Raw genomic sequence first — 54,661 nt, 5'->3', positions numbered from 1 at the left:
CACCCGCCGCGTTTGCGGGTGGCGCGCAGCAGAATGGGGTCGCGGCCCAGATGATGATAGGCGGGTGCCGCGCTGCGCTGCCCGGCCCGCACCGGTTCGGCGGGCGCGGTGTCCCAGTCGGGCTCGGGGACCGCCGGCGTGGCCCGAAGGGCCGGTTCATGGGGGGGGCGGGGCGTCTTCCGCCGGCCGCCCTGAGGGCGAAGGGGCCGGTTCGCCGGGCTTTTGCGGTGTCCGGGGCTGCGGGACAGGAGGAGGCGGTTGTGGCGTCAAGGGTGCACTGTCTTCCAGCAACATGGCCTCGGCCCAACTCTCGTCCACGCTTTCCGGCTCCGGTTCCTCTTCGATCCGAAACCCCGCGGACAGGGGTTCCTCGCCCAATTCGCGAAAGCTGTCGCTCAGTTCATCGTCGGAAAAGCTGCTGGCGCTGCCGGCGTAATCGTCGTCGCTGGCATCGATTTCGGGATTATCCTGGAACAGCAGCTCCTCATCGAGCGAGAACTCACGGTCGAATTCCTCGCTCGCAGGTGCCGGCGACTCCGGTGCGCCGGTGGCGGGCTGCTCAACAGACTGCTGGTTGTCCCGGGCGTTAAACACCTTCATACAGTGGCCGCAGCGGACTTTGCCATCGGCCACGGCAAGCTGTTCGGCAGACACCCGGAATTGGGTCTGGCAATGGGGGCAACTGGTGAGCAGACTGCTAGCGGTCATCCTTTGATCCTGTGGGCTGAACGACAACTTCGGAAGTCTAGACGTTCCTCAGGCCGTCGTCACCTGTCACTGCGGCGTCCTGTGAGGCGCACCCATTCTTCCGTCTGGACCGGTTCATCCATGATAAACCAGGGTTCGTAGGCGGCCATGACGCTCAGCACCTGACTGGACAGTATGCCGGACAGCGCCAGTTGCCCCCCCATTTTAACTCTGGTCGCCAGATGCGGGGCCAGCGAAATGAGCGGCTGGGCCAGAATGTTGGCCAGCAGGATATCCGCCTGGGTGTCGGGCTCGTCCTGGGGCAGATACAACGCCAGCTGGTGATCAGGCACCTCGTTACGGCGGGCATTTTCGCGGCTGGCTTCCAGCGCCTGAGGGTCCGTGTCGACCCCCACCACATGGTTGGCGCCGAGCAGCAGCGCCGCCAGCCCGAGTATGCCGGAGCCGCAGCCGTAATCGATCACCTGTTTGTTCTCCACCGACTGGCCATCCAGCCATTCGAGGCACAGGGCGGTGGTCGGATGAGTGCCCGTACCAAACGCGAGCCCCGGATCAAGGCGCAGGTTGGCGGCCTCCGGATCGGGCGCTTCGTGCCAGCTGGGAACGATCCACAGACGCTGGCCGAATTGCATGGGGGCAAAGTCATCCAGGCAGGCCCGTTCCCAGTCTTTGTCATCTACAAGCACAACGTCGATCTGGGCCAGAGACTGCTGGGTTTGCTGATGCCAGGCCTGCTCAATGGTGGCGCACAGCTGGTCAATGTCTTTGTCGACGCTGAACAGGGCGATAACCCGGGTCTGATGCCACAGGGGCGTGGTGCCCGGCTCTGGCTCGTACAGGGGCTGGTCGGCTGCGTCCTCCATGGACACGGCTTCGGCGCCGAGGTCCATGAGCAGGTCTTCGAGCTGATCCGCGGTATCCGGATCAGCCGGGATCTCCAATTGTATCCAGGGCATGCTAAGGGTTATTCCTGCAACATCTTTTCAAGGTAGTGAATAGTAAAGTCTACCTTTTTGAAACCGGCATCGCGCACGAGTCGGCGGTGCAGGGGCGTGTTGGTCTTGATGCCTTCAATCACCAGTTCGTCCAGGGCGTTCATCATCCGGCGACGGGCGATGTCCCGGTCGTCTCCCCAGCTGATCAGTTTGGCCACCAGCGAGTCGTAAAACGGGGGCACGCTGTACCCGCTGTACAGGTGGGAGTCCACACGAACGCCGTTGCCGCCGGGCGCGTGGAAGTGCGTGACCTTGCCGGGGCTGGGTACAAAGGTTGCCGGATCTTCGGCGTTGATGCGGCACTCCATGGCGTGACCGTTGAACTTGACGTCATCCTGGGTGTATTGCAACGGCAAACCGCTGACGATGCGCAGCTGTTCCTTAACGATGTCTATGCCGGTGATCATTTCGGAAATGGTGTGCTCCACCTGCACCCGGGTGTTCATCTCGATGAAGTAGAACTGCCCGTCCTGGTACAGAAACTCAAAGGTCCCGGAGCTGACGTAACCGATGGCCTTACAGGCGTTGATGCAGGCCTGGTAGACCTTTTCCCGGGCTTCCTGGTCAATGTCAGGCGCCGGTGCTTCTTCGAGTACCTTCTGGTGCCGGCGCTGCATGGAGCAATCCCGGTCGCCCAGGTGGATAACGTTGCCGTGGGTATCCGCCAGCATCTGGATTTCCACGTGACGGGGGTTTTCCAGATACTTTTCCAGATACACGGTGGGGTCGCCGAAGGCGTTGCGGGCTTCCGTCTGGGTGATCTGTATGGCTTTCAGCAGGGCGGCTTCGGTATGCACCACCTGCATGCCACGACCACCGCCGCCGGACGCCGCTTTGATGATGACCGGGTAACCGATCTCACGGGCGATGGCGAGGGTCTTTTGGTCGTCGTCGGTGATCGGGCCGTCCGAACCCGGTACCGTGGGAATGCCGGCGGCAGTCATGGCGTTGATGGCCGACACCTTGTTGCCCATCAGGCGAATCACGCTCGCAGAGGGACCGATAAAGCGGAAGCCGCTTTTTTCGACCTGTTCGGCAAAATCCGCGTTTTCTGCCAGGAAGCCGTAACCGGGATGAATGGCAACCGAGTCGGTGACTTCCGCGGCACTGATGATGGCCGGAATGTTCAGGTAGCTGTCTGTCGGGCTGTTGGGGCCGATGCAGACGGATTCGTCGGCAAGGCGGACGTGCATCAGATCACGGTCAACCTGAGAGTGTACGGCAACCGTGCGGATGCCCAGTTCTTTACACGCGCGCAAAATCCGGAGTGCAACTTCACCCCGGTTGGCGATTAGCACTTTCTCAATCATGGCCATTGTTCTGCTTCACCGTTCTCAGGAAATCACAATTAAAGGCTGATCGAATTCAACCGGCTGGCCGTTTTCAACCAGAATTTCCGTGATGGTGCCGCTCTTGTCGGCTTCGATCTGGTTCATCATCTTCATCGCCTCAACGATGCAGATGACATCGCCCGCTTTGACCGACTGACCGACTTCGACAAAAGGCGCCGAGGTGGGTGAGGGGGAGCGATAGAAGGTACCCACCATGGGCGAGTTGACCGTGTGACCAGCAGGCGCCGCGGGCGCAGCCGTTGCGGGTTCGGCGGCCACCGGAGCGGCTGCCGGCTGCGGTGCGGGCGCGCTGTAATGCGCCATTACCGGAGCACCGCTCTGCTCTCTGCGACGGGAAATGCGGACCGAGTCATCACCTTCGTGAATCTCCAGCTCTTCCACATCAGACTCGTCCAGCAGTTCAATCAGTTTCTTAATTTTGCGAATGTCCATAGTCAGTCCAGTCCTGTTTATCTCTGGTCTATTGATGAATGTGTTTAAATGCCGCCTGCAGCGCCAGATCGTATCCCTGACTGCCCAGCCCACAGATCACGCCGACGGCGATGTCTGAAAAGTATGAATGTTGCCGGAAAGCTTCACGGGCGTGCACATTGGAAAGATGCACTTCAATAAAAGGAATCTCTGCAGCGAGAATGGCGTCTCGCAAGGCAACGCTGGTGTGCGTAAACGCGGCCGGATTGATGATCACAAAATCCACGCTGTCGCTGCGGGCCTGATGCAACCGATCGATCAGCACGTGTTCGGCGTTCGATTGCAGGTGCAGCAGGTTGTGCCCCTGGGCGCTTGCCTGATGGCCAAGGCGCTCATTGATGTCGGCCAGGGTTTCGCGGCCGTATACCTCCGGTTCCCGGGTGCCGAGCATGTTCAGATTGGGACCGTGGAGAACCAGAATTGTAGCCATGAATTACCGTTGCGTAATGGGGGATTCTGAGCCTGATCGCAGTACTTCGCGACATTTAAACGTTATCTTGAGTGCCGCGGCGCGGAAATTCAATGAATTTTGACAATTCAGTGACGGCAGGGTGGAAATCCCTGCCGGGGCACGGCCGACTCTGTTCAGCGGGCATTGTCGGGGAGGACTCAGGGCGCGTCCATAAGACGTTGGTTTCATAACCCGGCGGCGACTAGGGGGGCGCAGTTACCACGGCGTTCCGGCCCTGGGCTTTGGCGGCGTACAGGGCCTGGTCGGCCCGTTCGCACAGGGCTTGCGATGTTTCGCCGCGCGAGCTGGCAATGCCGCAGCTGAAGGTGACGGTGAAATCACGGTGGCCGGCCGGTTGCTGCAGGGCGGAGAAACGCTCGCGAATCTCGTCCATGACCAGGACCGCATCGCTTTCCCGGGTGTTGGGCAGAATGATGGCAAACTCTTCGCCCCCGTATCGGCCAATGTGGTCGGTCTTGCGCAAGCGCTGCTTGAGAAACATGGACAAACTGCGCAATACCCGGTCACCGATGGGGTGGCCATAGCTGTCGTTCACCCGTTTGAAGTAATCGAGGTCGAGCATGGCAAAGCACAGTTCCTGCTCATTCTGACGGGCTTTGGCAATCTCCTGCTCCAGCAGATGCAGCGTATGGGTGTGGTTGTACAGCCCGGTCAGACTGTCGCGGATCATCAATGCCAGCAACGAGCGGGCCCGGCGCCCCCGGTTGTGCAGGGTGGCCACGAGGTGTTTGGGGTCGATCGGTTTGGTCAGAAAGTCATCGCCCCCGAGACTCATGGCGTACAGCTGTTTGCCGATATCCTCTTCCGCGGACAGGTAGATGATCGGGACACTGTGGAGGCGGTCCTGCTGCCGGATGACCTGGGCGATTTCCATACCGGTGCAACCGGGCATGTACATGTCGAGAATGATGATTTCCGGGGAAAACTCGTCCAGAGCGTGAATGATCTGCATGGGGTCGGTAATGACGTAGGGTGTCATGCCTGCCCGGGTGAGCACGTTTTTCAAAAACTTGGCCTGCGCCCGGGAGTCATCCAGCACCAGCACCCGATAGGGCTCCACAGTGGTCTTGTGGGTGTAGGCCTCGACTTTCTCGATCAGCTGGCCGGGGTCAACTGCGGGGTGGAAAAACTCTTCGCCGCCACACCGGGAGGCCCGCAGACGGGTCTCGATGGTGCCATCGTCCTCGCTGATGAAGATAATCGGAATCGGGGTTTCATGGCGGGACTGCAGCTGCTCGACGGTGCTCATACCCTGCCCCGGGGCCCCCCCGAAATTCACGTCCATGACAATGGTTTCAGGCTTGTGCAGGGCGCAAGCGTCGAGCAGCGACCGGGCATCGGTGAACGCGGCGGTGCGAAAACCGAATAATTCCAGTTGCTTGATCAGACGCGCCATCAGCTCCTGGTTGTCCAGAGCCACATAAACCGGCGCCTGCCGGAACACCGTCAGGGCATCCGCGCACTCCTGGTCGGTCCTGCGCAGGGTCACCCGGTAGAGTTCGTCGATCGGGTTCTGCAAACGCGCCATGAGCGCCGGGTCCAGTTCGGTCCCGGGGGGCCAGTGCGGGCGCAATTCAATCAGTTTGAGCCCCGCGTCAGCGTGCGCCGTCATATCAAACCGCAGGGCGTAGCGCACCAGTTTTTCCGTCGCCGCAAACAGATCCGTCTGTAACGCGGCAGAGGTCGGTGGCGCATCGATGATTTTTTGCCAGATATCGAGCACCACGCGGGCCTGGGTGGTCACCCGGCGCGCAAAGTGTTGTCTGAGTTTGTCCTTGGGGGATTGGTCGTTCATTGGGCAGGACCCTAGTTCTCCGATAGTGCCCGGCGCGGCGCTTGCTGCAAGCGCCGGGTTTTTCAATCTTAAGTCGTGTGCCAGAGTCTATAGTGTTTAATGTTGGCGGCGTAGGCGCGCCATGTTAACGATTGTCAATTTGATCGCCCCGCTGCAGTTTTGAGGCGCCTGCACGGTGTTGGTCCGATACAGCGGGGAGACTCACCCTATGGCACAAGCACAGGTCGGCTACCGCCCGCAGCGTGGCGCCATGACGCTGCGCGCTGTTTTGCTGGTGTTTACCGGGGGCCTGATTCTGTTGTTGTTGGTTGCGAGTGTAACGGTAAGTTATGGCAGTTTCCGGAATTACCTCTCGGGACAGCTACACGGCCACGCTCAGGATGCCGCCACGGCCATCGGCCTGTCGCTGTCGAATGCCATCGATGGTCGGGACGCCGTCGCTGCCGCATCGTTGATCGATGCGGTGTTCGACAGTGGCCGTTACCTGTCGGTGGAATACCTCGGCCTTGATGAACGTCCCGTGGCTGGCCGGCAGTTGCCACTGCGGGAGGTGCCCGCACCGGACTGGTTTGTGGAGCTGGCGCGGCTGCCGCTGCCCGTCGGGGAGGCCGAGGTGGTGCGGGGTTGGCAGCGGCTGGGCAGGGTGCAGGTGATCAGTCACCCGGCCATGGCCTACCGGGACTTGTGGCGGGTGACGCTGGGCATTCTGGCCGGTACCGCGCTTATCGGCGGTCTGGGACTGGTGGCCCTGTTCATCCTGCTCAGTCACACCCTGCGCCCGCTGCGGGAACTGGAGGTGCAGGCCGAAGAGGTGGGCCACCGAAACTTTCGGCGCCGGGTCCGGTTGAATTCGACCCGGGAGCTGAACCGGGTTACCCGAGCGATGAACCAGATGGTGGACGATCTGGGGGTCCTGTTTGACGGTCAGGTGCAGTTGATTCAGCACCTGCGCCGGGTCAACAATGAAGATCCGGTCACGGGGCTGCACAGCCGGATGGCGTTCGAACAACGGCTTAAGGTGGAGGTCGAAACGGAAGAACGTGGTTACGGAGGCGCCCTGTTGTTGTTTCAGTTGGCGGCGTTCCAGGAGTACAACCAGCGTGCTGGCAGTGCGGCCGCTGATCAGCTGTTGCAGCGGGTGGCGGGAGTCATAGACCAGTTTGCGCGCGCCCATCACGGGGCCTTCGCCGGGCGCAGAAAGGGGGCTGAATTTGCCGTTTTTATACCGGGGGTGTCGTTTGCTGACGGGTTGTTCTGGGCGAAACAGCTGCTGGCAGAGCTGGACGGTGTCTATGGGGATGCGGCCCGGTCAGTGAACGCGGCGGTACACGGCGGCGTAACGCAGGTGGTCCCCGGAGGGCGCGCGGTCGATTTGCTGGCGGAGGCCGATACGGTGTTGCGGCAAGCCTGTGACCGGGGCGAGAGCAACTGTGTGGGCAGCGACGCGGGCACAGGGCCCCACCACGATGCCGAAACCTGGCGTCGGATCATTCACGGGGCGCTGGCGTCCGGGGCGGTGTCGCTCTGGCAGCAACCGGTCATTGCTGCCGGCCATGAACGGACGGTGCACCATTACGTGTTTGCCCGCATCCGGCACGACGGACGCTGGATCAAGGCAGGTATATTTCAGCCCATGGCCGAACGCCTCGGGTTGACCGCGCAACTTGACCTGCAGGTTGCACGGCAGGCACTCGACCATCTGACGACCCATCCCAGGGCTCGCCTGGCCATGTCGCTGGGCTATACCACGGTTGCCGATAACGCCTTTCGTACCGAGTTGCTGGCGATGCTGGCTGCTGCGGGCTACGCCCGCCGGCGCATGTGGGTCGGCGTCGCAGAACAAACGGTGCATCATCACCGAACGGCGGTGAGTCTGCTGGTGCGTGCGTTGCACCGGTTGCAGGTCAAGGTGATGGTTGATCGCTTCGGGGTGGGCGGCGTACCGTTCAGTTATCTTAAAGATCTTCCTTTTCAAGCACTTCGCATAGATAGCAGCTTTATTCACGACATTGACAGCCGTGAAGACAGTCGCTTTTATCTTGAGTCGGTGGTGGGTATCGCTCACAGTCGCGGCGTCAGGGTGTTCGTCTCCGGCGTGGAAACCGCGGAAGAGTGGACGGTGGTGCGCACCACCGGCGTGGATGGCGGCATGGGCTATCATCTTGGTCGGCCGCAGCCCCTTACCGGGGGCGCCGCCGGGCACGCCGGCGAGCGCTGAGGATTGCAGCCTCGGGACGAATGCGTCATTGTTCGTACACTGAATATTGAGGTCGCTGCCTTCTCGCAGATTCAAGGCCGTAAACAAAGGGACAGGAAAGGGACAGTATGCTGAGTCGGGCAAAACAGTATGTGCGTGCGAAAAAAACACAGTGGCCGCAACGGGGCGGGTGAAAGCAGGCTGGGCAAATGGCTGCTGGTTGCGGTGTTGGTGTATCTGCTGGTCACCATCGTGCTGGGTGTCATCTGGAGCAGTGAGCCGGATGTTTTCTCGGTGCGGGACCATACCCGCACGGTTGCCGCGGACATGCAGCGTGAACCGGTCACCGGGTTTGCCACCACCGTCACCATGATCCGCATCGCCGAGACACTGCTGGACAAGCCTGGTGGTTACATCAGCAACGACATTCTCCCTCCGGGGTTGTGGATGGACAATATGCCAAGCTGGGAGTTTGGCGCCCTGGTCCAGTTGCGGGACCTGTCACGGGCCATGCGCAAGGACATCAGCCGTTCGCAAAGCCAGTCGGCAGAAGACCCGGACCTGACAGTGGCCGAGCCGCAGTTCCACTTTGACAGTACCAGCTGGATGCTGCCGTCCACCGAAGCGGAGTACCGTCGCGGCATCAAGGCGCTGTACCGCTATCTAGATCGTTTGTCTGACCCGGCCCGCCCCGACGCGCAGTTTTTTGCCCGGGCGGATAATCTCAATCACTGGTTGGCCGATCTGGAAACCCGCCTGGGCAGTCTGTCGCGGGTGTTGGGGGAGAGTGTCGGCAAGTCGGGGATACCGTCGACCAGCGATCTGGTGGGGGACGAGGATCCGTTGAGTCAGAGTGTGACCGCGGACAAGGTCAAAACACCCTGGACGCAACTGGATAATGTGTTTTACGAAGCCCGCGGCACTGCCTGGGCGGCGTTGCACATCTTTCGGGCCATCGAGGTCGACTTCCGCAAGGTGTTGCAAGACAAAAATGCGCTGGCCAGTGTCCGCCAGGTGATCATTGAGCTGGAGGGATCGCAGGGTGCCATGTGGAGTCCGGTGATCCTCAATGGCAGTGGGTTCGGGTTGATGGCGAACCATTCCCTGACCATGGCCGCCTACCTGTCCCGTGCCAACGCCGCGGTCAGCGATTTGCGCGCACTGCTCTCGCGGGGCTAGCCGCGCCCGCCGGCGGCGCCATTGCAGGCACAAAAAAACCGGGGTCAGTGAATGCACCCCGGTTTTTCAGATCCAACGGCAATGCCGGCTGTTACTTCTGATAGGCCTTGACCGAGTCTTCGATGGCCTTGCGCGCGGCGGCGGCATCCGCCCAGCCCTGAACTTTTACCCACTTGCCGGCTTCCAGGGTCTTGTAGTTTTCAAAGAAGTGTTTGATCTGGTCGCGCAGCAGCTGGGGCAGATCGTCGATGTCTTTCACGTCCTGGTAAGCGGTGGTCAGCTTGTCGTGGGGAACGGCAACCAGTTTGGCGTCCTCACCGGCTTCGTCTTCCATGTTGAGCACGCCGACCGGGCGACAGCGTATGACCGCACCCGCCTGAATCGGGTAGGGAGTCACCACCAACACGTCCAGCGGGTCACCGTCGTCCGCCAGGGTGTGGGGAATAAAGCCGTAGTTGGCCGGGTAGAACATGGGTGCGGCCATAAAACGATCGACCAGCAGTGCGCCCATTTCTTTGTCAATTTCATACTTGACCGGCGAGCTGTTGGCCGGAATCTCGATGGCGACGTAAATGTCTTCCGGTGGGTTCTTGCCCGCGGGGATGTGATCAAAGTTCATGAGAGCCCTTATCCTGAGGTGGGTGTGCGTAGGTGTAAAAAGTGCGCGCAATTATACTGGAGTCTTGCGCAGATCGAAACCGGGCCCGCGCCGCTTGCCCGGATTCTGATCAACCGGGCGTCAGGCCGGTGGGCGCTCGATGTGTTCGACACCGCTGTCGGTGCCCAGCAGGAGCAGATCGGCCGGGCGACGGGCAAACAAACCGTTGGTGACCACGCCGACAATCTGGTTGAGTTGCTCTTCGGCCACAATCGGGCGCGACAGATCCATGTTATAGATGTCGATGATGATGTTGCCGTTGTCTGTGGTCACTCCATCCCGGTAGACCGGATCCCCGCCCAGTCGGACGATCTCACGGCCCACATGGCTGCGGGCCATGGGAATGACTTCAACCGGCAGCGGGAAGGCGCCCAGAGTCTCCACTTGTTTGGAGGCGTCGGCAATGCAGATGAAGGTTTTGGCGACCGCGGCGACAATTTTCTCCCGGGTCAGCGCGGCACCGCCGCCTTTGATCAGTTCCAGATGCGGGTTGGTTTCATCCGCGCCGTCAACGTAAAACTCGATGGGCCCGACGCTGTTCAGGTCATAGACCGGTATGCCGTGGGCCTTGAGGCGCTCTGCGGTGGCCTCGGAACTGGCCACGGCGCCGTCGAACTCGGTGTGGATCTCGGCCAGCAGGTCAATGAAATAATTGGCGGTGCTGCCGGTACCCACGCCGATGATGCTGTCGCGTTCCAGGCGTGGGGCAAGATAATCGAGGGCGGCTTGTGCGACGGCTTGTTTCTGTTGGTCCTGGTCCATGGTAGGGACACTCCGGTTGAGGCGAGGGCGGTATTTAAGCGTATTATAGACCTCCGGCTCGAGGGGTTGTAGACGGCCGGGGGGTAAACTTCCTAAACTGTACGCTTTTCCCGTCGCAGTCTTCCTGTTTTCAGTGGGATTATGCTTTCCGCAGGCGCCTTCGGGTGTCCCAGAAGCAGCGGCTTGTATTCAGAAAAACCGGAACCAGACCCTATGTCCCAGCGCTACATCAAAAAGATCCTCGATGCTCGCGTCTATGATGTGGCCATTGAAACCCCACTCACAGAGGCCCGTAATCTGTCCAAACGTTTCGGCAACACCATCCTGTTGAAGCGGGAAGATCTGCAACCGGTGTTTTCGTTCAAGATTCGCGGCGCCTATAACCGTATGGCGCAACTGTCGGACGAGCAGCAGGCCAAGGGTGTGATCTGTGCCTCCGCCGGCAATCACGCGCAGGGGGTGGCGCTGGCGGCCAAAATGCTCGGCATCAAGGCCACCATCGTGATGCCGCAAACCACGCCGGAGATCAAGGTAAAGTCGGTGCGGGATCACGGCGCCAAAGTGGTGCTGCGGGGGGACGCCTTCGACGAAGCCGCCGCCCACGCCGCCGGGCTGGTCGAAAAGCACGGACTGACCTATATCCCGCCCTACGACGATCCGGATGTGATTGCCGGCCAGGGCACGGTCGCGATGGAGTTGATGTGGCAGTTTACCCAGCCCTTGCATGCGGTGTTCATTCCGGTCGGCGGCGGCGGCCTGATTGCCGGCATGGCGGCGTACATCAAGTATCTGCGGCCGCAGATCAAGGTGATCGGGGTGGAGCCGGAAGATTCCAACTGTTTGCAGGCGGCGCTGGCTGCAGGCGAACGGGTCACGCTGGACGAAGTGGGCATATTCGCCGATGGGGTGGCGGTCAAACAGATTGGTGAGTACCCCTGGGAAATCTGCAAAGACGCGGTCGATGAGGTGATTACCGTGTCCACCGATGAAATCTGCGCGGCGGTCAAGGATGTGTTCGATGACACCCGTTCGATCGCCGAACCGGCCGGCGCCCTGTCGGTTGCGGCCATCAAGAAATACATCGAGCGCGAGCAGCTGCAGGGGGAAAATCTGGCGGGGGTGCTCAGTGGCGCCAACATGAATTTCGACCGCTTGCGTTATATCTCCGAGCGCACCGAAATTGGTGAGCGCCGGGAAGCGATTCTGGCGGTGACCATTCCCGAGCGCCCGGGGGCGTTCAAAACGTTCATCGCGGCCCTGCACAAACGCAGCATCACCGAATTCAATTACCGGTATTCGGACTCCGAAGACGCCCGTATTTTTGTCGGGGTTCACGTGGCTTCAGGCGGTCTGGGACGTGATGAGCTGGTGCAGGAGTTACGGGAAACCGGTTACTCGGTGATCGACCTGACCGACAGCGATCTGGCCAAGCAGCATATCCGTTACATGGTGGGCGGGCATGCGCCCACCATCAGTAACGAAAAAGTGTTTCAGTTTGAGTTCCCGGAACGCCCCGGGGCGCTGCTGAAATTCCTGATGTCCCTGGGTACCCGCTGGAACATCACCATGTTTCATTACCGCAACCACGGTGCGGCCTACAGTCGCGTGCTGATGGGAGCCCAGGTTGCCGACAAGGATGTGGCGGCGTTTCAGGCCATGCTGGATAAGGTCGGTTTCCGCTATCAGAATGTGACCGACAACGACGCCTACTGGTTGTTTCTGGGGGCCGGCAACGGCGAAAACTGACGGGGATCACGAATTAACATAGTTTAATTTATTTGCAATTGTAATAACCGGGGTGCGTGATAGTCTTTCGTCTGTTTCTACTTTAGTCGTAATAACAATTTGATTTTAAGGGCTTAAGGCCCTTCATCACCAGAGGCAGATTATCGTGCATTCCAAGCCCGATATTATTCGGACGTTGTTACTTGTTTTTGTCATCGGGCTGGCGGTTACCGGCGTGACCTCGCTGCAAGTCACCGTCGAGGACGAGCGTCGGGTCGGGGCGGTCGCGGTGACGCCGTCACTGAACACCGCCGGTGACGACTGAACCAAGCTCCGTCATCACGCCGTGTAACGGGATGTCCCAGGGGGCAGCAGGCAATCGGTCGACCTGCTGATGACTGTGGGCCAGGCCAATCAGTTTGGGAGACAGTCCCGGCAGTCTGCGGCTGAACTCAAACGTACGATCGTAAAACCCTCCCCCCATGCCCAGGCGCTCGCCGAAACGGTCAAAACCCACCAGCGGTAACAGCACCGCATGCAGCGCCCAGGCCGGTCTGAAGCGACGCTCCGCAAACGCCGGTTCGGGAATGCCGAAGCGATTGGGGGTGAGTCGGGTATCATCATTGTAGGGGCAAAAGACCATACGGCCGTGCAGGAACGGGTGGAGGACCGGCAGGTAGAACTGGACACCCCGTTGGCGCGCAGCGGCGACGTACAGTCCGGGGTCGATCTCACCGTCGTTGGGCAGATACACCGCAACGTGCCGGGCGCGATACAGGGGGCGGTAGTGCAGCAGGTGGTGGCTCAGCTGACGCGCCGCGCGCCGTTGCTCCGCCGCAGACAAGGCGCGTCGCCGCTGACGTAATTGCTTGCGCAGAAGTTTGCGGTCGGGAATGTCGTCGGAGGCGGCCAACGAGGCCGTTACAGGAATGTGAGTCACTAGAATAAAGCTTCCCGGGCTGCCGTTATCGGACGTAGCCCTTGAACCCAAGGTTCAAGGTCGGCGGTCGCTGTGACATATTAGGCTTCCCCCCGCAGGGGACGTGCACACAATGTCCTGAAGTGACCACCTGGGTAGTGCGCATCGGCTCGAGGACATATCCGACCAGCAAACAGCCCAGGAAGTGAGTCCATTATAAGACCATAACCGGGGCCGATTGCAAGCCCGTCCGGACGCACCAGCATGACTTATTCGTCAGACTCGCCCAGCGCGAGCCCCAGCTTGGTGTCCATGGACCTGAGTATACGGGTGGTTGAGTCGGACATGGTGCCCTGTTGCAATAACTCATGGGTAATGTTCAGGGCGGCCATCACCGCGATGCGCTCGGTGCCAAACACTTTGCCGCTGGTGCGGATTTCCCGCATCTTCTGGTCCAGGTGACCGGCGGCTTCCAGCAGGGCGGCCTGTTTCTCCGCAGGGCAGGCAACCAGGTACTCCTTGTCCAGTATTTTCACTTCGACGGTGGTCGGCTGTTCCGGCATCAGTGTTGCTCCAGGGCTCGCAGACGCCCGATCATGGCTTCTATTTTGGATTTGGCGAGATCGTTTTTCTGAATTAGCTGCGCCCGCTCCCGGACCCAGTCGTCTTGCAGTCCACGGAATGCGGCATTGTCCCGCTCAAGTTTCTGACAGTGCGCGATAAGCCGGTCGAGCTTGTCTGCCAAAGCCTGTAATTCGGACTGATCCATGATTCGCTCTGCATCCATTAGGGGGAATGGAACTAACTATAAGTGTGGACGCTAAGTTGGTCAATTTACTGGGATGTCATAACCTGCGCGAATCATCCCAGCCGGCGGACCGCTGAGAGCGGAACCCGGTGCCGGCGCGCCCCCGTCCGACGGTGACCCGCAGGTTGCTTGCCGGTGCCTTTCCGGCGGTGTGGATGCTAGGATAGTGGCTTGCATATTCACCACAGGATCATGACGCGTTATGCCTCAGACTGACCGACCCGTTACCGCCCAGCTGGGTTTTGAAGAGTGGGCCAATGTTTTTACCGAGCACCAGGCATTCAGCCACCCCTCAGAGCTGCACGGAGTCCTGTGCGGGCGCTTCGCGGCCGGCGGGCGGATCAACGATCAGGACTGGCTGAGCATGGTGTGCGAACACATGGGGGTGCCCCTCCAGACCCTGGAGGAATCGCCGCAGCTGGCGGGGTTCATGGCCCAGGCTTACGCCGATACCCTGCAGCTGATGCAGCGTGATGACCTGAGCTTTCACCCCCTGCTGCCCGATGACGACTATCCGCTTGAGCAACAACTGCAGGCGCTGTCCGCGTGGATTCGGGGGTTCCTCGAAGGCATGGCTCTGGTGGCCGGCGAGTCGCTGGGTAATGCGCCGGATGAAATTCGCGAGCTGATCGAAGACATGGTCGCGATCAGTCAGGTGTCCGACGCCGAAGAAGACAGCGAGGAAGGCAATCAGCAACTGACCGAAATTATTGAATACGTGCGTCTGGGGGCGCTGGCGGTGTTTACCGAATTCAACGAGCCCGACACCCGCACCGACAGCTCCCAGACCTTGCACTAACCCGAATTCAAACTGATGGAGTCCGCATGGGGTTGATTATTCCAGTCAAAGAATTTGCCGAACGGCGTCGCAAGCTGATGGCCTCAATGGCGGCCGACAGCATTGCCATCGTGGCCGCTGCGCCGGAAAAAGAGCGCAACCGGGGCACCCTGCACCCATACCGGCAGGACAGCGACTTCCAGTACCTGACCGGGTTTGGCGAGCCGGATGCGGTGCTGGTGCTGATCCCGGGGCGTGAGCACGGCGAATCGGTACTGTTCTGTCGGGAGCGAAACCCCGAGAAAGAACTGTGGGATGGCTATCTGGAAGGGCCGGAGGGGGCGATTGAGCGTTACGGGCTGGATGATGCCTTCCCGATTGCCGACATCGACGAGATTCTGCCCGGAATGATCGAAGGCCGCAGCCGGATTTATTACCCCCTGGGCAAGGATCCGCAATTTGATACCCAGGTGATGGACTGGGTCAAGGTGATTCGCAGCAAAGTGCGCACCGGGGCCCACCCGCCGGGGGAATTTGTCGCTCTGGAGCATTTGCTGCACGATTTGCGTTTGTACAAAAGTGCTAATGAAATCAAAGTCATGGCCAAAGCGGGCGCGATCAGTGCGGAGGCCCATTGCCGCGCCATGACACGCGCGCGACCAGGGGCGCGCGAGTTCCACCTGGAGGCGGAGTTGCTGCACACCTTCATGTCCCACGGTGCCCGGCAGACGGCCTATCCATCCATTGTGGGCAGCGGTGCGAACGCCTGCATACTCCATTACACAGCCAATAGCGACGAGTTGCGTGACGGTGATCTGGTGCTGATCGATGCCGGTTGCGAGCTGGAGTGCTATGCCTCGGACATTACCCGCACTTTTCCCGTCAACGGGGTGTTCAGCGAGGCCCAGAAAGCGCTCTACGAAGTAGTGTTGGCGGCCCAGTATGCGGCGATCGACGCGGTACGCCCCGGTAACCATTGGAATCACCCCCACGAGGCGGCGCTGACGGTACTCACCCAGGGGCTTCTGGATCTGGGGCTGTTGCGCGGTACGCTGACCGACGCCCTGGCAAGCGAGGCCTATCGACCGTTTTACATGCACCGGACCGGTCACTGGCTGGGGCTGGATGTGCACGACGTCGGCGACTACAAGGTCGGCGGTGCCTGGCGCGAACTGGAGCCCGGTATGGTGCTGACGGTAGAGCCGGGGTTGTATGTTGCACCGGATAATACCGATGTCGACGAGCGCTGGCGCGGAATCGGCATTCGCATTGAAGATGACGTGGTGGTCACCCGCGACGGTTGCCGGGTGCTGACCGACGGTGTACCCAAAACGGTCGCCGCCATTGAAGCGCTGATGGCCGGTTAATGATGAACAACGACACGTCCGGGTTGGACTGCGATCTGCTGATCGCCGGTGGCGGCCTGGCCGGGGCGACCCTGGCCCTGGCCCTGGCCCGCGCTTTGCCCACCCTCCGGGTGACGGTGGTGGAGGCTTTTCCCCTGGCGCCGGAACCGCTGCCGGAGGATTATCAGCCCAGCTACGACGCCCGTTCCACCGCACTGGCCTGGGGCTCCAAAGAGATCTACCAGCAGCTGGGACTGTGGCCGCGACTGGCGCGCCACGCGACCCCGATCTGCAGGGTGCATGTGTCCGACCGCGGTCGCTTTGGCGCCACCCGCTTGTCCGCCCGTGAGCAGGGGCAGGATGCGCTGGGTTACGTGGTCGACAACCGCTGGATGGGGCTGTGCCTGATGGCGGAACTGGCGGGCGAGTCCCGGATTGAATGGCTGGCTCCGGCGGAAGTGGTCACCGCGAGTCCCCGGGAGTCGGGTGTGATGGTGACCGTCGACCAGGGCGGCGTGCGCCGGTCCCTGGCGGCGCAATGTCTGGTGGTGGCCGACGGCGGGCGTTCCGGGTTGCGGGAAGCACTGGGGTTTCAGGCCAAACGCCACGACTACGGTCACCACGCTCTGATCGCCAACGTGTCCACCAGCGACAGCCACGGGTTTACGGCGTACGAGCGATTCACCAGCCAAGGGCCTATGGCCCTGTTACCCCAGGGCAACCCCCAACGGGCGGGCCGGGCTTCGGCGTTGGTGTGGACTGTGGACGATCATGCCCTGACCCGGATGCTGGCCAGCTCGGAGGATGAACGCTGCCAGCAGCTGCAGGAGCATTTTGGCTGGCGGCTGGGCCGGGTGACCCGGTTTGGTCGATGCAACCATTACCCGCTGGCGCTGACCACCGTCGAAGAGTCGGTGCGCCCCGGGGTGGTGCTGGTGGGCAACGCCGCCCACACTTTGCATCCCGTTGCCGGGCAGGGGTTCAACCTGGCACTACGGGGGTTGATGGCGCTGGTGGAACAGTTCCAGCAGGCCCACGCGGCCGGCCAGCCGCTGGGGAGTATGGCGGTGCTGGGGCGTTACCAGCAACTCCACCGGCGGGACTGGCGTCAGACCCGGCTGTTTTCAGACTCCCTGATCAAGGTGTTCGGTCATCCGCTGCCGGCGATGGCTGCCGCGCGTAATGCCGGCCTGATCGGTCTCGACCTGCTGCCCGGCGCCCGGCGCTGGTTTACCCGCACCGCTATGGGGATGGGCGGACGCCGACCGGTTTTTTCGCCAACCCCACAAGGAGTTCCGACGGATGCAGAGCACTGACCACTACGACATTCTGGTGATTGGTGGGGGCATGACCGGCACCGCCATGGCGCTGGGGCTGGCCGATCAGGGCTGGCAGGTGGCCCTGGTGGAAGCGCAGCCGCTGGCGGCGCTCATGGCCCGGCCCAAGTCCGCCGGAACAGTGGATGATTTTGAACCCCGGGTCAGCGCTCTGTCGGCCGCCAGTCAAGCGCTGCTGCAGCAGCTGGGGGTGTGGACGCTGGTGCAGCAGGATCGGCATTGCAATTACCAGGGGATGGTGGTGTGGGATGCGGAAGGCACCGGGCGCGTGCGATTCGATGCCACCGACCTGCAGGTACCGGAACTGGGCACCATTGTCGAAAACCGGTTGCTGGTGCGGGCGCTGTTTAGCCGGGCGCAGGACAGCGGCCTGCGGATCATCGATGCCGCCACGGTAACCCGCTGGCAGGAGACAGACCGAACCCGCGGAGTGCACCTGGCCGACGGTCGCAAATTGAGTGCTACACTGGTAATTGCTGCCGATGGAGCGCAATCCCGGGTGCGGCAGTGGGTCGGCTTACCGACCCGGGAGTGGGATTACGGCCAGCAGGCCATCGTGTGCACGGTGCGTACCGCGCACCACCACGAACACACCGCGTGGCAGAGTTTTGCGCGCACCGGGCCGCTGGCGTTTCTGCCCCTGCAGGCGTCTGCCGACGACCGTGGCCGGTTCTGTTCCATTGTCTGGTCGCAAGACACCCGGGAAGCGCAGCGGTTGCAGCAACTGGACGATGCCGCCTTCGTGGCGGAGTTGGCGGCCGCCATCGACCATCAGATGGGCGCGGTCGAAGCGGTCTCCAAGCGGTTTGGGTTCCCGCTGCGGCAGCGTCACGCCAAACGGTACATCCGCCCCGGGCTGGCGCTGGTCGGCGACGCCGCGCACAGCATTCATCCATTGGCCGGGCAAGGGGCCAATCTGGGGTACAGTGACGTGCGGGTGTTGCTGGACGAGCTGGGGCGGGCCCGCAAGCAGCGCCTGGCACCGGACGACCCCTTGCTGTTGCAGCGTTACCAGCGTCGCCGCAAGGCGGATAACCTGACCATGATGCTGGCGATGGAAGGGTTCAAGCACCTGTTTGCCCGGGATGAGTTGCCGGTGCGCTGGCTCAGAAACACCGGACTGCGCTGGTTTGATCGCGCCGGGATATTGAAGCACCGGATTGCTGCGGAGGCGATGGGGGTGCATCGTGGATAACCACTGACCAAAAAGGCACAGCTATGGCCGGAGCCAATTTACTCGCCCTGATTGATGACATCGCCACCATGCTGGACGATGTGTCTGTGCTCACCAAAGTGGCCGCCAAAAAAACCGCCGGCGTGCTCGGCGACGATCTCGCCCTGAATGCCCAGCAGGTTTCCGGTGTCAGTCCGGCCCGTGAATTGCCGGTGGTCTGGGCGGTCGCCAAGGGCTCGCTGCTGAATAAAGTGATTCTGGTGCCGGCGGCAATGGTGATCAGTGTGTTTATGCCCTGGCTGGTGATCCCGTTGCTGATGCTTGGGGGCGCCTATCTGTGCTTTGAGGGGTTCGAGAAGGTCGCCCACAAATGGTTGCACCCCACCCGGGAACCCGATCCCACCGCCCGGGCGCAGGCGCGCGCCGAAACTCTGCAGCAGCCCAAAGAAAATCTTCTGCAGATCGAAAAGAGCAAGATCAAAGGCGCGATCCGCACCGATTTCATCCTGTCCGCGGAAATCATCGCCATTACCCTGGGGACCGTCACTGCCCAGACCGTGGGTATGCAGTTCACCGTACTCTGCGTGGTGGCGCTGTTGGTCACCGTGGGGGTATACGGGCTGGTGGCGGGCATCGTAAAACTGGATGACGGCGGCCTGTACCTGAGCCAGCGGGATGGCCGCGACGGGCTCACCAAGGCGCTGCGGCGTCTGGGGCGGGGCATCCTGGTGGCGGCGCCGTACCTGATGAAAGGGCTGTCGGTGGTCGGTACCGCCGCGATGTTTCTGGTGGGGGGCGGTATCATCAGTCATGGCATCGGGCCCCTGTCGGCCTGGCTGAAAACGTTCACCCATGATCTGGAGGGCGTCGCCGGGGTCTTGGTCACGGTGCTGGCGGACGGTCTGATCGGAGTGTTGGTGGGGGCGCTTGTGGTGGCCGTGGTCACCCTGGTGGGTAAGGGCTGGGGCGCGGTCAAAGGGTCGGTCTGAGCGGGTCAACCGAGACAGCTGTCGTACAGACGACCGATCAGCACCGGCACTGCGGTTTCTACCCGCAGAATACGGGAGCCCAGATGCACCGCGGTGCAGCCGGCCGCCTGTAGCTTGTCCACTTCGTAGGGGATAAACCCCCCCTCGGGGCCGATGCACAGGGTGGCGGGCTGATTGAGGTGGCTGGGGCAGGCGCGGGAGGTGCCCGGATGGGCCACCAGACCCGGCCGCTCGTGCAGCAGTTGCGGCAATTCGTCCTCCACAAAGGGCTTGAAACGCTGGCGGATATGCACCGTCGGCAAGCGGGTGTCCTTGGCCTGCTCCAGCCCCAGTATCAGGTTTTCTTCGAGTTGGTCGACCTGCAGCCAGGGCGTCTGCCAGAAACTCTTTTCCACCTTGTAGGCATTGATCAGCCAAATGTCTTTCACCCCCAGTGCCGCGACGGTTTGCAGGATCCGGCGCAGCATTTTGGGGCGCGGCATGGCCAGCACCAGGGACAGGGGCAAGGGGGCGGGCGAAGGACTGTGCAGGGCGATCGCCAGTTCGGCTTCCTGCTCATCCAGCCGCACCAGGGTGCCTTCCCCCATGAGACCGTTCAATTGCCCGACGGGGATGCAATCCCCCGGAGCACTCTTCAGCACCCGGGCCAGATGATCCCGGCGCCGGCCGCGCAGCACAATACGGTCGGGACCGATGAAGTCGGTGTCGCTGAATACCGCCAGGTTCATTCGGCCAGCTCGTCCCCGTCAGCGGTCCTGTTCCGGGCGACCAGGCGACCGAAAACTATCCCCAGCTCAAACAGCAGCCACATGGGCACCGCGAGCAGGGTCTGGGAAATGATATCCGGTGGCGTCAGCAGCATGCCGATAATAAAGCAGGCCACCACCACATAGGGGCGTTTGGCGGCCAGACTGGCCGGGGTGGTGGCGCCGGTGAGAATCAGCAATATGGTGGCAATGGGGATCTCAAAGGCCACGCCAAACGCAAAAAACATCTTCAGGACAAAATTCAGGTAACTGCTGATGTCCGGCAATTCCACGATGCCCTCGGGGCCGATGGCGGTAAAAAAGCCGAAGACCAGCGGAAACACCACAAAATACGCGAACACCGCACCCAGATAGAACAACACCACCGAGGTGGCCAGCAGCGGGAATGCCAGACGTTTTTCGTGGGCGTAGAGCCCGGGGGCGACAAAGCTCCAGAGCTGATAGAGGATCACCGGGATGGCTGTGAACACCGCCGCCACCAGCGCAAGCTTCAGCGGTGCGAAAAAGGGAGCGGTTACATCGGTGGCAATCATCATCTGCCCGACCGGCAGCAGCGATCTCAGGGGCTCGGACACCCACAGATACAGTTCATTGGCGAACGGGTAGATCACCGCAAAACATACCAGTACCGCCAGCACCATTTTCAACAGGCGGCTGCGCAGCTCCAGCAGGTGTTCAACCAGTGGCATCTCGCCCTGCTGCTGGGACGGATTCTGGGCGTCATCGCCCTGGGGGGTGTGGGTCATTTGCGAGAGTCCGGAGCGCTGTCGGTGGGTGAAGCCGGTATCTGGTCAGCGGTCGGACCGCTGTCATCGCGACTGGCAGGCGCGGTGTCAGCGGCCGCGGGGGAGGCGTTTGCGGGCAGGTCCGCGGACGTCAAAAAATGTTCAAACTTTTTCGCTTCATCGAGCGCGTCGGTGACCGTCTTTTTGACGTCGTCCAGGCCCACGTCCCCCGCTTGCCGCAGTTGCTCACGCAACTCCTCGGCCTGGAGCTGGCGATCCAGTTCGGTGGAAAACTGGCTCACCATACTGCGGGCACGACCCACCCACCGGCCCGCGGTCCGCGCCGCGCCGGGCAGGCGCTCAGGGCCCAGCACCAGTAAGGCGATTACCCCGCAGATCATCAGCTCAAGAAAGCCTATGTCAAACATTCAGGCCGGACTCAGCTGTGGGTTTTGTCGTGCGTTTTTTCTTCTGACCGCGCCTGGTAGACCGGCTTGTCGGAGGTCTGCTCTTCAAGGGACGACTTGGAGCTGTCTTCCGGCTGGTCATCCTCACTCATGGATTTTTTAAAACCACGGATGGCACCGCCCAGATCGGTACCGATGTTTCTCAGTTTCTTGGTTCCGAACAGCAGGATTACTATGCCGAGTACAATTAAAAGTTGCCAGATGCTGATGCCCATGTCGGGTCCTCGTTGCTGTAGTGTGCGAAAACGGTCATACCTTGCGTTATTGTACGCCACTATCGGGGCCGGCAGGTATACCTTGTGGGGGAAGCCCCGGTCATTTGCGCCGGGAGGCTTTTTCTTCCAGCCCGGACAGGTCGAAGCGCCGGGCCAGTTCGGTCAGGATATCCTCCGGCCCCAGGCCCAGCCGCGACAGCATGACCAGGCTGTGGAACCAGAGGTCGGCAGTTTCACCGATCAGTTCCCGATTGTCGCCACTGTGTTCGGCGTCTTTGGCGGCCAGCAGGGTTTCGGTGCACTCCTCACCCAGCTTTTCCAGTATCTTGTTCAACCCCCGGGCGTGCAGGCTGGCGACGTAGGAGCGCTCCGGGTCGGCGGACTTTCGTGCCTCGAGCACCCGGGCAAGACGGGTCAGTACATCACTCATGTTGATCTCCGTTAAGGGGGCCATAGATACGGGCAGGGTCTTTGAGTACCGGCTCGACGGTGCGCCAGGTACCGTCCTCCAGTTTGCGGTAAAAGCAACTCTGCCGGCCGGTGTGGCAGGCAATGCCGCCGTGCTGCACCACTTTTAACAGAATCACGTCGTTGTCGCAGTCCAGCCGGATTTCACGGATCTCCTGCTGGTGCCCGGAGGATTCGCCTTTACGCCAGAGTTTGCCCCGGGAACGTGACCAGTAGACCGCCTGGCCTTCCGCCGCGGTCAGCGCCAGGGATTCCCGGTTCATCCACGCCATCATTAAGATGTCGCCGCTGACGGCATCCTGGGCAATAGCGGGGACCAGACCATCGGCGGTCCAGCGGATGCTGTCGAGCCAGTCGGTGGGGTTAGCAGTAGAATCTGATTCGTGCATGGGTATGGGGTCCAAAAAAGCCGATTAGCCGATCAACGCCGGGTTCGCAGCACCAGCCATGCGGCGCCGGCAAACAGGGCCCAGCCGTGGGCAGGCACGGTGCCGGCCAGGGCGGTCAGATCGTGGTCAATGCTGAACCAGCCCAGCGCCGCCAGGGCGGCTGCGATCAGGAGCATGCGCCAGCGCCGGCCCTGTTTGGCCTGCGCAGCCAGTAACAGGTTCAGTGTATCCTGATTTGTCGCCGGTGTGGGGCCGGAATTGCGGATCTGCAGCAACGCATCGTGCACCAATTGGGGCATGTCGGGGGACTGTTCCAGCCAGGCGGGCAAGTGTGTCTGCAGCGATTTGAACAGCCCCGTCGGCCCGATGCGTTTGCGCATCCAGGTCTCCAGATAGGGCTGCGCGGTACTCCACAGGTCCAGATCCGGGTACAGCTGGCGCCCCAGGCCCTCGACGTTCAACAGGGTTTTTTGCAGCAGTACCAGCTGGGGCTGGACTTCCATGTTGAAGCGCCGCGCGGTCTGGAACAGGCGCAGCAGAAAATAACCGAACGAAATGTCTTTCAGGGGTTTCTCGAAAATGGGCTCACACACCGTGCGTATGGCGGCCTCAAACTCGTTCACCCGGGTGTCCGGTGGCACCCAGCCGGACTGGATATGCAATTGCGCGACCAGTCGGTAATCCCGACGGAAAAACGCCAGCAGGTTGCGGGCCAGATAGCTCTGATCGTCCGGCGCCAGGGTGCCGACAATGCCAAAATCGATCGCGATGTACTTAGGGTCCTGAGGGTTACTGGCATCGACAAAAATATTACCCGGATGCATATCGGCATGAAAAAAACTGTCGCGGAAGACCTGGGTAAAAAACACCTCCACCCCTTTTTCTGCCAGCACCCGGAAGTTGACGCCGGCTTTTTTCAGCGCCTCCGTATCCGCCACCGGAATGCCGTGAATGCGTTCCATCACCAGCACCGACTGCCGGGTCAGGTGCCAGTCAATGGCGGGGATGTAAATCAGGTTAGAGTCGCTGAAGTTTCGCCGCAGTTGACTGGCGTTTGCCGCTTCCCGCTGTAAGTCCAGCTCGTCGCAAATGGTGGTTTCGTAATCTTTGACCACGGCCACCGGGTGCAGGCGCCGGCCCTCTGACCAGTACTTCTCCAGCGCATGGGCCATCAGGTACATGAGCGACAGATCCTGTCTGATGGTGCGCTGGATGCCGGGGCGGATCACCTTCACCACCACCTGTCGGCCGTCGTGCATGGTGGCCGCGTGCACTTGCGCCACCGAGGCGGAGGCCATGGGGGTGCGGTCAAACTCCGCAAAACACTCGGCGACGGAAGCGCCCAGCGACGCCTCGATGATGGCCGTGGCCTGTTCGCCGGGGAAGGGCGGTACCCGGTCCTGCAAATGCCGCAGGGCTTCTGCCATGTCATCCGGCAGCAGATCGCGGCGGGTGGACAATATCTGGCCGAATTTCACAAACACCGGGCCCAGCTCTTCCAGGGCCCGACGCAGACGGTCGCCACGGCTCAGCTTGGGGTGCGGGAACAGGTGCCAGGGCGCCAGAATAAACAACAGCTTCAGTGGTGCCGGTAATTCCGCCAGAGGCAAGAAAGTATCCAGACGATAGCGGCAAAATACCCAGGAAATACGAAGCAGGCGTTGCAAACGGGTCACGATGGCTCCGAATCAGAATTAAGGTGGCTGACCAGCTGGTCAAGTCGGGCGGACAGACGTTCGGTGTGCAGGTTGAGCTCGTCGATATCGGCAAAGGTCGCGGCCAGTTCCCGCTGACCGGGCAGACTGCGGGTTTCTTCGTGCAGGTATTCGGTCACATTGGCCTGCAGGGAGGCGTTGGCGTTGCGGCTCCAGTTGACCGCATGGCGAATGCGCCGGCCCAGAAAGTGGGCGGGCAGGTCGCCGATGCGGTGCGCCAGCGCGGCCTCCCAGTCCGGAGCCAGCTGGTCGAGCGCCCGTTGAAACTGATGGGCCAGGGCGGTATCGCCCTCGACGGCGAGCCGCTGGTCCGCAAACACCTGCGAATCGCCGAGCGCCAGCGCGGCAAAGGCCAGCGGTGGCCCGCTGATCTCCAGCGCCGGCTGTTCGGCGGGCTGACTGCCTACGACCAGGCGGTCGGCGGATTTTTGCAGGGTAAGGGTCATGGCGACCGGCACGGTGATCCGGAATTGCAGGGTGCCCGACACCGCCGTCAGTAAACCCTGACGGCCGGCCGGGTCCAACGCCAGGGCGCTGTTAAGGGCGCTCTCCAGGATTCCGGTGAGCGCCGCCTGCAGGGTCGGACCCGGTAGCATCAGGGCTTGACCCCCACGTGCAGCGCGACAATACCGCCGGTCATGTTGTGGTATTTGCAGTGCACCATTCCGGCGGCTTCCATCATGCTTTTCAGGGTTTCCTGGTCGGGATGCATGCGGATGGATTCGGCCAGGTATTTGTAACTGGCCGAATCACCGGCGATGAGCTGACCCATCATTGGCAGTGCGGTGAACGAATAGGTGTCGTAAATTTTACTGAGCAGCGGGTTCGCCGGTTTGGAGAACTCCAGCACCATCAGTTTGCCGCCGGGTTTGAGCACCCGCATCATGTCCCGCAGGGCCTGGTCTTTGTCGGTCACGTTGCGCAGACCGAAAGCGATGCTGACGGTATTAAAGTGGTTGTCCGGGAACGGCAGGTGTTCGGCGTCGGCCTGCACAAATTCGATGTTGCCGGCGTATCCGCGATCAAGCAGGCGGCTGCGTCCCACCTGCAACATGGACGCGTTGATGTCGGCCAGCACCACCTGGCCCGAAGGGCCGACCAGATTTGCAAACTTCATGGTCAGATCGCCGGTGCCACCGGCAATATCCAGCACCCGGTGGCCCGCCCGGACGCCGCTCAATTCAATGGTGAAACGCTTCCAGAGGCGGTGGATGCCCATCGACATCAGGTCGTTCATCAGATCGTATTTGCCGGCAACGGAATGGAACACTTCCGCAACGTGTCCCGCTTTCTGGTCTTTCGCAACGTGGCGAAAACCAAAGTGGGTGGTGTCATCCTGGGGCGGATTGACGCTGTTCCGTTCCGGTGACGTCTGTTCGTGGCTCATGAATGTGTCCTGTCAGAATCTGAACCACGTATTCTAACGGTTAAGGGGGTAGCTACAAGTTTATTGCCCGCTTAAACTGTCCACAGCTTTTGTTCACCCGATTATTCACTGAGACCCGCCGCATATGTCTGTGATTGAAGTACACCGTGCCCACCGCCTGGACCATGCCCACGCCCGCGAAGCCGCGGAAAGCATTGCCCGGGATCTGTCCCGTCAATTTGATGTGGATTACCGCTGGGAGGGTGATGTCATGCGCTTCAAGCGCACCGGAGTCAAGGGTCAGCTGAACATCACCGCCGATGATATTCACGTACATCTGGAGCTGGGCATGTTGCTGCGCCCTTTCAAGGCAAGGATCGAGCAGGAAATTCACCACCAGCTGGACCAGGTGGTGCAGGACTGAGCAGCCGTGCGGCGGGGCTATTGCTCGGGGGGGATCTGGAACGGATCAGGGTGGCCACTGGTGATCTGCTCCAGAATCCGTTGCTCCCGTGACGTCAGCCGCATGATCAGCTGGTCCACCTCGGCCATCCCACGAAAGGCCAGATACCCCCGCTGCAGGAACGCATGCAACTCCCCCAGGTCCGCCCGTTGCGCCGGCTTGCGCGTGACCGACAGCATCCAGCCCAGGGTCCGGTTGCGCACGTAGCGATCAAGCTGCTGCCCGGATGTCATCACCAGAGCCAGTTGATGCCGGCGTGCGGGCATGTCCCCCATGGCGTTAAACGCGGTGCAGTACTGGTGGGGGGACAACGAGGATAACTGGTAGCCGAGCTCCGCTAAAGTGACCGAGAGTCTGAGATCCAGTTGCTGGGTCAGCAGATTCAACTCCACCAGCCGCGCCAGGGTGCCCAGCAGCGGGTCCGGCAGCCATTTCACCAACTTGGGAAACACCCGGTCAATGTGGTCATCACGAGCGGACATGCCGGTGGGCGCGTACAGATCGCTGAGCAGGAAATCCAGCCCTGCGTGATACTGCGGATCCCGGTACAGATCGGCGTGGGTATGTGTCAGCCGATGCCGTTGCCAGCGTGTCAGGGCGTCCAGCGCCCGGGCCTGCGGATGGTCCCGTTTGCGGGCGCGGAACTGGTGATAGGCCAGCAGCTGCTGCTGCAGGTCCCGGGCATTGTCGGTGTGGGTCGGCGTGGCAACAAGACGCGCGCGATACATGGCAACAGCAAGCCTCAGCTGAAACGGGGAGGGCTGGAGTTTACCGGAGACGGGGGCGAGTGTGCGAGGGCTGGAATCCACTCCTGGCTGTCCAGGGTGATGAAGTGACTGGTTGCCCCGGTTTCGACGATGCGCAGGCCGGGGGTGTGCCGGCGGGCACTGGCAAGCATGGCGGTGCGATCCAGAATCCGGTCCACTTGCGGGACCAGCACGGTGCCGCGGCGGATGTGCCGGTATACCGAGGAATCGGTGTGCTGCATCCACTGTAAAATGTCTTCGATGTTACGGACAATGGTGAGCGGGTCTTTGGTGGCCGAGAACAGCTTGGCGAGTAATTGCTTTTTGCGCGGGTTCATCTTGCCAAAAAAGGTCGGCCCGAAGGCGTGCGCCGGCGCGTGATTGATCAGGCGGATCAACCAGGGCCACATCCCATGGCTGAGCGGGTCGAGCAATGTGGTCACCAGCGGGTGCAGTTTGCCTTGCGGCAGCACCGGCGCCTCCAGTACCACGTCCACGGTGCGGTAGAGATCCGGCTGTTGACTGATGGCCTCAAGAATGACCGCGCCTCCCCGGGAGTGGCCGTGCACGCGCACCCGGTCGGTGCTTGGCAGGTGGCGCAGCGCCTGATTGAGGATATTGGCGTCGTGGGCGATGGTGCCGGGCAAATGATCGATGGCGCATTCCCAGTCGGGCGACACCGGGGTCACACCATCCACCGGGATGTGATAATTACTGCACGTCAGTAACGTCAGCTCGGTGGTCGGTGCTTCGTAGGTACGGGTGAAGTAACAATGATTGGCGAGAAACCCGTGTACGCCAATGACCGTATGGGCGGCAGCGCCACTGTGGTTACGCACGGAGACCGCGCCCCGGCCGACGCGATAAACCCGCCCCGAAAACATTTCCGAGTAAGCGCTGTTGATCGGCTGAGTCAGTTTGCGAATGTGGCTCGCTTTCATGGCAGTACGCTCACCGCGAGGGCAGTCCCCCAGACCGTAACTTGAGTATAGGCCGCTGACGTTACCAGCATCCAGACTTTTGTAAACCTGAGTACCGGCGTCTGTGAACGGGGGCAAGCCAGCCCCCCCTTCCCCAAGGCCAGACATGAAATTTACCGATCGGGCCGGCGAAACACCCGGCACCCGGCGGACCGGTATTTGTGGTCTATACTCTCTCACGCAAGACAGGCATAACTACAACAATAAGAGGGCGCTACCATGATTTACGCACAACCCGGGACAGACGGCTCCGTCGTATCATTCAAGTCCCGTTACGGTAACTACATCGGCGGCGAGTGGCTCGCTCCGGTCAACGGTCAGTATTTTGACAACACCACCCCGATCACCGGTGAGCTGATTTGTGAAATCCCGCGTTCCACTGCGGAGGACATCGAGGTCGCGCTGGACGCAGCGCACAAGGCAGCTCCCGGGTGGGGGAAAACCCCGGCGGCCGAGCGTGCCAATATCCTGTTGAAAATAGCGGATCGCATCGAAGCCAACCTTGAAACACTGGCCGTGGCCGAATCCTGGGATAACGGCAAGGCGGTGCGGGAAACCCTGAACGCCGATATCCCGCTGGCAGCGGACCACTTTCGCTACTTCGCCGGCTGCATCCGCGCCCAGGAAGGGCACATGGGTGAAATCGACAGCCACACGGTGGCGTATCATTTTCACGAGCCTTTGGGGGTGGTGGGCCAGATCATTCCCTGGAACTTCCCGATCCTGATGGCCGCATGGAAGCTGGCGCCCTGTCTGGCGGCGGGTAACTGCACCGTGCTGAAACCGGCGGAGCAAACCCCGGCGAGCATTCTGGTGCTGATGGAACTCATCGGCGATCTGCTGCCGCCGGGGGTGGTCAATATAGTCAACGGTTACGGCAGCGAAGCCGGGCAAGCCCTGGCCACCAGCAAACGCATCGCCAAAATCGCGTTCACCGGTTCCACCCCGGTGGGCTCGCACATCCTCAAGTGTGCCGCCGAAAACATCATCCCCTCCACCGTCGAGCTCGGCGGCAAGTCCCCCAATATCTATTTCTCCGACATCATGCAGGCGGAACCCGAGTTCATCGACAAGTGTGTGGAAGGGCTGGTGCTGGGGTTCTTTAACCAGGGTGAAGTGTGCACCTGCCCGTCGCGCGCCTTGATTCAGGAGGACATGTACGATGAGTTCATGGCCAAGGTGATCGAGCGCACCCAGAAGATCAAGCGGGGTAACCCGCTGGATACCGATGTGCAGGTGGGCGCGCAGGCCAGTAAAGAACAGTTCGACAAGATCATGTCCTACCTGGACATCGGTAAGCAGGAAGGCGCCCAGGTGCTGACCGGGGGGAGCCGGGAAGAACTGGAGGGAGAGTTCAACAGCGGCTTTTATGTGCAACCGACCCTCTTCAAGGGGGACAACTCCATGCAGGTGTTCCAGGAGGAAATCTTCGGGCCGGTGATTGCGGTCACCACGTTCAGGACGGAAGAGGAAGCCCTGGCCATTGCCAACGACACCGAGTTCGGGCTCGGCGCCGGAGTGTGGACCCGGGACACCAACCGGGCTTACCGCATGGGCCGTGGCATTGAGGCCGGGCGGGTGTGGATGAACTGTTACCACGCCTACCCGGCGCACGCGGCCTTCGGCGGCTACAAAAAATCGGGCATCGGTCGTGAAACCCACAAAATGGCGCTCGGTCATTACCAGCGCACCAAAAACATGTTGGTGAGTTACGACATCAACCCGCTCGGTTTCTTCTGAGGCCCTCGCAGGGGCTGGCGCCACCGCCGGCCCCTGCCAACATCATGGCGCCCGGCGCTGGGACCGCAATTCAGGACTACACTTACACCCATCGGTCTCTGTAGCGGTCCGCTCGTCGGGTTCGAGGAGGATGCAGTCCGGGCAGTTTCACCCGCTTGCAAGGCCAACAGGAGAGCACCATGGCAAATTCTGACAACGCACGCACCAATCACGAAGTCACCGTCTGTCTGGCCGGAGGGGCTGTGCTGGGGCCATTTAACGCAACCTGGGCCCCGGACGACGGCGGCGACGTGCGTGAACTGGTGCGCGACTATGAGGCCTTTCTCCAGGGCGAGGCGCAGCAGCGCTGCAAGTTTTTTCTGCACGACGCCTTCACCAACACGGTGCATACCCTGATACTCAATTTTGAGCAGGTGACGGCCATTTGTGATCATGTCCGATTGCGCCGGGCCGCTGGCGAGTAAGGCACACACAGCACCGAAGGAGGCTGTTATGACCAATACCAGAATTGAAAGCGATAGTCTGGGCGACGTAGAAGTGCCGGCAGAGGCACTGTGGGGGGCGCAAACCCAGCGTGCGGTGGATAACTTTCCGGTCAGCCACCAGCCCATGCCGCCGGCTTTTATTGCCGCGGTGGTGCGGGTGAAACGAGCCGCTGCGGAGGCCAACGCAAGTCTGGGAGGGCTGGAGCTGGCGACCCGTGACGCCATTGTGGATGCTTGTGACGAAGTGCTCGACGGCCAGTATCAGGATCAGTTCCCGGTCGACCGCTATCAAACCGGGTCCGGCACCAGTACCAACATGAACGTCAACGAAGTACTGGCCACGTTGGCCCGTCGCGCCGGCGTACCGGTTCACCCCAACGATCACGTCAATATGAGTCAGAGTTCCAACGACGTGATTCCGACAGCCATGCACGTCAGTGTGGTGGCCCTTGCCAGCGAGACACTGTTGCCGGCCTTGTCCCACCTGCGCGGGGTGATCTACGAGCGGGAAGCCCTGTTTGCCGACCAGGTCAAAACCGGGCGCACCCACCTGATGGACGCCATGCCGATCACCCTGGGGCAGGAGATGCGCACCTGGCGCCGTCAGCTCAAGGCGGCCGAACAACGCATCCAGCACGCGGTGGACGAGCTGCTGGCGTTGCCACAAGGCGGCACTGCCGTGGGCACTGGCATCAATGCGTTGCCTGAGTTCCCGGGACAGTTCATCAAGTTTCTGAACGCCGACACCGGCTACACCTACCGGTCGCTGGAACACAAGTTTGTGGGCATGAGCGCGGTGGATGCGCCCGTCGCCATGTCGGCCCAACTGCGCGGTGTTGCTATAGTGCTGACCAAGATCGCCAACGACCTGCGTTGGATGAACAGTGGACCGGGTCATGGTCTGGGAGAAATCAGTTTGCCCGCGTTGCAGCCGGGCAGTAGCATCATGCCGGGTAAAGTGAACCCGGTGGTGCCGGAAGCCGTGGCCATGGTGGCGGCGCAAGTCATGGGCCTGGACAGTGCCAATGCGGTTGCGGGTCAGTCCGGTAATTTCCAGCTTAATGTAATGTTGCCGCTGGTGGCTGCCAATCTGCTCGACATGATTCAGCTCCTCGGTAACGCGACCACCATGTTGGCGGAAAAGACCATCCGCGGGTTCACCGTGAACGCCGAAGCGTTAAACGCGGCGGTCGGGCGGAATCCGGTGCTGGTGACCGCCCTCAACCCGGAAATCGGCTATGCGCTGGCGGCCGAGATTGCCAAAGAAGCCTACCGCACCGGGCGCCCGGTCATTGATGTGGCCGAAGAGCGTTGTGACTTGTCGCGGGATCGGTTGGAGCAGTTGCTGGATCCGCTGCGGCTGACTCGCGGAGGGGTGGTATCTGACTGAGCAGATGAACTATCCCGGAAGTTGCAGGCCATAGTATTAATGTATTGAGCAGTGAGGCTGTTATGACGACTACCTGTACGATTCCGGGGCTGAGTGTCCCCAAAAGCCGCTTTCCCGCGCCGGACGATCTCGGCTCGCTGACCGTGCAAGAGGGTGAGCAGCGGCTGGTGCTGGCGGGCGGGTGCTTCTGGTGTGTGGAAGCGGTCTTCATGGCCGTGGACGGTGTTAACCGGGTGGTATCCGGCTACACTGGTGGCACCGCGGACACCGCGAATTACGAAGCGGTGTGCACCGGCACCACCGGGCATGCCGAAGCCGTAGAGCTTTATTACGAGCCGACCCGGGTGGGCTTGGGAGAGCTGCTGAAAGTGTTTTTCTCGGTCGCCCACGACCCTACGCAACTGAACCGGCAGGGCAACGACCGCGGTACCCAGTACCGGTCGGCGGTGTTTTATGAAACCCCCGAACAGCAGCGGGTGCTGACGGCGTATATTCGCCAGCTTGACGCCGCCGGCGTTTACGGTGAGCCGATTGTGACCACGGTCGAGCCGCTGCAGGCGTTTTATCCGGCCGAGGAACACCACCAGAATTTTGCCGCCCGCAACCCCGCCCAACCGTACATCAGGGCGGTGGCTGCACCGAAAGTGGCCAAGTTACGCAGCGTCTACGCGGACAAGATCAAACCCGCGCTGCGTGCTGAGCAACCCGAACAAGGAGCCTGAAATGACCCAGTCCAAGGCGGGGTATGATCTGCACCCCCTTGATACCGAAGAAATTGAACGGCTGGCGGAGAACCTGACCGAAGCCGAGCGCACCGTATTGCTGGATCGTGGTACCGAACGACCGTTTTGCGGAACCTTGCTGGACAACAAACAGGCGGGTGTGTATTACTGCCGGCTGTGTGATTTACCCCTGTTCAGTTCCGACACGAAGTTTGATTCGGGAACCGGCTGGCCGAGTTTTTTCCAGCCCTATGATCCTGACCATATCCGCTATCTGGAAGACAGCACCATGGGGATGTCCCGTATCGAAGTGCGCTGCCCGCGCTGCGACAGCCATCTCGGGCATGTGTTCCCTGACGGCCCCCCACCAACCGGGCAACGTTATTGTCTGAACTCCATAGCCCTGGTGTTCCGCAGCAACGAAGAACGCGCCTGAGCGTACCGGGGGGGGTTAACGCACCACCGTGGATACCAGGTAACTGGTGTAGGCCACATAAGTAATCACCAGAATGCCCCCCTCGACCCGGTTGATTGACCGCAGCCTGCCTTTCAGGCCCAGACACATGACCAGCAGGGCGGCGGTCAGTGCAGTCATCAGCATCCAGTCACGGTAGAGCACTTCGGGGTCAACCGTGAGCGGATGAATGCTGGCCGCCAGGCCGACTACCGCAAGGGTGTTGAATATACCCGAGCCAAGAATGTTGCCCAGGATCAGATCGTGCTCGTTCTTTTTTACGGCGGCGATGGCTGCCGCCAGTTCCGGCAGCGAGGTGCCGATGGCGACAATGGTCAGGCCGATGATCAGGTCACTGATGCCGAAACTCTGGGCGATGGACACCGCCCCCCACACCAGCAGGCGGGAGCTTGCGACCAACAGCACCAAACCGATCAACAGCCAGCCGAGCGCCGCTTTCAGCGACATGGGGTGGGCCGCCAGCGCCGTCTCTGCTTCGGTGGACAAACTGTCCCCCTTACCCCGGTAGCCCTGTACGATCGACCAGCCCATGACCGCTGCGAACACCCCCAGCAAGACCCAGCCGTCGGTGCGGGAAAGCTCGCCGTCGAGCAACTGGTAGCCGGCAATGGCCGCCAGCAGCAGCAACAGGGGCAACTCTTTGCGCACCACCTGGGAGTGCACGGCGATGGGGCTGATCAGGGCGACCAGACCTACAATCAATGCGATGTTGGTGATGTTGGATCCATAGGCATTACCCAGCGCCAGCCCCGGGTTGCCCTCAAGAGCCGCAATGGCCGACACCGCCAGTTCGGGGGCGGAGGTGCCGAAGCCGATGATGACCATGCCGATCAGCAACGAGGGCATGCCCAGATGTCTGGCGGTCGCGGCAGCGCCGTCTACAAAACGATCTGCGCTCCAGACCAGTAGCGTGAGTCCTGCAATGATTGCAGCGAATGCCGGTACCAATGTCATCAACTAAGCCTCTGGTGGTTGAGAATGCCCGCCAAGATACATCAGATTGGGGGGGCGGGTCAGCCTTGTGCTAGGGTTCGGGGGGGATAAAAGTCGCCGATGTTAAAAAAAATCCAACAAACGCTGCGCCACGTCCGCGAGCCTCCAACGGGGACCGGTGTGGAGACAGTAATTTCAGGAGAGATGCACATGCCCCTGGCCAGCTATCAAAGCTTTTCCGTCGCGGTCGAAAACCGTGTGGCCCACCTTCGCTTTGACCGTCCCGAAAGCCTGAACACCATGACCCAGGCATTCTGGCGGGAGCTCCCCCACTGCGTTCGGGATATTGAGGCCAATACGGACGCGCGGGTGATGGTGATATCGTCCACGGGCAAGCATTTTTCTGCGGGCATGGACCTGGGGGTGTTCACCAACCCCGCATCGGTGCCCATGGCGGGGGAACCCGGGCGCATGGCAGAGAACCTGCGGCGAGTGGTTCTGCAGTTGCAGGCAACGCTGAGTTCACTGGAGGAGGTGCGCCTGCCGGTGCTCGCGGCCATTCAGGGGGGCTGCATTGGTGGTGCGCTCGATCTGGTGTGTGCCGCCGACAGCCGCTATTGCAGTGCGGACGCCTACTTCACCATCAAAGAAACCGAACTGGGTATGACGGCGGATGTGGGCACCCTGCAGCGCATGCCGAAGCTCATGCCGGAAGGGATAGTGCGGGAGCTGGCGTACACCGGACGTCAATTGAGTGCACAGGAAGCCCAAGCCCTCGGGTTCGTTAATCAGGTCTACGAGACCCCGGAGGCACTGCTGGACGGGGTGATGGCCATCGCCGCGCAAATTGCGGCCAATTCGCCGCTGGCGGTCAGCGGGTGCAAGGAAATGCTCAATTACAGTCGCGACCACAGCGTGGCCGACAGTCTGAAATACATGGCCACCTGGCAGGCAGGTATGTTCCGGCCCACCGATATGATGAACACCTTGCAGGCGAAAGCCCGCCAGGAACAGGCCGAATACGACGATCTGTTTCCGGTGCGGGATTTGTTCAGCGAGTGAAAAATTGTAAAAACGCCCGTTCCCTGAGTTGCGCGTCGTGCAGGGAGATCGCCCTGAAGCGCAGCTCCGTGCCCGGCGGGCGCTGGGCCAGCGCGTCCAGGCTGCGGGGCGTGACGGCGCCCAGTTTGGGATAACCACCGATGGTTTGCCGGTCGTTCAGCAAAATAATGGGCTGGCCATCGGTGGTAACCTGAATGGCTCCCAGACTGATGCCCTCCGAGATCAGACGTTCCCCCATGACCGTCAACGCCGGCCCGTCCAGCCGTGCACCCATGCGATCGGTTTGGGCGCTCAACCGATACGGCTGGTCGAAAAAACGCGCCAGCGACGTCGCCGGAAAGCGGTCTGCCTGGGCGCCCACCACCACATCCAGAGTTAGCGGTTGACGGTAGTCCGGAATCCAGTGTTCGGGAACCCGGCGGGGGGCGGGTTGGACATGGCTTCCGAGGGGGGGGAACCACAAGGCAGTTCGTCCCCGTCGCGGACCGGTTGGCCGTTGTCGTGGAGGCCGCCGGTGCCTTCCCTTACCAGGGTTGCGCAACTGCCACCCAGCCCCTGGGTGACGGCAAAGCCGCCGCTCACGGCCAGGTAGCTGCGCAGCCCGGATTTGGGGGTGCCCAACTGCAGCCGGTCTCCGGGGTACAGCTGGAGGGTCCGCCACAGAGGGTGCGGGTTGCCGTTGATGGTGCAGGGTACGGCGGCCCCGGTCACTGCAATGCGGGTGGTGGTCCGGCTTTCCAGTTCCAGACTGCCAAAGGTCACTTCCAGTGTGGGCGTGTGGTAGGCATTGCCCAACAGCCGGTTGGCCCACGCCCAGGCGTGGCGATCCATGGCGCCGCCGCTGGCCAGCCCTTGATGCATCACCCGGGTGCGGCCGGCGTCCTGCAGCAGGGTCAAGAATCCCGCCTTGATCACTTTCAAACCGCGGGATCGTTCAGTCATCGCAGCCTCCTGACTGCCAGGGCAGGTCGTCCACACGGCCACCCAGAGCCCGGTATTCGGCTGCATCAATGGCGCGGAATCTGACCTGCTGGCCGGCATTGAGAAAGCTGGCAGGGGTGCGTTGCGGATCAAACAGGGTCAGTGGTGTCCGGCCGATCAGGTTCCAGCCTCCCGGCGACATCATCGGATACAGGGCCGTCTGGGTGTCGGCAATGCCGAGAGTGCCCGCGGGCACTTTCGCTCGCGGCGTTGCCAGGCGGGGGGTCGCCAGCTGTGCGGGTACCTCGCCCAGATAGGCAAAGCCCGGTGCAAACCCGATGGCAAACACATGATAGGGCTGACTGCAGTGCAGCTCGATAACCTGTGGTACGGTCAGCCCCGCCTGGCGGGCGATGCGCGGCAAATCGGGGCCCACCCGGAGATCGTACCATACAGGCACCTCAATCAGGTCTGCGGCAGACCGCGGCGCGGGCTCCGCGGGCAAGCGGTTCAGCGTGGCCGCCACATCGGCCATCAGGCTGGCCAGGTCGTCCTGTAACAGGTCGTAGCGCAGCAACAGGGTGGTGTAGGAGGGCACAGCGTCGAGCAACCGGTCCGTCAGGGAGCCTTGCAGGGCCTCGGCCGCTTGCTGGATGCGTTCCACCAGCGCCAGGTCGATGCGCTCGCCAAAATGCAGGGTGACCGTGTCCACCCCGGTGACGTCGTAGCGCCAGTGCATTACACCAACTCCTCCAGGGCCGCGCGAATTGCTTTCACCGCCTGAACGGAGCCCGGGTTATCGCCGTGCACGCACAGAGTGTCGACTTCCAGTTGCAGGGGCTGGCCGCACAGCGACTGAATGGGTTGACCGGCGGCAAAGGCCTTCGCCTGCTGCACTATGGCACCGGCGTCCTCATACACCGCCCCGGGGGTGTTGCGGGAGACGATGAACCCCGTGCGGTCGTAGGCCCGATCGGCAAACGCTTCCAGCAACACGGGGACGCCGTGCTGCGCGCACTGCTGCCGCAGGTTGTCGTTATTGGCGGTGGACATGGCCATCAACGCCAGCGGCAGCGGCGACCGCTCGAGCGCGGTCAATATGGCGGACAATACCGCCGGGTCGCGCATCATGTCGTTGTAAAGCGCACCGTGGGGCTTCACGTACGCCAGGGTGCCACCCTCCGCGGCGGCGATGTGTTGCAGTGCACCCACCTGGTAGAGCACCAGTGCTTCGATTTCCTCCGGCCGGCAGGCCATCGAACGGCGGCCAAACCCTTGCAGGTCAGGGTAGGCGGGGTGGGCCCCCAGCGTCACGCCGTGCGCCAGGGCCAGACGCACCGTGTTCTGCATCACCACCGGATCGCCGGCGTGGAAGCCGCAGGCGATGTTGGCCTGATCAATCAGTGGCATCACCTCGGCATCCAGCCCCATGGTCCAGGCTCCGAAGCTTTCGCCAATATCGCAATTCAGTCGCATTTGTCGTCCTGCCGTTGTGTGTGCCTGCCCACTGATTGCGTGGGGGCTGCCGGTTTGCTGGTCAAGGAATGATGTGGCTGGCTCACAATTTATCGATAATTTATCTCCATTACAAAGTAAATTTACCTATATTATTTGTACAAAAAGTTTGACAGGGGAAACCCGGGCCGCTAATTTCCACCCCGAGATTCCTTAACTACAGTATAGGCAACGGAAGATTTCAGAATAATAAGCAGCGGTGGGCCGGCAGGCGCACCCGACAACAAGCCAGACTGGAGAGAATAGCCATGTTATTTCACACAAAAAGACCGCGACACTCCCTGCTTTCCTGCGCCGCGGCAGCGGTCATGTCATTGGCTGTGGCGACGGCACAGGCCGCAGACTGGGACATGCCGACCCCATACGGCGACAGCAATTTCCACACCGTTAACATCAAGCAGTTTGCCGACGAAGTGCGTGAGGCAACCGCCGGCGAGGTGAATATCACCGTGCACAGCAGCGGCTCGCTGATCAAGCACCCGGAAATCAAAAACTCGGTGCGTCGCGGGCTGGTGCCGATTGGTGAGTTGATCATGTCACGTCTGGCGAACGAAGATGCGCTGTTTGAAGTGGACTCGGTGCCCTTTCTGGCGAGTAACTACGACGAAGCCTGGGATTTATGGCAGGCGTCCAAGGAGCTGCTGGCCGAGCGCCTGGAGCGTCAGCGGCTGAAGTTGCTGTTCGCGGTGCCCTGGCCACCTCAGGGAATTTACACCCGCTTTGCGGTAGAAACCGGTGCGGAACTGCAAGGTGTAAAAATGCGCGCGTACAACAAGTCGAGCGAGCGCCTCGCGGATCTGTTCGGCGCGATTCCGACCCAGGTTGAAGTGCCCGATATCCCGACCGCGTTTGGTACCGGCCGGGTGGATGCCATGATCACCTCGCCGTCTACCGGGGCCAATACCCGCGCCTGGGATTATCTCAGCCACTTCAATCACGCCCAGTTGTGGCTGCCCAAGAACATGGTGATTGTGAACACCCGTGCGTTTGACCGCTTGTCGGACGAGGCCCGGGCGGCCATCGAAACTGCGGCGGCCGAAGCTGAAAAGCGGGGCTGGGCGGCCAGTCAGGAAGAAACCGCCGCTAAAATTGCCATCATGCGCGACAATGGCATCGAGGTGTCCGAGCCCTCCGAGGCTTTGCTGGAGCGGCTCAAGGAAGTGGGCAATACCATGACGGCGGAATGGCTGGAGCGCGCCGGAGCCGATGGCGAAGCGCTGCTCAAAGCCTACCGTGCCGAGTAACAGGCAGTTGCAATCCCCCCAATGAGCAGGAGTGGCCATGCGTAACGCGCTGGATAAGTTATATCGGTTGGGGGGCGCGTTATCCGCAGTGCACCTGACTGTCATTATGATACTGGTGGTGCTGCAAGTGCTCGGGCGGGTGCTGGACAAGCTGTTGCTGTGGACCGGTTTCAGCCCCTTGGGGCTGAACATTCCGGGGCTGGCGGAACTGGCGGCGTTTCTGCTGCTGGGCGCCACCTTTTTCGGGTTGGCGTACACCTTCTGGCAGGGTGGGCACATTCGTGTGACCTTGCTGATCCAGCGCCTGCCAGCCCCCATGCAGCGTTGGCTGGATAGTGCCATGCTGCTGGTCGCCATGGCCATTACCGGGTTTGCCCTCTGGTTCAGTGTCTGGCTGACCTGGGACAGCTACGATTTTGGTGACCTGTCGATCGGCATGGTGCCGGTGCCCTTGTGGATCCCCCAACTGGGGATGTCCCTCGGCCTGCTGTGGCTGTTGGTGGCGTTGACCGACGCGCTGTTTTCTCTGCTGAGTGGCCGCATCACTCAGCTCGACACCGAAACCCCGCAGGAGTAACCCATGGAAATGATCTGGATGAGTGCCGCGTTGTTGCTGGTGCTGCTGGTCTTTTTGGGGGCAGGCCTGTGGGTGGCGTTCTCACTGACCGCAATCGGCTGTGTTGCTCTGTATTTTCTCAGCGAGATCCCGGTGGGCGACAGTCTGGCAACCGCATTCTACAGTGCCAGCGTGTCCTGGGAACTGGTGGCCCTGCCCATGTTTATCTGGATGGGGGAGGTGCTGTTCCGGTCGCGCTTGTCGGAAGAAATGTTCCGCGGTATCGCCCCCTGGGTGGGCCGGATTCCGGGGCGGCTGTTGCACACCAATATTGTGGGTTGTGGCATCTTCGCCGCCATCTCCGGCTCGTCGGCGGCCACTGCGGCCACCATCGGGAAAATGTCGATTCCCGAGTTGACCCGTCGCGGGTACAACAAAAACCAGATCCTGGGGACTCTGGCCGGCTCGGCCACGCTGGGGCTGCTGATACCGCCGTCCATCATCCTGATTGTGTATGGCGTCGCCACTGAGCAATCCATCGCCCGGCTGTTTGTGGCCGGCATCCTTCCGGGGATCATGCTGATGGCGTTGTTTGCCGGTTACGTGATGATCTGGTCGCTGCTGCACACGGACGGCGCGCCCCGGGGTGAAGCCGAAAGTCTGTCGTTTACGGCCAAGGTCAAACGCAGCAAACCCCTGATCCCGGTATTCTTGCTGATCGTCGGCGTGATCGGTTCCATCTACGCTGGGCTGGCGTCGCCCACCGAATCGGCCGCCGTGGGTGTGGCCCTCGCGCACCTGTTGTCGTGGCGTTCAGGTTCCCTGGGCTGGGCGACTTTCCGCGCCGCATTGATGGGTACCGTGAAAACGTCCACCATGATCGCGTTTATACTGGTCGGCGCCAGCTTTCTCACCAGCGCCATGGGCTTCACCGGCATCCCCCGGGAACTGGCCGCCTGGATCAACACCCTGGGACTGTCTCCGTACATGCTGTTGCTGGCGCTGACCCTGTTTTTTATACTGCTGGGCTGCTTTCTCGATGGCATTTCGGTGGTGGTGCTGACCACGTCCATCATTCTGCCCATGGTCCAGGCCGCCGGGATCGACCCGCTGTGGTTCGGGATCTATCTGGTGATTGTGGTGGAGATGAGCCAGATCACGCCGCCGGTAGGGTTTAACCTGTTTGTGATCCAGGGCCTGACCGGGGAGAACATCCTGCGAATTGCCTGGGCCGCGTTACCCTACTTCCTGTTGATTCTGCTGGCGGTGGTGTTGATTACCCTGTTCCCTCAAATTGTCACGGTGTTGCCCAATCAGATGGGCCGCTAGTGCACACGGAGCTTTGCATGACCAAAAAGGTGTCTGAACACAGCGGCGCAGAGGCGCCGAAGCGCAAGGTGGGCCCGATCGTGTCGTCGGCGCATCTGGCCTCGGGACGCTCGACGGAACTGTCCGAACTGGAGTTTGGGTTGATTGTCGCCGGCAATGCTTTCAATCGCTGGATGGTCCGCTGTGCCGGTGCCGCCGGCATGCCGGACATGAGTTTTCTGGATGTGTTGGTGCTGCACAGCACCAACCACCGCAGTCGCGCCAAAAAGTCAGCGGATATCTGTCTGGTGCTGAACATCGAAGACAGCCACACCGTCACCTATTCGTTAAAAAAACTGATCAAGCAAGGGCTGGTACAGTCGGAAAAACGCGGCAAGGAAACCTTCTATTCCATCACCGACAAAGGTGCTGAGCATTGCCGCAACTACAGCGAGGTGCGTGAGAACTGTCTGGTAGACTCGCTGAAAACCCTGGGGTTTGCCAGCGGTGAACTGGGCGATATTGCTGCCCTGTTGCGCAGCATATCCGGTTTGTACGACCAGGCGGCGCGGTCGGCCGCCTCGCTCTGACCAGCTGTGTGGACGCTCGTCAGCCCCGGTGATCCGACACAAACGGGTTGCTGGCGCGTTCGTTGCCAAAGCTGGACATGGGGCCGTGACCGGGAACAAACCGCACCGCATCTCCCAGAGGAAACAGTTTGCCGCGGATAGTGCGGATCAGCGTGTCGTAATCCCCTTTGGGGAAGTCGGTGCGGCCGATGGCCCCCTGAAACAATACGTCCCCCACCAGCGCCAGTTCACTTGGCTGATGATAAAACACCACGTGCCCCGGCGTATGTCCGGGGGCGTGGATCACCTGCAGTTGCAGATCGCCCACACTGACCCGGTCATCGTCGCCCAGCCAGCGATCCGGGGTAAACATTTCCGGGGTGGGCAGCCCGAACATCTGCGCTTGTTGCGGCAGGGCCTGAATCCAGAACAGATCGTCCCGGTGGGGTCCCTCAACGGGCACTTCCAAGGTGCGCGCCAGTTCCGCGGTGCCGCCCACATGGTCCAAATGGCCATGGGTCAGCAGTATCTTGGTCACCGTGACGCCGGCGTCCGCAATGGCGGCGTTCACCAGATGCAAATCACCGCCGGGGTCCACGACCGCCGCTTCATTGGTGCGTGTGCACCAGATCAAAGAACAGTTCTGCTGAAAGGGGGTGACCGGGATGATGCGGTACTGCATGGTGGCTCATGGCTCCATTTAATTCTCAAATGTAGGCGGACATGGTAGCTTGACTGGTGCATGTTTGCGAAGGCTCCAGGATCAGCCGGGTAAGGACGCCCGTCAGAGAGCCGCTCGGGATACGTACCAAAACGTTGAGCGACTTCAGTGAGGAGAAGGGAAATATGGGTGCATTGGAACGATTCGAAGATGATCGTGGAGAGGGCAATAGCAGCCACGTTTTTGAGGCCATAGCGGCGGATGTGTGGGAAAAAGGCTACAGCATTCAACCCAACGCCGTGCCCACGGATGTGCTGGACGCACTGTGGCAACAACTGCGTAGCATGCCTGCGCACGAATTTGATCCCGCCGGGGTAGGGCGACAGCACGCCCATGCCATCAACAGTTTTGTCCGCAGCGACGCCACCAGCTGGATCGAAGGGGACACACCCGCCGGTGCGCGCTGGCTGAATTGGACGGCAGCGCTGCAGCAGTATCTCAACCGCCGCTTGTTTCTTGGTTTGTTTTCCTTTGAGAGTCACTTTTCACATTACGCCCCGGGTGATTTCTACAAGAAACATCTGGATGCCTTCAAAGGGCAGTCGAACCGGGTGTTGTCGGTGGTGCTGTATTTAAATCCCGACTGGATGCCCGACGATGGCGGCGAACTGGCGCTGTATCACGGTGAGCGTGGGCAGCAGCTGCTCAAAGTCACCCCCAGCATGGGGACCCTGGTGACTTTTCTGAGTGAAGACTTTCCCCATGAAGTTTTGCCCGCCAAACGCGACCGCTACGCCATCGCGGGCTGGTTCCGGGTCAACACCACCAGCGCTGAACGGGCGGATCCTCCGGATTAGGCGCCTCGCCCCACCGGGTGCGGGGTTGGCGCGTGAGCGGGTGACGGTCAAAAGTAGACGGTCAATCGCCCCGTCAATCGCGGCAGTTTGTCGCGGTATTCGGAGCCTGTGGTCAGCGGCTTGCCGAATTCGATGTAGGAGGCGAACTGCCGGGTGAGCAGCCGCACGCCCAACCCGGACGCCGCTGCCGAAGCGCGTTCATCACTGACGTTTACGTCGGTGCTGGCAATACCGTAGTAAACGTAGGGCACCCAGCGGGCGCCGGGTAGCCAGCGATCATCACTGAACCCCCGGCGGAGCTCCAGTTTGGTGCCAATGCCCGAGTCGCCACTGAGTTCGCCCGGTTCATATGCGTTGGTTAAGCGCGTACCGCCGGCCGAAAATCGTTGTGAGTAGGGCAGGTTGTCGCCGGAGTATTGGCCGGCGATGTCCAGTCTCATGGAAAAGCCGACGGGCAGAGGCTGCCACAGCGTGTATTGCGCACTGATCAGCTGGAATGCCAGGTCAATGGGTTCGTTGGTGCGGCTGTCGCGCCGGCCCGCACCGAAGGCATCCACTCCTATGAGTCCGGCAATCCCCAGGCGGGAGGTGCCACTGCCGTGCTGCACGGACGCCAACACCCCGGCCTCCGCCATGCGCAACCGTTCGTCCACTTCGGTTTCATTTCCCCGTTCGCGGGTGTAGTCGCGCAGGGTGACACTGCTGTCAAACACCAGCGCGCGAGTGCTGGCGTCGATCACCTGGTGGCGCCACCGGAGGCGGGACCAAAGGCGGCGGTAGACCCGGCTCGGGCTGGTGGTGTCCTGGGGCACCGCTCGGGAGACGTCAATGTCGGCGTACAGGGTGTTGGCGCCATTGGGGGACAGGGACACCCCTGCACCAACAGAGCGGTAACCCGCCGATTCGAGGGTGTGGAGACCGGCCAGATAGACCTCATCCAGGCCCCCTCCGGGGCTGTACAGGCGGATGCGGCCGGCCACCAGATGCTGCCCGAGTTGTTGACCGCCTTCGGCACTGTAGGTCAGTTCGCCCCCGAGCCGCGGCACGATTGCCACGGACAGGCGGTGGCGACCCGGAGACAACTCTTCGGTGTCGATCTCAAGGCCTGCGCCCAGGGTGTGTGCCAGTCCCTGGATAAACCGGTCGATGGTCCGGGTGGATATGGGAGCGTGTCCCAACAGCGGCTGAACGCGTTCCCGCACAGAGGCCTGCTGTCGGAACCCGCCGCCGTTGACCCGCGTATCGGTAATCCGGGGTTCTGCAACCATCACCACCAGGATGTCATCACCAGCCGGGTGGGGCGCGACCCTGACCGCCGGGGCAAGGTATCCCTGACTGAGGTAATAGTCCCGTGTGCGGTCGCGCAGCTGAATCCGTACTGGCAGGGTGGGTGCCTGGCCGAGCCGGTCGGCATACAGCGGAAACAGCTGCTCGGCGTCAAAGGCCGAAACGCCCTCGAACAAGACCGCCGCCAGGGCGCGCTCCCCCGCCGAAGCGTAACCTGCCGGCAGGGAGAGCGCCATGAATAAAGTGAACCAGTTCAGTGCGTTTGCGCGCGCTGTTGTTATAGTTGTGCGGGTAACCATGGGTTGAGGTTAGCGCCATCGCGTGTTTCGGTATGTAAAGTTTTGTGGTGAAGTGTAAGCGGCACCGGAAGGCCTGCAAAAAAGTGCTATGACTGTAGCAACGAGGATAAAAAAATGCGCTTGATTAATGGATTAACCAACAGCAAATCCTGTCGCACTTTTCTGGGCCTGGCGGTGCTGCTGCTGGCCTGCGTGTCGATGGCGGCCGAACCGGTGCGCGTGGCCCAGATGACCGGGACGGTGCAGTATCGTGGTAACGCCGACCAGCCCTGGCAAGCGGCAGAGGCGGGAATGTCCGTTGCCGTACCGGTCGAGTTTCAGGCGCTGGCGGACGGTGAGGGGACCCTGGCGCAGGCCGGCTCAGAGTTCGAACTGAAAAGCGGAGCCCACATTGCCTTACACGCCAAGGCTCCTGACGCGGGCGGACTGGTTACCCGGGTAAAACAATGGATCGGCACGGTGTTTTACCGGATTGAGCGTCAGCCGGATCAATTCAGCGTGGAAACCCCGTTCCTGGTCTCGACCGTGAAGGGCACCCGTTTCGTGGTCGTGTCCACCGAAACCTCAACCACGGTGACGCTCACCGAGGGAGCGCTGGAAGTGCGCGACCTTGCTACCGGACAGACGCGCCTGCTCGCCCCCGGCGATGTGGCCGGCGCCGGCGCCGAGCAGGCGGGACTGCGCTACTTCCAGAGCGGTGGAGCCAGGCTGGCGGCTCAGTCCGCTTCGCAGACGGAACTTTTGCAACCCATCGGAGCGCATGTGCATACCGGTGTTGACAATGGTCTGGTGGCCGTAACCGGAGCCGGGTTGGGCGTGGGCGTAGACAGCGATCTGGGGGCCAAGGCGGACCTGAACCTGGGTCTGGGCGACGGTCTCGGGGCGGAAGTCGGTCTGGGTCTGGGTGGGGGTGATGGCCTGGGTGTGGATGCCGGGTTGAACGTTGGTCTGGGCGACGACCTGGGTGTGGATGCCGGGTTGAACGTTGGTCTGGGCGACGATCTGGGTGTGGATGCCGGGTTGAGCGTTGGTCTGGGCGACGACCTGGGTGCAGATGCCGGATTGAACGTTGGTCTGGGTGACGATCTGGGCGCGGATGTTGGTTTGAACGCTGGATTGGGTGATGACCTGGGGGTAGATGCCGGGTTGAATATCGGCGCGGGTACCGATCCGGATGCCGGTGTGGGCATCGACCTCGGTGTGGGTGACGGCCTGGGTGTCGGAATCGGCCTGGGCCTTGGTCTCGGTCTGGGTTCAGATTAAGGGCATGCCCGCTGCGACAGTGCGCCTGTTCAAGCGCCGTCCGGTGAGCAAAATCAGTGTGGCTGCCTTACTGGCGGCCCTGGTTTTTGCCCTGTTGTACGGGACGAATCTACTGGAGCGTCCGGAAGCGGGATTCCGTGACCAGATTGTCGCTCTGCTCATCAAGGAGCAACCCAGTAACCTGCTCATTCTCGAAATAGATTCCACCAGTATCGAGACGGTGGGGCAGTGGCCATGGCCCCGGAGTGTGTTTGCAGCGGCGATCACCGCCCTCGATCAGGCGGGGATCCGGTCGTTGATGGTGGACGTGGATTTCAGCGCAGTTTCCACCCTTGGCGGGGACGCGGAGTTGGAAGAGGCGATCCGCTCGGTGGCCGCAACCGTGCCTACCTACCTTCCGGTGTTTGTTCAACGTCGCAGCCACGGCGATGGGGAGTTGATGATACGGCGCCCCTTGTCCCATTTGAGCGGCGGCGCGGAGCTGGTCGCCGTGAACATGCAGCCGGAGCAGGACGGTCTGGTGCGGTTTCTGTCGGTGGGTTTTCGTTGGCAAGAAGGATTCTATCGGGGCGCCTGGAATGCGTTGGCGGGGCACAGCGACGCCGGCACCTGGGTTGACTACAGCATTTCCCCGGCATCGTTCCATTACATCCGCTTTATTGATCTGCTTGAAGGTCGTGTGCCCGCGCACAAACTGCACGGCCGGGATGTCATCATCGGAGCAACCGCCATTGAGCTGGGTGACATGCTGGCCACCCCCGTTCATCAGGTCTTGCCGGGTGCGGTGATTCAGGCGCTGGGGGCGCAAACACTGCGCAACGGCGGCCTGCATGCGCTCACGCCGATGGCGGCGGTCTTCAGCCTGGCGTTGTTCTGGCTCGGCGCCACCCTGGTGTTCAGTCGGTGCAGCTGGTGGCGAGGCTTGCAGGTGCTGGGCCTGTTCGTTTTATGCTCGGTCGGTCTGTTCGTCTGGGCCTATCAGGGCGCGGGTCTGATTGTGTATGTGTTCAATCCGGTGCTCTTGTGCGGGCTGGTGTATGTGGCGATCAACCTTGCCCGGCTCGACACGGCAACGCTGGAGCGTCTCTGGCTGCAAATCAGTCTGCGGGATAACGAAGCCTTGCTGGACCGCATCGTCGCCACCACCAACGACTACATTCTGTGTGTGGACGCTGATGGGGTGATCACCAAGGCCAATCAGGCAATCCTGACGCTGTGCGATATGTCCGAAGCGGCCATGTGTAACTCTCCGCTCAGCGACTGTCTGCCGGAAGCCCGCCAGGGGGTGCTGAGGCTACCCAGCACCCCATTTGATACCCAGCTGGTGACCCGTTCGGGACTGCGCATTCCGGTGCAGGCCACGGTCAGTCGGGTGGCCACGTCCGGGCAGGCGATCTTCACCGTGGTGCTGCGCGATTTAAGCGAGCGGGTGGCGCGGGAACAGGAGCTGGAATACCGCGCCACCTACGACGGTCTCACCGGTCTGTTAAACCGCTCTGCGTTTTTTGAGCGGGTCGTCGACTCCCTGCAATACCACCCTTCCGGCTGCCTGATTTGTGTGGATATTGATTATTTCAGAGAGGTGAACGACACCTACGGGCACGTCGCGGGGGATCAGTTACTGAAAACGGTGGCGCAGCGTATTGCAGTGTACGTCGCTGCGCTGGGGCCTTGTGCCCGTATTGGTGGCGATGGCTTTGCGCTGTGGTTGGCGGGCCAGAAATTTGCCGCCGGTGGCCAGCGGGTGTGTGAGCGCCTGCTGGAAGAAATAGAACGCCCGCATACGTTGGACGCCAATGTGGGCGCCTCGGTACAGGTGTCGGCAACCGCCGGGGTGGCGGACTATGAACACCATGACAGCGCGCCGGCACAGGCGGAAACCCTGCTGCGTCAGGCCCTGGATGCCACGCGGCTGGCCAAACAGGAGGGTGTTGCGGTGCGTTGCTACAGCCAGAGCGACAGCCAGGCGGCCATGCGCCGGCTCGAACTGGTGCCGGCCATACGCAGCCATATCAACAGCGATGCTTTCCAGCTGTTGTATCAGCCCAAACTGGACCTTGAAACCCTCACCCCGGTCGGTTGCGAAGCGCTGCTGCGCTGGCCGCGCAATGATGGCGAGATGGTGTCCGTTGACCAGCTGATCGCGGTGGCCGAAAACTCCCGCCAAATCGCGCCACTGACCCGCTGGGTGGTGGAAACCCTGCTCGCCCAGGAGGCGCATTGGCAGCAAAAGGGCTGGCCCCGCAACATCGCCCTGAACCTGTCTCCGCGCCTGTTCCAGGACCGCAATTTCATTGCCGGCCTGAAAGATCTGCTGCGCTCAAGCCGTGGCTATTATTCAATTGAGTGTGAAATTACCGAAACCGCACTGCTGGGTAACGAAAACCGCGCGCTGGCACTGTTTGACGAGCTGGTGGACAGCGGGGCGACACTTGCCATCGACGATTACGGGACGGGGTATTCCTCCCTTGCCTATCTGCAGAGTATCCGTGCCTCGGTGCTCAAGATTGACCGTTCGTTCGTGACCGGGATCCAGCAGTCGCCTGCCAATCAGGTCATCGTCCGTTCCACCATCAACATGGCGCACGAACTGGGTATGCGCGTGGTGGCGGAGGGCGTGGAAACCCCGGGCGACGAGCAGTTTCTGCGGGTCCACCGCTGCGACCTGGTGCAGGGTTACCTCTATGCGCGGCCGTTGGCGCTGCCGGAGCTGGAGCGCTGGCTGGCAACCCGCATCAGCGAGCCGGTGTGGTGAGGGACGGGGGGAGCATAAAAAAAGCCCCTGGACACAGGGGCTTTTCTTTAAGTTGGTGGAGACGGCGGGGATCGAACCCGCGTCCGCCAGCAGTTTAATATCAATAGGTTACAGGCCGGTGCGTTTGCGTTTGTACCAATGGTTTGTACCAAGCGCAGGCTTAGGTTACCCGTAAGAGGCACTGTCCGAAAGGTTTCTGTTAGAAAAAGATCTGAGCCTTAAATCTATAGAGCTAAGGGCAAATTTCCCCCGTCCCCCCCCCCCTCCTAGTTGCCTTCAGCAAAAGATAAAGTGCATCGTGTCATGAGTAACAAAGCAGTCAATCATTTCTGAAAGCGCTCTCAGGGTAGGTGACTGTTCCGTCGATCATTTAAGCTGGAAGAGGTGTCTTGGCTGAAAGGACTCTCCGTCTCTACTAGGCATTAGTAACTCTGCGTAAGGCTATCTCTGTGATGTAGGTATACGTTAGGCGCTGAAAACAGGGAGTTTTCCAGAAAAACTTGAGGGATGCAGTGGTAGGGGATTTATCATCGGTCTTGTGGCTGGAAGTATAGAGGAACCGCAAAATGGATAATTTTGACGATTTCATCGCTGTTTGGGTGTCTGTGAGTGGTCTGCAGTTCTAATCCGTCAATGGAATGGCTGTCACAGCTGTGAAAAGAGTGGCCTTCGCATTCACTTATTAGTTTTTCCTTCCATTTCCTTAAAAAGTCCCCACTGTTGCGGCTTCGCTGACAGTAAATAAGAATGCCGTGGGTTTCTGTATAAGTTTCCCTAGCCCTGGCTGAAAAATTGAAACCTGGGGAGTACCTGGTCATAAGTTGCTGGAATCCTTTCCAAATATGTGCGTAGCTGTTGTCTTTCTTAGCCTCACCTAGCCACTTGTATTTCTGCATTATTACCGTAATGTCGACATGGCCGTTTGTGCAGGTCTCGTGGGAGGCAGTCCAGCTTCTTGCCTTTAACCATTGAACTATGCTGATTGTGAGATCGTCTTCACTAGAAGCTGACTTTTGATGAGCCGCAGCGGCTAGCTCATCTATGGCTTCTCTTAAATCATCGTTGAGAAGACTTATGAAGTCCTCGTAATTCCCGCCGCCTTGATGAAGCTTAATGCGTTTGATTATTCCTGGCATAGAGGTCTTATCGAGGATTTCAAGACTCGCTAAATCAGTTTCTTGAAAGCTCATCTTTGATCTCGTAAACTAGGAATATGTGTGACTTGAAGTTTTGTACCTCTATACCCTTAATAGGATGAATGAAATGGTTTTGCTCTATTGCTTCGTTGACATCTGAGCTCTCCAAGGGTAGTGGGCCTAGGTTATCATCTAAAAACTCGTATATTAAGTTTATGTATCCGATATCTTTTTTTGATAAGTAAATGAGCCCATTTAATATGTCAGTGTTGCTGTATTTTCCATCCAACCTATTAGCTATGTGCTGGAAGTAGAACTTTCTCGACTTAAAGTTTAAATAACTACTATGCATTACTGTTGCTATATCAATGGCCAGCTCTGCCATCTCCTCAGGGGGATGGTCGGAATAAATTCTTTCGAGGACTACATTATTCAGGGTGGCCATGTTGCAAGACCCTATCAATAGTTAAATTGATCTCTGATGCATTGATGTGCCGGTTTACTATCAGGTAACTCAAGTCGGGATTAGCTTGGCGCATCATTCTTCGGGTGCCAGGGAACAATGCCTCAATCTTCCGATCTCTGTCGCCGAATGTTATTTCCCACTCGACCGCTAAGCGAAAAGCGTCTACGCTCTCCACAGCCTTTTTTCCTCCATCGTGGAAAGGTTCAGAGCGAATGTCCTGATCTTGCTTGCGCAGATGCTGATAGTGAAGCGAATCGTTTGGGCATTCAAATGCGAGCTCGCAAATACGACCGGTATCTGAGTTGTACAAGCTGTTAATTATTGGAAACATATTTATTCTGGGTGTTTCTATATTTTTATCAAGTTCCCGAATTTGAGCGCGTAGAAGGCTTTCGATTATATCGCGTGCGTTTTCTATGTCATCTCTGGATGTTTTGCTAGCGTTATCGATTCTTATTTCTAGTCGACAGGCAGGGATATTCACCGATATTATATCAATGAATTGAGCTACTTCCGTTTTTGAGGCAATGATTTTATCGTAGCCTTCGAGCCTTACTCTATCCACTTCTTCAAATTCAGAGATGTTTAATTTAATTCTCTCGTTGTAATCCCTCTTGATGCCAATCGGGAAATAGTAGACCCCGTCAATTTCAGTTTGACCGCAATAATATGGTTCATAATCGATGCCATCTAATTCGTCTTTTATCACTTTAAATGGATACAGTTCTGCAAAACGACTTTCAAGAGTATGGTTCTTGAATAGGTGGTTCGCAATTTTTTGAGCAGTGTCTTGGTCGGGAATTGAATAAACGGATACTGCTTTATCCGACGAAAGGTTTAACTCATCTAAGATCTTTGTTAGTTTTGACTTAGAGTATTGGAATACTTTGAGGCGACCTTCTTCGTATTGACTATTCAACTTCCGAAACGTCGCTTCCCAACCGTTGGAAACTGGTATGTCAAGCGCTGTAAGTAGTAAGCGTGCATCGTCCCACCGCTCTACTCTGTCCTGTACCTGTTCGACAAAGCAGCGAATAAAAAAATATTGAGAATCTGTATCTTTTTTGTCCAGAAACATCTGTTTTCCTACAGTACAATCAGAAGCCCAATCATGTTCGTTGGATTTTTTTAGCGGTAGTAAAAGAGCCTTGGAATCCGTTCCATGTATATGTGCGAAATTTTGGAAGATTCGACGACTACATTAAACGCTTTCGCCAGTCTCTAAGTAGTTAGCTTGCCATTCGAGTTTTGTTTGTAAGACGCTAGTCACTTTTCGAAAGTATAGCAAGCTCTTTTGCTCGATAGGCCGACACATGGGCTCGCTAGGGAGCCTTCAAACTGTATGGAGTATGCTGACCAGTCGTTTTAAGTCGTGCCGTGTCTAAGAGGGTAAGCTATTTGGACACGCTCACCACCCGTCCGCTAGCCCGCATTACACCGTGTCCAGATAAGTCTTTTTGTAATTATTTGACACTCTGTCTAGATATCTCTTAAAGTTTGTTGGACGTTATGGTTCGAGGAGGGTATTGCTATGAGTGGACAGCACGTTGCGTACATTAGGGTCAGCTCAGTTGACCAGAACACAGACCGCCAGCTAGCGGACACAGGTATAGCGTTTCACCAGACGTTTACCGATAAGGTCAGTGGCAGAGATAGAGACAGGCCAGCACTTCAAGCCTGCCTTAACCACATACGGAAGGGTGACCATTTGCATGTTCACAGCATCGATAGGCTGGCAAGAAACATGGTTGATCTGCTTGAGCTGGTGAAGGAGGTCACAGAGAAAGGGGTGACTCTTCAGTTCCACAAGGAGCAGATGACATTCACTGGTGAAGAGAACCCGTTCCAGAACTTGCAGCTTCAAATGCTCGGAGCATGTGCTGAGTTCGAGGTAGCCATGATCAGGGAGCGACAGCGAGAGGGCATTGCAGCAGCAAGGAAGAAGGGTAAACAGATTGGAGCTAAGAGGAAGCTGACCCCAGAGCAAGTCGAAGAAATCAGAGTGAGAGTCAGTGCAGGTGAGCAGAAGAAGGCTCTTGCTCAAGAGTATGGAATTAGTCGCCAGACTCTCTACACAGCCCTTTCATAATCTATCTTTTTCTCCCGGACTCCGGCTGAGCTTTATGGCCTCTCAACGGCTTAAAGGCTCGCTGGAGTTGTAACCATCCCCTAAAATCGGTGCATGCGTAATTAGAGTTCTCTAGCCTACAATGAGGCAAACGGAGAGCGGCATGAAGAAATCACGGTACAGCGAGTCACAGATCGTCAAGATCCTGAAGGAGGTCGAGGGCGGTCGCCTGGTCAAGGAAGTGTGCCGGGAGTACGGCATTTCCGACGCGACTTACTACAACTGGAAGTCGAAGTACGGCGGCATGGAGGCTTCTGACGTGAAGCGCCTGAAGGAGCTGGAAGAGGAAAACCGCCGCTTGAAGCAGATGTACGCTGAGCTGAGTCTGGATCATAAGCTGCTGAAGGATGTGATCGAAAAAAAGCTGTAAAGCCAGCCGTTCGACGAGAACTGGTGGATTACCTCAAGCAGGCTCACGACGTCAGCATTCGCAGAGCCTGCCGAATCGCTGGCATCAGTGACTCTGTATACCGGTATCGGCCTGACACCTCCCGGGATGAGCCGGTGATTGCAGCGCTTCAAAGTGCGACTGAACGCTATCCTGCCTACGGCTTCAGCAAACTGTTCAAGGTGCTGCGCCGCTGGGGGCATGGATGGAATCACAAGCGAGTACACCGGTTGTACTGTGCACTCAACCTGAATAAGCGGCGACGGGGCAAGAAACGACTGCCGACACGAAACCCGGAGCCATTGAGCGTGCCAGCTACCGTTAATCGATGCTGGTCCATGGATTTCATGAGCGACAGTCTGTTCTGTGGTCGCCGGTTCCGCACCTTCAACGTGGTGGACGATTTTAATCGAGAGGTTCTGGCTATCGAGATTGACCTGAACCTGCCAGCACCGAGGGTCATACGGGTTCTGGAACGCATCATCGCTTGGCGAGGCTTCCCGGCCAAACTACGCATGGATAACGGCCCAGAATTCATCTCGATTGCCTTAGCAGATTGGGCTGAGCAACACGGCATTAAGCTGGAATTCATCAAGCGTGGCACACCCACTCAGAACTCGTATGTTGAGCGCTTCAATCGAACTTACCGGGACGAGATCTTGAATATGTATGTCTTTCGGAACCTCACCGAAGTCCGAGAGCTGACCGAATCCTGGATGACGGAGTACAACGATGAGCGTCCCCACGATTCACTGGAAGACCTGACGCCATGGGAATACCTGGCGAAACACCAACGGGCGGAAAACTCTAATCAGCGGTGCAACTGAAACAGGGATGGTTACAGAGTGGCTCATTGATTCTCGAGCTCTATCTGTAGTCATTTAGAGCGCTGGCCCTTAGTTGTTCTCGTGGCGAGGTATGAGGCTGGTTTTCTTTTGTAATGTTGGTCTCGCTTATCGATCGTGACCTTCGTGTTTTTAATTATGTCGGACCAAAGGAGAAAGGGTTCCAACATTAAAAATACAGAAGGAGTGAAACATGAGCGAAGACATGCAAGTGGTACTTATTCAAAAACATGCCACCAAGCCTGGTTTAAGAGGGAAAATTGATGCGAAGTGTATTGAGTGTATCTATGACCCTCGTCAGGAAGGAGGTTGGCGTCAGCAGGTAGAAAAATGCACTTCCCTGAGCTGTCCTCTCTACACAGTCAGGCCACGCAGTAGTTCAGCGCAAGCTGGGGGTCAATCTCTGCAGCTGGGGGAGGTGTGAGCATGCTGGCCTGTTCTGAAGGACTTGGGATTCCCAGCGTCTCGATTTCCAAAGACCACAAAGCTTCACAAGCTTTAAACCGATTGGTTTACACAGTTCCGGTAAGGCCCTCAACCTCGAGAGTTGGTCTGATGGGAGACCCCGTAGAAGAGTTGGTTGATTGTCTTGGCGTCGCTTCCAAGAGATATAGGGAAGCTGCTACGCAAGCTCTGTCGGTAATCTTATATAACGTCTATAGGCTCGAGAGAGACGTTAGTCCAGACCCACACGGCCTTTATGCGCTTGCCCTTCCTAGGCGAGCTCAGGGGTTTACCGTTCCTATGCGGTATAAAGTCAATCAAATCGGGCGCAAACTCTGGTGTAAGGTAATCGATGCCCTTGTAGCTGGAGGTTTCCTAGAGGTTGCTCTCAGGGGCTTTAAAGGTAAGGAGCATATGGCGGGCCTCACGTCGCTATACTATCCCACCGAAGCATTTCTCTTCTGGCTTGACCAAGTGGAAGGAAGGCTGCGGACAAAGCAGTTTGACCCGAATGCCGAGCAGTTGGTTTTGAAGTCGGTAGGCGAACAGGATCGAAGGAAACGCCTAGTTGATTATCAGGACTGTGAGATGACTCGTCAGCTAAGACGCCAAGTGCAGTTCATTTCTGAGGTGTTCCAGTCTCATCAAGTTCAAGCCTGGGTGCCACGAGAGCTATCCATGAAGGATGTCCCTTCGCCTCTGCTGGCGTATCGCAGGCACTTTCGTGACGACTTTACTAAGGGAGGAAGGGTCTTTTGTCCGCTCCAGAGTACTCCTTCAACTTTGCGCAAAAGCTTTCGGTTTGACGGAAAGCAAGTCGTAGAGCTGGATTACTCTTCTCACCAACCGAGAATGTGCTATCACTTGCAGGGGTTGCAAGCTCCTGAAGACTGCTATGCACATCCAACGATACCTAGAGCTCTTATAAAGGCAGCTACCACTAGGATAATGAACTGTCGGAACACCAGGCAGGCCAGAGCGTCAATCCAAGTGCTCTTAAACGAGGAGTGGTCGGAGTGGTCAGACACTAACGGAATGACTGCCGAAGTGTTGCTTGATGCTGTCTTTCAGCTTCACCCCATCATTAAGGAGCTGATGGGTAAAAATCTTTGGATGACGCTTCAGTATCTCGAGAGCTCTATAGCCTTGAGCATAATGGAGCGTCTCGCTCAAGATGACCTCCCGTGTCTGGGGATTCATGACTCTTTTGTGGTAGCAGTAGATGTAGAAGATCAATTACACCAGC

59 protein-coding genes and 1 other RNA gene (1 of these 60 running past the window's edge) are annotated in these 54,661 nt (G+C 59.8%); 26 read left to right on the top strand and 34 right to left on the bottom strand.

Annotation, left to right across the window (positions count from 1 at the left end; genetic code table 11):
* From BG841_RS17285 to BG841_RS03880, 7 genes are all read right to left on the bottom strand, one after another.
* Positions 1–92, bottom strand: partial view of a DUF3426 domain-containing protein gene (locus tag BG841_RS17285; RefSeq protein ID WP_228141590.1) — the start only. Its footprint begins 484 nt before the window's first position; only the first 92 of its 576 coding nucleotides appear in the window; the start codon lies at positions 90–92; its stop codon lies off the left edge, out of view.
* Between the two features lie 64 nt (positions 93–156).
* Positions 157–708 (bottom strand): MJ0042-type zinc finger domain-containing protein, encoded by a 552-nt coding sequence (locus BG841_RS17280; protein WP_228141589.1) that lies wholly within the window; start codon positions 706–708, stop codon positions 157–159.
* Positions 709–767: 59 nt separating this feature from the next.
* Positions 768–1,664 carry a 50S ribosomal protein L11 methyltransferase gene (prmA, locus tag BG841_RS03900; RefSeq protein WP_070056457.1) on the bottom strand — a complete coding sequence of 299 codons (897 nt, stop codon included), beginning with the start codon at positions 1,662–1,664 and terminating at the stop codon, positions 768–770.
* Positions 1,665–1,672: 8 nt separating this feature from the next.
* Positions 1,673–3,019 carry an acetyl-CoA carboxylase biotin carboxylase subunit gene (gene accC, locus BG841_RS03895; protein ID WP_070056456.1) on the bottom strand — a complete coding sequence of 449 codons (1,347 nt, stop codon included), beginning with the start codon at positions 3,017–3,019 and terminating at the stop codon, positions 1,673–1,675.
* 18 nt (positions 3,020–3,037) lie between these two features.
* The gene (gene accB, locus BG841_RS03890) at positions 3,038–3,487 is read right to left on the bottom strand and encodes an acetyl-CoA carboxylase biotin carboxyl carrier protein (RefSeq protein ID WP_070056455.1); all 450 of its coding nucleotides are present in this window, start codon (positions 3,485–3,487) and stop codon (positions 3,038–3,040) included.
* 28 nt (positions 3,488–3,515) lie between these two features.
* Positions 3,516–3,956 carry a type II 3-dehydroquinate dehydratase gene (aroQ, locus tag BG841_RS03885; RefSeq protein WP_070056454.1) on the bottom strand — a complete coding sequence of 147 codons (441 nt, stop codon included), beginning with the start codon at positions 3,954–3,956 and terminating at the stop codon, positions 3,516–3,518.
* Between the two features lie 223 nt (positions 3,957–4,179).
* Positions 4,180–5,793, bottom strand: a complete 1,614-nt coding sequence (locus BG841_RS03880; RefSeq protein ID WP_070056453.1) for a diguanylate cyclase — start codon at positions 5,791–5,793, stop codon at positions 4,180–4,182.
* Between the two features lie 208 nt (positions 5,794–6,001).
* Between BG841_RS03880 and BG841_RS03875 the strand changes: the two genes are divergently transcribed.
* Both BG841_RS03875 and BG841_RS03870 read left to right on the top strand, forming a co-directional pair.
* Positions 6,002–8,011 (top strand): EAL domain-containing protein, encoded by a 2,010-nt coding sequence (locus tag BG841_RS03875; protein WP_070056452.1) that lies wholly within the window; start codon positions 6,002–6,004, stop codon positions 8,009–8,011.
* Between the two features lie 129 nt (positions 8,012–8,140).
* A complete protein-coding gene (locus tag BG841_RS03870; protein WP_070056451.1) occupies positions 8,141–9,169 on the top strand; it encodes a DUF2333 family protein in 1,029 nt (342 codons plus the stop codon).
* 91 nt (positions 9,170–9,260) lie between these two features.
* Here BG841_RS03870 and ppa read toward each other — a convergent pair whose 3' ends face one another.
* A complete protein-coding gene (ppa, locus tag BG841_RS03865; protein WP_070056450.1) occupies positions 9,261–9,788 on the bottom strand; it encodes an inorganic diphosphatase in 528 nt (175 codons plus the stop codon).
* Positions 9,789–9,908: 120 nt separating this feature from the next.
* A complete protein-coding gene (gene rpiA, locus BG841_RS03860; RefSeq protein WP_070056449.1) occupies positions 9,909–10,589 on the bottom strand; it encodes a ribose-5-phosphate isomerase RpiA in 681 nt (226 codons plus the stop codon).
* Positions 10,590–10,802: 213 nt separating this feature from the next.
* Between rpiA and ilvA the strand changes: the two genes are divergently transcribed.
* Positions 10,803–12,335 (top strand): threonine ammonia-lyase, biosynthetic, encoded by a 1,533-nt coding sequence (gene ilvA / locus BG841_RS03855; protein ID WP_070056448.1) that lies wholly within the window; start codon positions 10,803–10,805, stop codon positions 12,333–12,335.
* 145 nt (positions 12,336–12,480) lie between these two features.
* Positions 12,481–12,639, top strand: a complete 159-nt coding sequence (locus BG841_RS17015; RefSeq protein ID WP_158007593.1) for a hypothetical protein — start codon at positions 12,481–12,483, stop codon at positions 12,637–12,639.
* Here BG841_RS17015 and BG841_RS03850 read toward each other — a convergent pair.
* The 4 genes from BG841_RS03850 to BG841_RS03835 all read right to left on the bottom strand — a co-directional run bounded on the left by BG841_RS03850 (position 12,613) and on the right by BG841_RS03835 (position 14,002).
* Positions 12,613–13,254: a 5-formyltetrahydrofolate cyclo-ligase gene (locus BG841_RS03850; protein ID WP_070056447.1), complete on the bottom strand. Its 642-nt coding sequence runs from the start codon at positions 13,252–13,254 to the stop codon at positions 12,613–12,615. The genes BG841_RS17015 and BG841_RS03850 overlap by 27 nt on opposite strands.
* A 7-nt stretch (positions 13,255–13,261) precedes the next feature.
* Positions 13,262–13,441, bottom strand: a non-coding RNA gene (ssrS, locus tag BG841_RS03845) — 6S RNA.
* A 61-nt stretch (positions 13,442–13,502) separates the two neighbouring features.
* Positions 13,503–13,796, bottom strand: coding sequence for a cell division protein ZapA (locus tag BG841_RS03840; protein WP_070056446.1), 294 nt, complete (start codon positions 13,794–13,796; stop codon positions 13,503–13,505).
* Positions 13,796–14,002, bottom strand: a complete 207-nt coding sequence (locus BG841_RS03835) for a TIGR02449 family protein (protein WP_070056445.1) — start codon at positions 14,000–14,002, stop codon at positions 13,796–13,798. The genes BG841_RS03840 and BG841_RS03835 overlap by 1 nt, the downstream gene beginning before the upstream one ends.
* Before the next feature lie 241 nt (positions 14,003–14,243).
* Here BG841_RS03835 and BG841_RS03830 point away from each other — a divergent pair, with 241 nt between their 5' ends.
* Genes BG841_RS03830 through BG841_RS03810 form a run of 5 tightly spaced genes read left to right on the top strand, consistent with a single transcriptional unit; the run spans position 14,244 to position 19,665 of the window.
* Positions 14,244–14,840, top strand: coding sequence for a UPF0149 family protein (locus tag BG841_RS03830; protein WP_070056444.1), 597 nt, complete (start codon positions 14,244–14,246; stop codon positions 14,838–14,840).
* Between the two features lie 26 nt (positions 14,841–14,866).
* Positions 14,867–16,186 carry a Xaa-Pro aminopeptidase gene (gene pepP, locus BG841_RS03825; protein ID WP_070056443.1) on the top strand — a complete coding sequence of 440 codons (1,320 nt, stop codon included), beginning with the start codon at positions 14,867–14,869 and terminating at the stop codon, positions 16,184–16,186.
* Positions 16,186–17,481, top strand: a complete 1,296-nt coding sequence (ubiH, locus tag BG841_RS03820) for a 2-octaprenyl-6-methoxyphenyl hydroxylase (RefSeq protein ID WP_070056442.1) — start codon at positions 16,186–16,188, stop codon at positions 17,479–17,481. Before pepP ends, ubiH begins: the two co-directional genes overlap by 1 nt.
* Entirely contained in the window at positions 17,468–18,697 is a 1,230-nt protein-coding gene (locus tag BG841_RS03815; RefSeq protein WP_070056441.1) for a UbiH/UbiF/VisC/COQ6 family ubiquinone biosynthesis hydroxylase, read from the top strand. The genes ubiH and BG841_RS03815 overlap by 14 nt, the downstream gene beginning before the upstream one ends.
* A 23-nt stretch (positions 18,698–18,720) precedes the next feature.
* On the top strand, positions 18,721–19,665 hold the full coding sequence (locus tag BG841_RS03810; RefSeq protein WP_070056440.1) for a DUF808 domain-containing protein: 945 nt from the start codon (positions 18,721–18,723) through the stop codon (positions 19,663–19,665).
* A gap of 5 nt (positions 19,666–19,670) precedes the next feature.
* On the opposite strand, the gene BG841_RS03805 is transcribed toward BG841_RS03810, so the two are convergent.
* The 9 genes from BG841_RS03805 to ubiE form a co-directional block, all read right to left on the bottom strand.
* Positions 19,671–20,393 (bottom strand): 16S rRNA (uracil(1498)-N(3))-methyltransferase, encoded by a 723-nt coding sequence (locus BG841_RS03805; RefSeq protein WP_070056439.1) that lies wholly within the window; start codon positions 20,391–20,393, stop codon positions 19,671–19,673.
* Positions 20,390–21,178 carry a twin-arginine translocase subunit TatC gene (tatC, locus tag BG841_RS03800; protein ID WP_070056438.1) on the bottom strand — a complete coding sequence of 263 codons (789 nt, stop codon included), beginning with the start codon at positions 21,176–21,178 and terminating at the stop codon, positions 20,390–20,392. The genes BG841_RS03805 and tatC overlap by 4 nt, the downstream gene beginning before the upstream one ends.
* On the bottom strand, positions 21,175–21,585 hold the full coding sequence (gene tatB, locus BG841_RS03795; protein ID WP_083260170.1) for a Sec-independent protein translocase protein TatB: 411 nt from the start codon (positions 21,583–21,585) through the stop codon (positions 21,175–21,177). The genes tatC and tatB overlap by 4 nt, the downstream gene beginning before the upstream one ends.
* Before the next feature lie 11 nt (positions 21,586–21,596).
* Positions 21,597–21,839: a Sec-independent protein translocase subunit TatA gene (gene tatA, locus BG841_RS03790; RefSeq protein ID WP_070056437.1), complete on the bottom strand. Its 243-nt coding sequence runs from the start codon at positions 21,837–21,839 to the stop codon at positions 21,597–21,599.
* A 100-nt stretch (positions 21,840–21,939) separates the two neighbouring features.
* Entirely contained in the window at positions 21,940–22,269 is a 330-nt protein-coding gene (locus BG841_RS03785; RefSeq protein ID WP_070056436.1) for a phosphoribosyl-ATP diphosphatase, read from the bottom strand.
* Positions 22,262–22,696, bottom strand: coding sequence for a phosphoribosyl-AMP cyclohydrolase (gene hisI / locus BG841_RS03780; protein ID WP_070056435.1), 435 nt, complete (start codon positions 22,694–22,696; stop codon positions 22,262–22,264). Before hisI ends, BG841_RS03785 begins: the two co-directional genes overlap by 8 nt.
* Before the next feature lie 32 nt (positions 22,697–22,728).
* Entirely contained in the window at positions 22,729–24,372 is a 1,644-nt protein-coding gene (gene ubiB / locus BG841_RS03775) for a ubiquinone biosynthesis regulatory protein kinase UbiB (protein ID WP_070056434.1), read from the bottom strand.
* Positions 24,369–25,007: a ubiquinone biosynthesis accessory factor UbiJ gene (locus BG841_RS03770; protein ID WP_070056433.1), complete on the bottom strand. Its 639-nt coding sequence runs from the start codon at positions 25,005–25,007 to the stop codon at positions 24,369–24,371. The genes ubiB and BG841_RS03770 overlap by 4 nt, the downstream gene beginning before the upstream one ends.
* Entirely contained in the window at positions 25,007–25,798 is a 792-nt protein-coding gene (gene ubiE, locus BG841_RS03765; RefSeq protein WP_070056432.1) for a bifunctional demethylmenaquinone methyltransferase/2-methoxy-6-polyprenyl-1,4-benzoquinol methylase UbiE, read from the bottom strand. Before ubiE ends, BG841_RS03770 begins: the two co-directional genes overlap by 1 nt.
* A gap of 124 nt (positions 25,799–25,922) precedes the next feature.
* Between ubiE and BG841_RS03760 the strand changes: the two genes are divergently transcribed.
* A complete protein-coding gene (locus BG841_RS03760) occupies positions 25,923–26,201 on the top strand; it encodes a polyhydroxyalkanoic acid system family protein (protein ID WP_070056431.1) in 279 nt (92 codons plus the stop codon).
* Positions 26,202–26,218: 17 nt separating this feature from the next.
* Here the strand turns inward: BG841_RS03760 and BG841_RS03755 are convergent, their stop codons facing one another.
* The gene (locus BG841_RS03755) at positions 26,219–26,968 is read right to left on the bottom strand and encodes an FFLEELY motif protein (RefSeq protein WP_070056430.1); all 750 of its coding nucleotides are present in this window, start codon (positions 26,966–26,968) and stop codon (positions 26,219–26,221) included.
* A gap of 14 nt (positions 26,969–26,982) precedes the next feature.
* Positions 26,983–27,927 (bottom strand): alpha/beta hydrolase, encoded by a 945-nt coding sequence (locus tag BG841_RS03750; RefSeq protein WP_070056429.1) that lies wholly within the window; start codon positions 27,925–27,927, stop codon positions 26,983–26,985.
* 258 nt (positions 27,928–28,185) lie between these two features.
* Between BG841_RS03750 and BG841_RS03745 the strand changes: the two genes are divergently transcribed.
* From BG841_RS03745 to msrB, 5 genes are all read left to right on the top strand, one after another.
* On the top strand, positions 28,186–29,706 hold the full coding sequence (locus tag BG841_RS03745) for an aldehyde dehydrogenase family protein (protein WP_070056428.1): 1,521 nt from the start codon (positions 28,186–28,188) through the stop codon (positions 29,704–29,706).
* 179 nt (positions 29,707–29,885) lie between these two features.
* Entirely contained in the window at positions 29,886–30,170 is a 285-nt protein-coding gene (locus BG841_RS03740; RefSeq protein WP_070056427.1) for a hypothetical protein, read from the top strand.
* 28 nt (positions 30,171–30,198) lie between these two features.
* Positions 30,199–31,581 (top strand): class II fumarate hydratase, encoded by a 1,383-nt coding sequence (locus BG841_RS03735; RefSeq protein ID WP_070056426.1) that lies wholly within the window; start codon positions 30,199–30,201, stop codon positions 31,579–31,581.
* A gap of 62 nt (positions 31,582–31,643) precedes the next feature.
* Positions 31,644–32,303 (top strand): peptide-methionine (S)-S-oxide reductase MsrA, encoded by a 660-nt coding sequence (gene msrA, locus BG841_RS03730; protein WP_070056425.1) that lies wholly within the window; start codon positions 31,644–31,646, stop codon positions 32,301–32,303.
* A 1-nt stretch (position 32,304) separates the two neighbouring features.
* The gene (msrB, locus tag BG841_RS03725; RefSeq protein ID WP_070056424.1) at positions 32,305–32,739 is read left to right on the top strand and encodes a peptide-methionine (R)-S-oxide reductase MsrB; all 435 of its coding nucleotides are present in this window, start codon (positions 32,305–32,307) and stop codon (positions 32,737–32,739) included.
* A gap of 15 nt (positions 32,740–32,754) precedes the next feature.
* On the opposite strand, the gene BG841_RS03720 is transcribed toward msrB, so the two are convergent.
* Positions 32,755–33,732 (bottom strand): calcium/sodium antiporter, encoded by a 978-nt coding sequence (locus tag BG841_RS03720; protein ID WP_070056423.1) that lies wholly within the window; start codon positions 33,730–33,732, stop codon positions 32,755–32,757.
* 189 nt (positions 33,733–33,921) lie between these two features.
* Between BG841_RS03720 and BG841_RS03715 the strand changes: the two genes are divergently transcribed.
* Complete coding sequence (locus BG841_RS03715) at positions 33,922–34,773, top strand: crotonase/enoyl-CoA hydratase family protein (protein ID WP_070056422.1); 852 nt, start codon at positions 33,922–33,924, stop codon at positions 34,771–34,773.
* On the opposite strand, the gene BG841_RS17525 is transcribed toward BG841_RS03715, so the two are convergent.
* The 4 genes from BG841_RS17525 to BG841_RS03700 are packed head-to-tail and all read right to left on the bottom strand — an operon-like array spanning position 34,763 to position 37,170.
* Positions 34,763–35,236, bottom strand: coding sequence for a hypothetical protein (locus BG841_RS17525; protein WP_265733881.1), 474 nt, complete (start codon positions 35,234–35,236; stop codon positions 34,763–34,765). The genes BG841_RS03715 and BG841_RS17525 overlap by 11 nt on opposite strands.
* The gene (locus tag BG841_RS17520) at positions 35,149–35,715 is read right to left on the bottom strand and encodes a biotin-dependent carboxyltransferase family protein (RefSeq protein ID WP_265733880.1); all 567 of its coding nucleotides are present in this window, start codon (positions 35,713–35,715) and stop codon (positions 35,149–35,151) included. Before BG841_RS17520 ends, BG841_RS17525 begins: the two co-directional genes overlap by 88 nt.
* Positions 35,708–36,433 (bottom strand): 5-oxoprolinase subunit PxpB, encoded by a 726-nt coding sequence (gene pxpB / locus BG841_RS03705; RefSeq protein ID WP_070056421.1) that lies wholly within the window; start codon positions 36,431–36,433, stop codon positions 35,708–35,710. Before pxpB ends, BG841_RS17520 begins: the two co-directional genes overlap by 8 nt.
* Entirely contained in the window at positions 36,433–37,170 is a 738-nt protein-coding gene (locus tag BG841_RS03700; RefSeq protein WP_070056420.1) for a 5-oxoprolinase subunit PxpA, read from the bottom strand. Before BG841_RS03700 ends, pxpB begins: the two co-directional genes overlap by 1 nt.
* A 347-nt stretch (positions 37,171–37,517) precedes the next feature.
* Here BG841_RS03700 and BG841_RS03695 point away from each other — a divergent pair, with 347 nt between their 5' ends.
* From BG841_RS03695 to BG841_RS03680, 4 genes are read left to right on the top strand one after another with little or no spacing between them, the layout of a single operon-like run.
* A complete protein-coding gene (locus tag BG841_RS03695; protein ID WP_228141587.1) occupies positions 37,518–38,453 on the top strand; it encodes a TRAP transporter substrate-binding protein in 936 nt (311 codons plus the stop codon).
* Between the two features lie 37 nt (positions 38,454–38,490).
* Entirely contained in the window at positions 38,491–39,030 is a 540-nt protein-coding gene (locus BG841_RS03690) for a TRAP transporter small permease (RefSeq protein WP_070056418.1), read from the top strand.
* A 3-nt stretch (positions 39,031–39,033) separates the two neighbouring features.
* Positions 39,034–40,338: a TRAP transporter large permease gene (locus BG841_RS03685; protein ID WP_070056417.1), complete on the top strand. Its 1,305-nt coding sequence runs from the start codon at positions 39,034–39,036 to the stop codon at positions 40,336–40,338.
* A 17-nt stretch (positions 40,339–40,355) separates the two neighbouring features.
* Positions 40,356–40,907: a winged helix DNA-binding protein gene (locus BG841_RS03680; RefSeq protein WP_070056416.1), complete on the top strand. Its 552-nt coding sequence runs from the start codon at positions 40,356–40,358 to the stop codon at positions 40,905–40,907.
* 19 nt (positions 40,908–40,926) lie between these two features.
* On the opposite strand, the gene BG841_RS03675 is transcribed toward BG841_RS03680, so the two are convergent.
* A complete protein-coding gene (locus BG841_RS03675) occupies positions 40,927–41,568 on the bottom strand; it encodes an MBL fold metallo-hydrolase (RefSeq protein ID WP_070056415.1) in 642 nt (213 codons plus the stop codon).
* 164 nt (positions 41,569–41,732) lie between these two features.
* Between BG841_RS03675 and BG841_RS03670 the strand changes: the two genes are divergently transcribed.
* A complete protein-coding gene (locus BG841_RS03670) occupies positions 41,733–42,404 on the top strand; it encodes a 2OG-Fe(II) oxygenase (RefSeq protein ID WP_070056414.1) in 672 nt (223 codons plus the stop codon).
* 47 nt (positions 42,405–42,451) lie between these two features.
* Here BG841_RS03670 and BG841_RS03665 read toward each other — a convergent pair whose 3' ends face one another.
* Positions 42,452–43,927, bottom strand: a complete 1,476-nt coding sequence (locus BG841_RS03665) for a ShlB/FhaC/HecB family hemolysin secretion/activation protein (protein WP_070056413.1) — start codon at positions 43,925–43,927, stop codon at positions 42,452–42,454.
* Between the two features lie 177 nt (positions 43,928–44,104).
* Here BG841_RS03665 and BG841_RS03660 point away from each other — a divergent pair, with 177 nt between their 5' ends.
* Positions 44,105–45,253: a FecR domain-containing protein gene (locus BG841_RS03660; protein WP_070056412.1), complete on the top strand. Its 1,149-nt coding sequence runs from the start codon at positions 44,105–44,107 to the stop codon at positions 45,251–45,253.
* 4 nt (positions 45,254–45,257) lie between these two features.
* Positions 45,258–48,008, top strand: coding sequence for an EAL domain-containing protein (locus tag BG841_RS03655; protein ID WP_158007592.1), 2,751 nt, complete (start codon positions 45,258–45,260; stop codon positions 48,006–48,008).
* A gap of 527 nt (positions 48,009–48,535) precedes the next feature.
* On the opposite strand, the gene BG841_RS03650 is transcribed toward BG841_RS03655, so the two are convergent.
* Genes BG841_RS03650 through BG841_RS03640 form a run of 3 tightly spaced genes read right to left on the bottom strand, consistent with a single transcriptional unit; the run spans position 48,536 to position 50,688 of the window.
* Positions 48,536–49,198 (bottom strand): hypothetical protein, encoded by a 663-nt coding sequence (locus BG841_RS03650; RefSeq protein WP_070056410.1) that lies wholly within the window; start codon positions 49,196–49,198, stop codon positions 48,536–48,538.
* Positions 49,179–49,589 carry a hypothetical protein gene (locus BG841_RS03645; protein ID WP_070056409.1) on the bottom strand — a complete coding sequence of 137 codons (411 nt, stop codon included), beginning with the start codon at positions 49,587–49,589 and terminating at the stop codon, positions 49,179–49,181. The genes BG841_RS03650 and BG841_RS03645 overlap by 20 nt, the downstream gene beginning before the upstream one ends.
* Positions 49,573–50,688, bottom strand: coding sequence for a hypothetical protein (locus tag BG841_RS03640; RefSeq protein ID WP_070056408.1), 1,116 nt, complete (start codon positions 50,686–50,688; stop codon positions 49,573–49,575). Before BG841_RS03640 ends, BG841_RS03645 begins: the two co-directional genes overlap by 17 nt.
* 453 nt (positions 50,689–51,141) lie before the next feature.
* Between BG841_RS03640 and BG841_RS03635 the strand changes: the two genes are divergently transcribed.
* The 3 genes from BG841_RS03635 to BG841_RS17010 form a co-directional block, all read left to right on the top strand.
* The gene (locus tag BG841_RS03635) at positions 51,142–51,699 is read left to right on the top strand and encodes a recombinase family protein (protein WP_070056407.1); all 558 of its coding nucleotides are present in this window, start codon (positions 51,142–51,144) and stop codon (positions 51,697–51,699) included.
* A 142-nt stretch (positions 51,700–51,841) separates the two neighbouring features.
* Positions 51,842–52,953 (top strand): IS3 family transposase gene (locus BG841_RS03625; protein ID WP_228141586.1). Its coding sequence is split into 2 segments (ribosomal slippage): positions 51,842–52,103 and positions 52,103–52,953, totalling 1,113 coding nucleotides; the frame shifts between segments, so codons are not numbered across the junction.
* 438 nt (positions 52,954–53,391) lie between these two features.
* On the top strand, positions 53,392–54,661 hold a 1,270-nt coding region (locus BG841_RS17010; protein ID WP_158007591.1), incomplete at its 3' end, for a hypothetical protein.

Source organism: Marinobacter sp. X15-166B, from assembly GCF_001752365.1.
Taxonomy (GTDB): Bacteria; Pseudomonadota; Gammaproteobacteria; order Pseudomonadales; family Oleiphilaceae; genus Marinobacter.
The sequence above is the reverse complement of the archived record's forward strand: the minus strand, read 5'-3'. Positions and strand labels throughout refer to the sequence as shown.

What these genes read in the sequence shown, in the direction of transcription:
- BG841_RS03745 (WP_070056428.1), top strand. Translation starts at nt 28,186, where the DNA reads ATGATTTACGCACAACCCGGGACAGACGGCTCCGTCGTATCATTCAAG.
- BG841_RS03650 (WP_070056410.1), bottom strand. Translation starts at nt 49,198, where the DNA reads ATGAGCTTTCAAGAAACTGATTTAGCGAGTCTTGAAATCCTCGATAAG.
- BG841_RS03660 (WP_070056412.1), top strand. Translation starts at nt 44,105, where the DNA reads ATGCGCTTGATTAATGGATTAACCAACAGCAAATCCTGTCGCACTTTT.
- prmA (WP_070056457.1), bottom strand. Translation starts at nt 1,664, where the DNA reads ATGCCCTGGATACAATTGGAGATCCCGGCTGATCCGGATACCGCGGAT.
- BG841_RS03785 (WP_070056436.1), bottom strand. Translation starts at nt 22,269, where the DNA reads ATGAGTGATGTACTGACCCGTCTTGCCCGGGTGCTCGAGGCACGAAAG.
- BG841_RS03655 (WP_158007592.1), top strand. Translation starts at nt 45,258, where the DNA reads ATGCCCGCTGCGACAGTGCGCCTGTTCAAGCGCCGTCCGGTGAGCAAA.
- rpiA (WP_070056449.1), bottom strand. Translation starts at nt 10,589, where the DNA reads ATGGACCAGGACCAACAGAAACAAGCCGTCGCACAAGCCGCCCTCGAT.
- tatB (WP_083260170.1), bottom strand. Translation starts at nt 21,585, where the DNA reads ATGTTTGACATAGGCTTTCTTGAGCTGATGATCTGCGGGGTAATCGCC.
- aroQ (WP_070056454.1), bottom strand. Translation starts at nt 3,956, where the DNA reads ATGGCTACAATTCTGGTTCTCCACGGTCCCAATCTGAACATGCTCGGC.
- tatC (WP_070056438.1), bottom strand. Translation starts at nt 21,178, where the DNA reads ATGACCCACACCCCCCAGGGCGATGACGCCCAGAATCCGTCCCAGCAG.
- ubiH (WP_070056442.1), top strand. Translation starts at nt 16,186, where the DNA reads ATGATGAACAACGACACGTCCGGGTTGGACTGCGATCTGCTGATCGCC.
- BG841_RS03880 (WP_070056453.1), bottom strand. Translation starts at nt 5,793, where the DNA reads ATGAACGACCAATCCCCCAAGGACAAACTCAGACAACACTTTGCGCGC.
- BG841_RS03875 (WP_070056452.1), top strand. Translation starts at nt 6,002, where the DNA reads ATGGCACAAGCACAGGTCGGCTACCGCCCGCAGCGTGGCGCCATGACG.
- BG841_RS03685 (WP_070056417.1), top strand. Translation starts at nt 39,034, where the DNA reads ATGGAAATGATCTGGATGAGTGCCGCGTTGTTGCTGGTGCTGCTGGTC.
- BG841_RS03695 (WP_228141587.1), top strand. Translation starts at nt 37,518, where the DNA reads ATGTCATTGGCTGTGGCGACGGCACAGGCCGCAGACTGGGACATGCCG.
- BG841_RS03675 (WP_070056415.1), bottom strand. Translation starts at nt 41,568, where the DNA reads ATGCAGTACCGCATCATCCCGGTCACCCCCTTTCAGCAGAACTGTTCT.
- msrA (WP_070056425.1), top strand. Translation starts at nt 31,644, where the DNA reads ATGACGACTACCTGTACGATTCCGGGGCTGAGTGTCCCCAAAAGCCGC.
- BG841_RS03690 (WP_070056418.1), top strand. Translation starts at nt 38,491, where the DNA reads ATGCGTAACGCGCTGGATAAGTTATATCGGTTGGGGGGCGCGTTATCC.
- BG841_RS03700 (WP_070056420.1), bottom strand. Translation starts at nt 37,170, where the DNA reads ATGCGACTGAATTGCGATATTGGCGAAAGCTTCGGAGCCTGGACCATG.
- BG841_RS03750 (WP_070056429.1), bottom strand. Translation starts at nt 27,927, where the DNA reads ATGAAAGCGAGCCACATTCGCAAACTGACTCAGCCGATCAACAGCGCT.
- BG841_RS03835 (WP_070056445.1), bottom strand. Translation starts at nt 14,002, where the DNA reads ATGGATCAGTCCGAATTACAGGCTTTGGCAGACAAGCTCGACCGGCTT.
- BG841_RS03640 (WP_070056408.1), bottom strand. Translation starts at nt 50,688, where the DNA reads ATGTTTCTGGACAAAAAAGATACAGATTCTCAATATTTTTTTATTCGC.
- BG841_RS17520 (WP_265733880.1), bottom strand. Translation starts at nt 35,715, where the DNA reads ATGACTGAACGATCCCGCGGTTTGAAAGTGATCAAGGCGGGATTCTTG.
- BG841_RS03815 (WP_070056441.1), top strand. Translation starts at nt 17,468, where the DNA reads ATGCAGAGCACTGACCACTACGACATTCTGGTGATTGGTGGGGGCATG.
- msrB (WP_070056424.1), top strand. Translation starts at nt 32,305, where the DNA reads ATGACCCAGTCCAAGGCGGGGTATGATCTGCACCCCCTTGATACCGAA.
- BG841_RS03665 (WP_070056413.1), bottom strand. Translation starts at nt 43,927, where the DNA reads ATGGCGCTCTCCCTGCCGGCAGGTTACGCTTCGGCGGGGGAGCGCGCC.
- ilvA (WP_070056448.1), top strand. Translation starts at nt 10,803, where the DNA reads ATGTCCCAGCGCTACATCAAAAAGATCCTCGATGCTCGCGTCTATGAT.
- BG841_RS03770 (WP_070056433.1), bottom strand. Translation starts at nt 25,007, where the DNA reads ATGCTACCGGGTCCGACCCTGCAGGCGGCGCTCACCGGAATCCTGGAG.
- BG841_RS03805 (WP_070056439.1), bottom strand. Translation starts at nt 20,393, where the DNA reads ATGAACCTGGCGGTATTCAGCGACACCGACTTCATCGGTCCCGACCGT.
- BG841_RS03735 (WP_070056426.1), top strand. Translation starts at nt 30,199, where the DNA reads ATGACCAATACCAGAATTGAAAGCGATAGTCTGGGCGACGTAGAAGTG.
- BG841_RS03740 (WP_070056427.1), top strand. Translation starts at nt 29,886, where the DNA reads ATGGCAAATTCTGACAACGCACGCACCAATCACGAAGTCACCGTCTGT.
- accC (WP_070056456.1), bottom strand. Translation starts at nt 3,019, where the DNA reads ATGGCCATGATTGAGAAAGTGCTAATCGCCAACCGGGGTGAAGTTGCA.
- BG841_RS03680 (WP_070056416.1), top strand. Translation starts at nt 40,356, where the DNA reads ATGACCAAAAAGGTGTCTGAACACAGCGGCGCAGAGGCGCCGAAGCGC.
- accB (WP_070056455.1), bottom strand. Translation starts at nt 3,487, where the DNA reads ATGGACATTCGCAAAATTAAGAAACTGATTGAACTGCTGGACGAGTCT.
- BG841_RS03810 (WP_070056440.1), top strand. Translation starts at nt 18,721, where the DNA reads ATGGCCGGAGCCAATTTACTCGCCCTGATTGATGACATCGCCACCATG.
- BG841_RS03830 (WP_070056444.1), top strand. Translation starts at nt 14,244, where the DNA reads ATGCCTCAGACTGACCGACCCGTTACCGCCCAGCTGGGTTTTGAAGAG.
- tatA (WP_070056437.1), bottom strand. Translation starts at nt 21,839, where the DNA reads ATGGGCATCAGCATCTGGCAACTTTTAATTGTACTCGGCATAGTAATC.
- BG841_RS03645 (WP_070056409.1), bottom strand. Translation starts at nt 49,589, where the DNA reads ATGGCCACCCTGAATAATGTAGTCCTCGAAAGAATTTATTCCGACCAT.
- ubiE (WP_070056432.1), bottom strand. Translation starts at nt 25,798, where the DNA reads ATGAGCCACGAACAGACGTCACCGGAACGGAACAGCGTCAATCCGCCC.
- BG841_RS03760 (WP_070056431.1), top strand. Translation starts at nt 25,923, where the DNA reads ATGTCTGTGATTGAAGTACACCGTGCCCACCGCCTGGACCATGCCCAC.
- BG841_RS03755 (WP_070056430.1), bottom strand. Translation starts at nt 26,968, where the DNA reads ATGTATCGCGCGCGTCTTGTTGCCACGCCGACCCACACCGACAATGCC.
- pepP (WP_070056443.1), top strand. Translation starts at nt 14,867, where the DNA reads ATGGGGTTGATTATTCCAGTCAAAGAATTTGCCGAACGGCGTCGCAAG.
- pxpB (WP_070056421.1), bottom strand. Translation starts at nt 36,433, where the DNA reads ATGCACTGGCGCTACGACGTCACCGGGGTGGACACGGTCACCCTGCAT.
- BG841_RS03720 (WP_070056423.1), bottom strand. Translation starts at nt 33,732, where the DNA reads ATGACATTGGTACCGGCATTCGCTGCAATCATTGCAGGACTCACGCTA.
- BG841_RS03870 (WP_070056451.1), top strand. Translation starts at nt 8,141, where the DNA reads ATGTGCGTGCGAAAAAAACACAGTGGCCGCAACGGGGCGGGTGAAAGC.
- BG841_RS03840 (WP_070056446.1), bottom strand. Translation starts at nt 13,796, where the DNA reads ATGCCGGAACAGCCGACCACCGTCGAAGTGAAAATACTGGACAAGGAG.
- BG841_RS17280 (WP_228141589.1), bottom strand. Translation starts at nt 708, where the DNA reads ATGACCGCTAGCAGTCTGCTCACCAGTTGCCCCCATTGCCAGACCCAA.
- BG841_RS03635 (WP_070056407.1), top strand. Translation starts at nt 51,142, where the DNA reads ATGAGTGGACAGCACGTTGCGTACATTAGGGTCAGCTCAGTTGACCAG.
- ppa (WP_070056450.1), bottom strand. Translation starts at nt 9,788, where the DNA reads ATGAACTTTGATCACATCCCCGCGGGCAAGAACCCACCGGAAGACATT.
- hisI (WP_070056435.1), bottom strand. Translation starts at nt 22,696, where the DNA reads ATGCACGAATCAGATTCTACTGCTAACCCCACCGACTGGCTCGACAGC.
- BG841_RS03670 (WP_070056414.1), top strand. Translation starts at nt 41,733, where the DNA reads ATGGGTGCATTGGAACGATTCGAAGATGATCGTGGAGAGGGCAATAGC.
- BG841_RS03715 (WP_070056422.1), top strand. Translation starts at nt 33,922, where the DNA reads ATGCCCCTGGCCAGCTATCAAAGCTTTTCCGTCGCGGTCGAAAACCGT.